This window comes from Curtobacterium sp. MCBD17_032, assembly GCF_003234855.1.
Lineage (GTDB): Bacteria > Actinomycetota > Actinomycetes > Actinomycetales > Microbacteriaceae > Curtobacterium.
In genome coordinates, this window is record NZ_QKTO01000005.1 from 172,411 (window position 1) to 224,446 (window position 52,036).

Here is a 52,036-nt window from a genome sequence, read left to right on the forward strand (position 1 = left end):
GTCGAGGAGCTCGAACTGGTGGTGCACGTCGAGGTGGTTGAGCGGTTCGTCGAGGACGAGCACCGCGGGTTCCTGGGCGAGCGCGCGGGCGATCTGCACCCGCTGCCGCTCGCCGCCCGACAGGCCGCTCCACCGCCGCTGCTCGGTCCCGGCCATGCCCACGTGGGCCAGTGCCTCCCGGCAGATGCCGTCGGCGTCGTCGTCGAGCGTCCCGAGCCGGGACCGCCACGGGAGCCGACCGAGTCGGACGACGTCGAGCACCCGGTGGTCGATGTCCGTGTGCGCCTGCTGTTCGACGAAGGCGAGCCGACGGGCCACCGTCCGACGCGTGCGTGTCCGGAGGTCGTCACCGTCGAGTGTCACGGTGCCCCGGTCCGGAGGTGTGACGCCCGCGAGGCACCGGGCGAGCGTCGACTTGCCGGAGCCGTTGGGTCCGACGATCCCGGTCATCCGCCCGCTCGGCGCGAGCAGGTCGACGCCGACCAGCAGGTCGATGCCCTGCACGGAGCGCCCCAGGTCACGCGCGCCCAGGGCCCCGGAGGCGTCACCAGTGGTCGTGCCCGCGGTCATGCGCGCTGTCCGCGGCGGAGGACGACCAGGAACGTCGGCACCCCGATGAGCGCCGTGACGACGCCGACCGGGATCTGGTGCGGTGCGAGCGCCAGCCGTCCGGCGAGGTCCGCGACGACGAGGAACACCGCGCCGGCGAGGGCGGACACCGGCAGCAGGAGCCGGTGTCCGGGACCCACGAGCATGCGGGCCGCGTGCGGCACGACGAGTCCGACGAACCCGATGGCCCCGACGGCGGCGACGACCGCGGCGGTGGTCGCCGCCGCCCCGACGAGCACGACGATCCGGAGCAGCCGGACGTCGATCCCGAGCGCCACGGCGGCGTCGTGGCCGAACACGAACGCGTCGAGCGCCGGTGCCACGGCCACGAACACGACGGTGGCGAGGGCGACGACGACCGCACACACGACGACCGAGGACCAACGCGCCGCTGCGAGCGAGCCGAGCAGCCAGTAGGTGATGCCACGCGTGGCGTCCGCGTCCCCCCAGGCCGTGACCACGAGCGACGTCACGGCCGAGAAGAGCTGGCCGACGACGACGCCGGTCAGCACGACGCGGCTCGTACTCGCGGTGTCCCGCCCCATGAGCGCGAACACGAGCGCGAACGAGACGAGACCACCCACGAGCGCTCCCCCGGCGAGGGTGACGGACCCGGCGCCGAGGCCCAGGACGAGGACGAGGACGGCCCCCGTCGAGGCTCCGGAGGAGATCCCGAGCAGGTACGGCTCGGCGAGCACGTTGCGCGTCACCGCCTGCAGCACACACCCGCACACCGCGAGTCCCGCTCCGGCAGCCGCGGCGAGCAGGACCCGCGGGAGCCGGAGTTGCCACACGACCGAGTCGGCCAGTGGCGGCAGCGGCGTGAGCGGCACGCCCAGGTGGGTGCCGATCGAGCGGACCGTCTCCGTCCACGTGATCGAGCCGCCCGCGAGCGTCACGCCGGCGACGACGACCGCGACGAGCGCCACCGCCAGCGCCGGCACGACGAGGGTGCCCCGCAGGGCGGTCGGGGTCACCGGCGGGCGAGCACGACGAAGTCGTCGAGGTACTGCCAGACCGGACCGACCTCGGCGAACCCGGCGACCTCGAGCGCTGCCGTGTGGAACGCGAGGCTGAGCTCCGGGTTCGGTGGCCGGAGTGCGAAGCGGCGCTCCCGCTCACCCGCGAGACGGCCGTACCGTTCGACCGCGGTGACCTCGGCGAACCACTGGTCCCAGTCCAGGGCACCCGCGGCACGGTCGGTACGCTGCGTGCGCTCGTCGTCGCGGGCGCTGAGCTCGGCGAACAGGGTCCGTCCGTCGAGGTGGCGCAGGTGGTCGGCGTTGAGCACGACCCCGCCGGGAGCGAGGAGCCCTCCGAGGTCGTTGTACACACGGCTCAGCACGTCCGACGGCAACCAGTGCAGGGCGGTCGAGCTGAGCACCGCGTCGGGGACCGCCCCGTCGAGGCCGGCCGTCCAGTCGCGGTCCCACAGGTCGGCGTCGACGAAGCGCACCGGCTGCCCGGCGAGCGCCGTCCGCCCGAGCTCGAGGAGCACCGGGTCGAAGTCCACGGCGATGCAGGTGACGTCCGGCCGGCGGGCGAGGACCCGTTGGCTGATGGAGCCGGGTCCGCTGGCGAGGTCGAGCACGACACCGCCCTCGGGCACGACGTGGTCGACGACGTCGAGCATGACCGTGAAGCGCTGCTCCCGGTGCGTGATGTACGCCGCCTGCTGGGCGTCCCAGGCGGCCAGGAGGTCGAGCGCGCGCTCGGTCTCGGCGGTGGTCGGGGCGTCGGTCGTGGTCGTGGTGGTGGTGGTCATCGTCGTTCCTCGGCGTACGCGGTCAGGGCGGTGGACACGGTCTGCAGGGCGTCGATGCTCCGCACCGACGGGTCGAGCTCGGTGGCCGGGACGGCGACGAGGTGGTCGTCACGGACGGCGCTGAGCCCCTTCGTCACGGCGTCCGAGCGCAGCTGTGCGATCTTGTCGTCGGCGCTGTCACCGGGCAGGCCACGTGACAGGTCGGCAACCACGATCACGTCCGGGTCGCGCTGGGCGATCTCGTCCCAGCTGGTCTCGCCCCACTGCGCGTCGAGGTCCTCGAACGCGTTCGTCGCGCCGGCGACCCGCCCCATCGTGTCGGCGAGCCCGTTCCCGCCGGCGACCACGGGTGCGCCGTTCACGGACGAGTAGAGCCAGGCGACGGAGGGCTTCCCGGTGTCGGATGCAGCTGCGGTGACCTGCTCGAGCGTGTCCCGCTGTTCGGCGACGAGGTCGCGGCCACGCTGGTCGACCCCGAACACCCGGGCGATGTCCGTCACCTCGTCGAGGATCGCGTCGAAGCCGACCTCGTCGGGGACGAGGGCGGGGTCCTCGCAGTCGTTCGCCGACAGGTACGCCGGCACGCCGAGGTCGACCAGTTCCTGCCGGCTGCCCGCGGCCTCGGAGGCGAACGCGGAGGCACGCATCGAGTAGACGAAGTCCGGTTCCGCCTCGCGGAGCTGCTCCGTGGTCGGGTACTGGTCGGCGAGGACCGGCACGTCGTCGTACGCCTTCCGCCACTCCGGCGCGACGGCGTCCGTGAGGTAGCTCGTCCCGACCATGCGGTCGTGCAGACCGAGGGCGAGCATGACCTCGGTCGCGCCCTGCTCGAGGGTCACCGCACGCTCGGGAGGCGCGGCCACGGTGAGCGGCATGCCGCAGCTGGTCAGACTGGTCGCGCTCGACGGGGACCCTGCTGGGCGGTCGGCAGCAGTCGGGCTCGCGCACCCGGCCATGGTCAGTGCGATGAGTGCCACAACCGGAATGAGAATCGTTTTCACGACGTCACCGTACGGGGTTGCCAGGATGCGCACCAAATCCGGGCGGAGGCGTACGCCGCGCGGCGCGGCCGGGTCGCCCGCCGGGACCGAGGCGAGTGTGCTCCCGGGAGGACTCGTCAGGACGGGAGACCATGACAGCACTCGTCCGGAACGCTGCCGTCGTCGGGGGATCGCGGCCGCCGCCGCGCTCGCACCCACCGCCGCTGACCACGTGCGTGCTGAGCACGGGGCGCTGACCACGCGCGTGCGGAGCACGGGGTCGGGGCGCCCTCTGGTCCGGTGGGCCCTGCCGGGATCGAACCGACGACATCCACGGTGAAAGTGCGGCGGTTGGTGCCGCGGTCCTCCGCAGGCGCGCCGCGTGTTCGCGAACTGGCGGTGGCATCTTGACAGCGTGCGCGATCTGCGGCGAGCCGATCAGCTACGGCATTCGAGGGTTTGGTCGAGCGCACTGGTACCACGACGAGACCGGAATGGTCTCGTGCCAGGGAGTCGTAGGTCCGGTCGTCCCACCTCGCTCAGTCGCGACTCCGAACGCGTGACGATTGCACGGCGCGCCTACTTGACTTTGGTGTCGGAGGGGGTGCGGCAGACTAGGAGGCTGGCGATGACGCCAGTGCCGGTTTCCCTGCCGGTCGACCCGAATGGCGACGTGACTCACCACCACCTGCTCGATGACTTCGCGGACCACCAGCGCGCTGCTGGCCTCGCGCAGACCACCATCCGTAACCGATCCTCCGTCCTCCGCACCGCCGAGGCCGCGTGCGGGCCGCTGCACGAGGCGACGACGCTCGAGCTGCGCCGGTTCCTCGGCGCTCCTGGCCTGACCCCGGGCACGCGCCGCACGTACCGCTCGGCGCTGCGGGCGTTCTACGCCTTCCTCGCGGACGAGGGCGTGTGCCAGGACCCCACGGCTCGTCTCGCGCCCGTACGGGTCGCACGCGGGCAGCCGCGCCCGTTCACGCAGGAGCAGGTCGACCGCATGCTGTCGTCCGGCGCGTACCGGCGCACGCGGGCGATGATCCTCCTCGGCTACTACCAGGGGTTCCGAGTGTCGTCGATCGCGGCGGTGCACGGGCACGACGTCGACCTGATCGGCATGACCATCCGCACGGTCGGGAAGGGCGGGAAGGATCGCACCCTGCCGCTGCACCCGACCGTCGCCGAGCTCGCGGAGACGATGCCCCGCGACGGCTGGTGGTTCCCCGCTCGAGGCGGGCGCGACGGGCACGTGTCCGGGCACTCGGTGTCGGAACTCGTCACCCGTGCCAAGCGGCGCGCCGGCATCACCGACCCGAAGCTCACCGCCCATTCACTGCGCCACGGCTTCGGGACCGATTTGGTAGAAGAGGGCGTCGACATTCGGGTCGTGCAGGAACTCATGATGCACGAGTCCCTCGCGACCACGCAGATCTACACCGGAGTCAGCGAGCACCGCAAGCGCGAGGGCTTGCACGCACTCCCACCGAGGACGATCCCGGTGCGATCCGGACGACGCGCCGCATGAGGGCGGTCAACCCCAGGCGCGGTCGCTGACTTTCCGCGCCGGGTTGCCGGCCCACACCTCGCCGGCGGGAACGTCCTTCGTGACGACTGAGTTCGCGCCGATCACTGCGCGAGCACCGATGTGGCGGTCGCTGGTTCCTGTGAGGATCACGGCGCCCGTGCAGAGGATCGCGCCGTCGCCGATGTACGTATCGCCGGGGTACTCCCCGTCGAGGCGAGCCCTGCCGATGGTGACGTGGTGGTAGATGCGGACGTCGTCGCCGATCTTTACCCGAGGGTGCAGCACGGTGCCGACGCCGCGGTGCTCGATCGTGAGCCGCTGCCCGACCTCGATGGACGCCGGGCAGTCGAACCCGATGGCGTACCCGACTTGACGGAGGAATGCGCCGAGCACCGGAACGCGCCGGTACTCGACGATCAGCGAAGTCAACCCCATGCGGTGAGACTACTTCAGCGATCGCGTCGGTCAGGTCTAGTACGTCGCTCCCGTGTAGAGGTTCTTCCAGCTGGTCCCGTTGGTGATCGCGCGTCCGACACCGCAGGCGAGCGCCGCGTTCGTGTTCGTGGCCTGGTCCCCGTTGGTCCTGGTGAGGATGGACAGGTCGACCGGGAAGTCAGCCGCGGAGCACTGGATCAATTCGGTTGCTCCGCGGACGGCTGCTGATCCGGTGTAGCCGGCCCAGCCGGCGCCGTTGATCGTGGCGGAGGCGCCGCCGTACACGCGCACGGGCTGGTTCAGCATGTTGGTCAGCCGCAGGTTCAGGTAGGTGAACTCCAGCGATCCTCCGCCTACCTGCACCAGCCGGTTCCCGCCGATGACGGTGGCGTCGGTGGCTCGCAGTGTCGTGGCGCCGGCAGTCCCGTTCGCCTTCTCCAGGAACCGACCGATGTTCGTAAAGGTGCCGCGGTTGACGATGACCAATGCCACCGACGCGGTAGTCGATGCCACGTTGACGAGAATGCCGGTGTTCGTGTCGATCGCGCTGACCGTGCAGTCGGCGAACGTCACGGACCCGACCGTCGCGGTGCCGTTGAGTCGGACGACGTGCGTCGTGCTGGTGTTGAGCGTGGCGACCAGTGCGTCGAACAGGACGGCGTTCACGGTGCCACCGAGAGCGAGGACGTTGTTCGGCCCCGTGTAGCGCAGCCCGCGGATGACGAGACGCCCGATCGTCCCAACGATCGAGTTGACGACGGGATCGAACGCGCTGGAGATGTTCGAGAGCTCGAGGTTGTCGATGGTCACGGCGGCGCTGTTCACCAGCACGAGGTTCCCGCTGGCGACGATGGTGTCGCGGATTGCGAGGCTGGTGATGTTGGCGACGGTGTTCGAGTCCTGAGGGCTCGGGATGACGCCGCGCGGAGCGTCCCGAACGACGACGCTCCGGTGGTTCGGGTGCTTGAGCAGCACCGGGCCGCCGTAGGCGTGAGCGATCTCGATCGACCCGAACACGTCGGTGTTGCCGCCGGCTCCTGTCCAGACGGATGCGCCTGTTCCGGTCTGGGTGACGGTGTCCACGACGATGCGGTCGAGGATGTGTCCGTCGCCTTGCCCGGATGCATAGGAGGCGCCGGCGATGAGGACTGCGCGGGTTGTGTTGCCGCCCTTGACACCGCGGATTGTGACGTCGGTGACGCTGCCGTGCACGTCAGAGTAGGCCGCGTAGTCGGTCGTGGTGATCGCGACGACGTCGTCACCGCCGGTTCCGATCGAGACCCGCTCGACCAGGCCGTTCGATGCGGGTCCGGTGATGTGCACCGTGTCGGAGGCGAGGTTGCCGCCGGTGATGTCGGACACCCGGAAGTTGGTGACGTCCCCGAGGGCGATCATGTATTTCCCGCCGGTGGAACTGACGTTGAGGCCGCGGATCGTGAGGTTGTCGACGTGCCGGAGGAACAGCGAGTGAGCACCGTTGGCCGATCCGTCGACTGCGGTGCTGGCGGGACCGCCGGCGTTGCGCTGCCAAGTTCCGCCGATGATCGTGATGCCGCTGTCGCGCTGGGTTGCCGATGCCGCGTTGGTGTTCTGCAGCATGTTCCCAACGAACTTCGACACGATCGTGGCGCCGGAAGCATCCAGGGTCGTCCCGGACGGGATGATGAGCGGCGCGGTGAGAACACACGAGCCCACGAGCCGTTTCACGCCGAGCGCCGACGTGACGTTCAACCACTCGTTGATCGTCGCCGTGCTCGTGGTGGGGTCAACGGTGAGCTGCGAGGCGAACCCAGATCGAAGTGCGGTCTTCGTCGCGCTGGTCCCGGCAGTCGCGATCATGCCCGCGACGGCTTCGTCGGCGGGCGTGGCGTTCAGACCAGGCAGGCCCTGGGGGCCCTGCGGCCCGGGGTCCCCCTGCGGCCCGGGGTCACCCTGGAGCCCGCGCTCCCCCGGGTCGCCCTTCGCACCGGTTCGTCCATCCTCGCCGCGGATGATAGGCACGCCGGCGGAGGATGTGACCGGGGCGACGACGGAAAGGTCGATCGTCTGGCCGGCGGGGACCGCGATCGAGAACGGGCCGTACGACACCGGCGTGCCGGCGTAGGTGAGGCCGGAGAACGTCACCTTGTAGGTGAAGTCACGGGGGTTGGTGTCGTCGGTGTCGGTCGCGATCAGGTTCACCGACCGCACCCCGTTCTGCACCAGGTAGCCCTGCGTGTCGAGGGTGCAGGCGATCGGCACGGGCAGGATGGTCGCCTTCTGCCCGACCACCTGGAGCGCGCGTCCCTTCGGGAGTTCAGCGGTGAACGTGACCTTTCCGACAAGCGGGACCTCGTCGGGGTTCCGGTCGGTGTCGGCCGTCGTGTCGCCGACGGCGGCGAGGAAGCGGCCGGTGACAGTTCCGTACTGCATGGGGTGTCCTATCCGAGTGCGTCGTCGGGCTCGGTCTTGAGCGCGTCGGGGTAGCCAGCGGAGGTCTCTTCCGCCGGCGGGCGGGTGTTCGGGACCTTGTAGGTCGCGGCGGTGGTCAGGAGGGCCATGCCGAGGCCGACCCACGGGGCGACGTCGTCCGGCAGGGTGATCGCGCCGGCGGTGAGCACAGCGCCGACGCCGGCGACGATCGCTTTCGCGTACTGCTGGACGACGGCGAGCGTCGCGCCGGCGGTGGTCGGCTTCTCGTGGTCGCCCATCACTTCGCCGTCTCGCGCAGGCGGTTGTAGAACTCGGGCGAGACCTTGGCGACCTTGACCTTCGCCTTCCGGAGCGCGCGCACGTCGTCCGGGCTCGGGATACTGGTCAGCTTGCCGCCGGACAGGAGGCCCTGTCCGTGGCCGTTGTCGAGAATGAGCATGTCGTCGTCTTCCTGGTCGATGATCGGTGCGGGGAGCTTCGGGGGCACAACGAGCGCGGCGGACCAGCCGGGTCGGAACCGGCCGAGGATGTAGCGCTTCGGGCGGGTGCGGTAGCGGGCCTCGCGGCTGTCGGAGCCGTTCGCGCCGAACGTGCGGACGAAGCCGTTGCCGAGGTCGGCGACCATGAATTCGACGTGGTTGCCGACGCCGTTGCCCTCCCAGTCGAAGAGCAGGACGTCCCACGGGGCGAGGTCGCCGGCGCCGGGAGCGTAGGTGCCGTCGCCGGCGGTCTTGAAGTTGTCGACCCAGAGGATCGGGCCGGGCTTGCCGCCCCAGAGGACGTGCGAGCAGAACGCGGCGCAGTCGTCCATGGTCGGCGACGCGGTCCACGGGACCGGCAGGCGATCGCGGGATCGGCCGGCGAGGCTGAGGGCGTACGCCTCCGCGTCAGCCCTTGTCGAGCGTGTGAGCATCGGGTCTCCTGTCCTGGGTGTGCTCGAGTTCGCCGAGGCGCCAGTCGTGCTGACCGAGGCGCTCGAGGATGGCGTCGACCTTCCGCTCGATCGCGGTGAGGGTGCCCTTGTTCTCGTCGTGGCGGACGTCGGCCTCTTCGCGGAGGTTTGTGTCGTGGTTGTTCTTGACCTCGTGCTTGACGATGCCGAGGTCTTCGCGCATCTCGCCGATCGCGGTCCGGATGGTGCGGACGGTGCGCCAGACGAGGACGGCGGCGGCAAGAACGATGACGACGTAGAGCACCCACCGGGCGGTGGGGTCGGAGTTCCAGACGGTCGCGGCGAAGTCGGCCCAGGAGGCAGCACGAGTCTGCATCGTTCAGGCCCCCAGCGCGTTCCACGAGATGACGAGCGGGCCGGCGGCGAGGCCACCGGACCAGTTCCCGAGACCGATCGTCGCCCCGTCCTTCGTGACCGACGACGTCGCGGCGGTGACCCGCGAGTTGCTCGCCGTCGCGGTCACTCGGGGCGGGGTGATGAACCGGCCGGCCGGGAACCGGATCGTCAAATCTGATCCGAACGTGCCGGCGGCGATGTCGTCGTTGTGGGTGATGGTGCCGCTCGCGCGAGCCTCGATCTGGTTCATGCGGGTGACGAGGTCGACCAGTTCGGTCGAGAGCGGCATTTGGCCCTGCTGGGCGAGGATCGCTTCCAGCTCGAGCGCGTTTGCCCAGTCGACGTCGGCGATGTCGCGCGCGCGGTCGGTGGGCGACAGGGCGGGGAGTCCGTAGAGCGGTGTGCGCCGTGGCATGGTCAGAGTCCTTGGTTGACGGTGGCGAGGTCGCCGATGCGGATGGTCGGGTCGAAGTTGCCGAGTGGGGCGTCGGATGCGCCGAACAGGCCGGCGATGGTGAGGTTCCCGCGGGCGTTCGATCGGGCTGGGGTGACGGTGAGGTCGTGCGTCCAGCCGCGGTCGTAGCGGAGGGTGCCGCCGATCGCCTGGTACTGAGGACCGGCGTTCGGCAGGACGTTGAACGCGGACCCGGCGAAGTAGACGGGCTCGTCCAGCTGGTACGGCCGGTAGTAGGCGTCGCTGACGGCGGTCGGGAGCGGGAGCCGGCGGTCGTCGAGGCGGAGCGTCGGGAGGCGGACCTGACCGTTGAGGGTGTTGACGATCTCGACGATGCGGTCGGCGAGCCAGCCGGGGAACCGGTTGTAGCCGTCGACCGCTCCTGGATCGAACTCGTCGGCGTCGAGGTACATGGCCTCGGTGTCGATCTTGAGGATGCGGTTCGTGTCGCTGCGGCGTCCGCGGGCGGTGTCGCGCTGGAGGAACGCTCCGGTGTAGATCACCCGCTTCTGCTGGCCGGGGGTGAGGTTCGGGTCGGCGCCGTACCAGTAGTAGGAGACCTGCACGGTATCGATCGCGTCGGAAGCGGTCGACTCACCCTGGAGCCCGTCCGGAACGGCGACCTTCCCGGCGTCGATGACGCGAGCGCCGGCGACGCTGACCCCGATCACGCCGTTTGCGTAGGTCAGGCGGGATCGTCCAGCGGTCGCGTACGAGCCGACCCGGACGGCGTTGGCGTGGGGGTCGTAGGTCACGACGCCGAGCGGCACCAGCTGGTACACCTGCGCGAGCAGCTCGAGGACGGATCGCTGGTCGGAGGCGGACTGCCCGTGGAGCCGGCGGACGACGTAGCGGTCGGGGACGGCCTCCAGGTCGACGGTGTCGTGGGCGCTGAACAGCTTGGCGGCGCCGCGGTCGAACAGGTTGTCGAGTCGGGTGACGGGACCCTGCTCGCCCCACCCGCCGGGGCCCTCGACGGACTTCGCGCCCATCTCGCCGCGGAGCACGGTCGCGGCGGCGTCGGCGAGGCGGTCGCCGGCGCTGACGGTGACGATCCAGACGGGCTCGCGGGTGCGGGAAACCGGGTTGTAGACGTTCTGCCGGGTGGCGGTGGCTTTGCTGATCCGGCCGCGGAACACGATGCGGTTCCCGATGACGGCTGACAGGCGGGTGACGGTGATGTCGGCGCCGGAGAGGTCGCCGGATGCGAACCAGTCGCCGGTGGGGTCGATGATGCGCGCGGAAAGGGTCCCGGGCTCGCCCTCGTCGTAGGGGTCGGATCGGCCCCAGACGATTTCGAGCTTGTTGAGCGCGGTGGCGGCGGACCCGTCCCAGCGGTCGGGAAGCGCTTGGCCGTCGATCGTGAGGCGTGCGCCGAACGTGGGCATCAGGCACCCCCGGGGAGCTTGCGGCCGGTGGTGCGGTAGAACTCGCGGATCACGCCGACGACCTCGCGCCCGATCGCGGTCTTGTCGCCGACGCCGGCGTTGACCGTCACGTTGAGCGTGACGGGCTCGCTGCTCTGCCCAGCGGACGAGGGCTGGCCGGAGCCGAGCGGACTCCACCCACCGGACGCGGTCGGGGTCGCCGCGGCGGTCGACATGACGGCCATGCGCGAAAACCGCTGGACGGTGCTCGCCTCGCGGGTGGCGCGCTGCACGGTGCGGGCGGACTTGCCGCCCCCTCCCCCGCCGCCACCGAACAGGCTCATCAGCTTGTTCCAGCCGCCGCCGAAATTGAATGTGGCGATGTCCCAGAGGGCGTCTGTCAGTCGGCCAACCCAGCCGATTCCATCCTGAATCCGGCCGACGAATCCGCCGATCTTGTCGCCGACCCATTCGACGGCGGTGGCGCCGGCTTCGCGGAACTGGTCCCAGTGGGTGACGACGAGGACGATCGCGGCGACGACGAGGCCGATCGCGACGATGATCGCGAGGACGATCCAGGTGATGGGGTTCGCGAGCCATGCGGCGTTGGAGGCCCACTGTGCGGCGGTCTGGATTGCCTGCACGGCGGCGAACACCTTCATGGCGCCGGAGACGATCGTGACGGCGCCGCCAACTGCGGCGAGGACGACGGCGAGCGGTCCGAGGACGGGCGCCCACTGCTGGAGCTGCGTGAGGATCGGTTCGAGGACGGGGAGCGCGGCGACGCCGATGTCGGTGAACGTCTGCACGGCGGTGCGCTGGAGCTTGACGAGGCCCTGGTCTTGGCCGACTGTCTCGTCGAGCTTCTGCGCGGCGCCGGTGACGTCTCCAATCGCCTGCACGGCAGAGGACGGGTCGAGGGCGAACAGGGCGCCGCCGAGGTCTTCGGCTTGGGTGCCGAATAGGGCGACAGCGGCAGCGTTCCGGGCGACCGGGTCTTCCATGTTGCGGAGCCCGTCGAGGACGGTGTCGAGGCCCTGTGCAGCGCCGTCGCCGCCGGCGGCGATCTGCGCGGTGGCCTCTTTCGCGTTGAGGCCGAGAGCCTCGAAGCCGGCCGCGGAGGTCGCAGAACCGTCCGTGGCACGGATCTGGAATTCCTTGAGTGCGTCGGCGACGAGGTCGGTGTTGCGGGCGCCGGCGGCGAGGCCCTGGTCGATGAGGCCGGTTGCGGTCTGCCCGTCGAGTCCGAGCCGCTGGAACAGGGCCGGGTACTCGGTGAAGGTGTCGATCAGGTCTTCGCTGGCACGGGCGTTGCCCTGGAGGCCGGCGGTGATGATGTCGAGCGCTTCGTCGGCGTCCTTCGCCATGCCGGTGCGCATCAGCTGGCCGACCGCGGCGGTGATGCCGCCGAGGTCTTGGTCGAACGTGGTTGCGACGTCGAGCGTCTTCGCGGTGATGTCCTTCATCGTCGCGTCGTTCGCGTCGCGCATCCCGTCGATGTTGCCGATGACCTGGCGGGATGCTTCGGCGACCTGCTCGAGGCTGTCGCCGTAGGCGTTGGCGAAGAGTTCGCCGTTGATCCGGCCGAGCCGTTCGGACTCGGCCGGATCGAGGCCGAGTTGCCCGGCAAGCTTGTTCCCGACCTGCGCGTTCTCGACGGCGCCGACGACGCCGGCGGCGAGGGCGGTGCCGGCTGCGGCGCCGGCGAGCTTGAGCCCGTCCGCGGCCTTCTCGGCGTGCTCCTGGATGCCGTCGACCGCCTTCTCGGCGTCGCGTGCGGCGCGCTGTGCGCCGGCTGCGTCGCCGAGGATGCGGACGGCGAGAACCGCGGTCTTACCCGCCACTGTGGGCCTCGTTTCTACGGCCGATCAGGTCGACCATGGTTGCGATGTCGTCGGGGTGCTCGGTGCGCCAGACGGACGCGGGGATGCCGGTTTCGAGGGCGAGCGCTACGAGAAGTTCGTGGGCTGACCCTCGGGGATGGATTCCCCCAGGCTCACGACCGCGTCGTCGTCGGTGGACTCGTCGGCGTCGTCCTTCTTGAACGAGACGTCGGTCGCGGCGTGCTCGCCGCTGGAGAACTCGTCCCACGTCTGCGTGGTCTTCCCCTCGCGCTTCGCGGCGGACCAGGCGCGGAAGTACATCATCCGCATGGCGTTGTCGGTCAGCCCGCCCCACGCCTTGTTCTTGCGGAGCGTGGACTCGAACGCGAGCGTGTCGCCGATGTTCGGGGTGACGTCGACCTTCTGGCCGTCGTGCTGGGTGATGGTGATGGTCGCGTTCGACACGGTCATGCTCCTTGGATGCTGTCGAGGGTGTGTTGGACGTAGTCGGTGTAGACGGGTAGCCAGCGACCTTCGGAGTCGCGGGCGCCGTCCGAGAGGAACGGTTGGGCGGTGATGTGCCGGCGGGACCAGCCCCAGTGGATCGGGGCCGCGTACGGGACGCGGGCGGTGCCGGCGCGGATGATGCCGGCGGTCTTCGTGCCGGATGCGCGGATGGTCTGTTGGAGTCGGCCGGTGCGGCGCGGGGCGAGGTCGGCGGATGCGTTTGCGGCGATTTGCGCGGCGTGCTTGTGCGCGGCCTTGAGGTCGGTGAGGTCGTCGCCGGCGCGGCGGAGGGACGCGCGGAGTTGCCGTGCGCCGTCCACCTGCACCAGTGAGTCGGCCATCAGGTGAGAACGAGCGGGGTGCCGTCGATGTCGACCGGGGTGGGCTCGCCGATGACGCGGAACTCGAAGTCGGACGTGTTCTTCTTCTTGACGTCGCCGCCGACCGTCAGCGGGACGATCGTGCAGACGCCGGACCAGCTGACGGCGAGGTCGTTGGACGGGGTGAACAGGAAGGGGACGTCCTGGAGGCGCTGCTGGTAGCACCAGAGCTCGAACGAGTCGAGGTCGTAGTCCTGGTTCGCGGTGCCCTTGAGCGCCCAGTCGGTGGAGGCGTCGCCGGCGACGGTCTCGCCGGACAGGACGGGGACGTCGTCCTCGAAGTCGCTGGACGGTTCGAGGCTGAACTTCACGAGCTGCTGCGCGGTCTCGCGCTGGCTGGCCGTCTCGCCGAGCTTGAGCGAGCCCGGGCCGAGGGTGTGGGACTTGGGCGCCATGGTGGCTCCTATTCGGGGTCGGTGTACGTGAGGAGGTAGGCGGAGAGCGGGGGGCCGGCGTTCGGGGCGAACGAGGCGGGCTCGGCGACGGTGACGTCGAGCCCGGGGGCGATTGCCGCGACGATCGAGTCGATGCGGTCCCACGCGACGATGTGGTTGTCGACGGGGCCGGCGGTGACGAGCAGTTCCCACGTCGCTTCGGTCTGGTGGTAGGTCGGGAACGTCAGGCGGGGCGGGAGGATGATGACGGCGCCGTCCGGGGCTCCTTGCGGGACCTCCAGGCCGTTGATCGTGACGAGGACCCCGTCGAGGCCGTCCGTGCGGACGGCGTTGTCGATCAGGTCGGCGATCTGCTGCGCGCGCTCGGTGCGGGGGCTCATGCGAGCCCCACGATCCACGGCGACAGGATCGAGGTCGCGGTGTTCATTGGGTCGCGGGCGAGGCGGATCGGGGCGACGTCGGCGCCCTCGAACCCGACGACGCCGTTGCGGGACGCCTTGCGCCAGTAGAGGTCGGCGCCGACTTCGAGGATCGCGCGCCGGCGGACGGCGGGCGGGACCGTGGCGTATGCCGTGACCCCGATCCGCTCGTCCACCAGCGCGGTTGCCTCTTCCTCGGAGTCGTCGCAGAGCTTCCCGCCGAGTTCGTCGGTGCGGGCGAGACCGACGTACTCGGCGAGAGTGACGTGCTCGCGTTCCGCGTCGTCGGTGCCCGCCACGATCAGGCGCCCGCGGCCGGGTCGGCCTTGACGACGGGGATCAGACCGCCGGGGACCTCGTCGGCGAGGGCCGTGTAGTAGTACACGGAGTACGAGTTGGTCAGGTTGACGATGTTCGCGTCGGTCAGCTGCGCGAGCGGGCTGTTGTAGGCGCGGACGGCGAGCTTGTTGACGAACTGCGGGGTGCCGTCCGCCTGCTTCGGGTCGACCCGGACGGTCACGCCGGCGAGGTTGCCGCCGAGCGCCTCTGGGGCGATGGTGCCGACGGCGTTGACGCCCTGGCCGGAGACGGTCATCAGCGGCCGGCCGGTGGTGTCGTTCATGACCGCCAGGGTCTTGAACGTGGCCTTGTCGACGAGCAGGACGTCGAGGCTGAGGCCCTGGTCCTCGTAGAGCCCGGCGGCGTCGATGATGCCGCCGACCCAGCCGGTGTACTTGGTGAAGTCGGTGACGGTGACCGTCGTGCGGGCGTTCGCCTTGTCGGCCGCGACGCGCTTGGCGCGGAGGGCGGCGACGAACGCGCGGAGGGCGACGTTCTTGTTGCGGCCGGCGGCGATCGCGAGGGCTCGCAGGTGGGTGTCGAGCATGTTGACGCTGGAGCGCTCGATCTCCTGACGGGACAAGCTGGTCCAGCCACCGACCGTCTTGACCGGCGCGTTGCGGGTCTTCACCTTCACGTTGCCGTAGACGAGCTCATCGCCTTCGTTGGCCTGCACGCCGACCTGGACGGTGTTGGTGTCCAGCTCGCCGAACTCGATCGAGTTGCCCTCGGCCGGCAGGGTGCCGGTGGAGAACAGGCCGGACAGGATCGAGTTGTCCTCGATCAGCCGGGTCAGGTCGCCGACCCATGCGGGGCGGAGCGTGCCGTCGTCAGCGAGCACGCCGCCGTTGTAGGCCCGCTCGAGCAGGTTCTCGTACGCCTCGATCGTTTCGCTGTCGCCGCGCACGAGGGCCTGGAGCCACTGGCCGGCGCTGCGGGTGTCGGTGACCGGGGCGGCGCCGCCGGCCTCACCGACGCGGGCCGTCAGCGCACGGAACTGGCGGTCGTTCTCGGCGCGCTCCTGGGTGAGCGCGGTGTCCAGCATGCGCTGGAACTCTTCGGGGTCCACGGGGTCTCCTTGGGGTGTGTGGTCGGTGCCGGGCTGGCGGTGACGGACGCTGGTGACGGTCGCGCCGTCGTAGGCGGGCATGGGAACGAGGGACACTTCGCGGACGCGGACGGCGGTCCGGGTGACGTCGCCGGTCTCGTCGTCGATTTCGGTGGTGATGGACTGGAAGCCGACCGACATGGACGAGACGACGCCGTCGCGGAGCAGCGTGTAGGCCTCGTCGCCGCGCGGGGTCTGCGAGATGCGGGCGGTGACTTCCCAGCCCTCGTCGGCGTCGCGGTGCGAGACGATCCGGCCGATCGGCTCGGAGTGTCGCCAGTAGAGCAGCGCGTCGTCCGAGTCCTGGACCGCGCCGCGGGCGAACTGCTCGGTGTAGTCCCCGAACCAGTCGCGGATGGAGGCCGGCTGTTCCCACGGGACGGCGATGCCGGTCACCGTGCGGGACTCGTCGTCCACGGCGCGGACGTGCATCTGGCGGACGTGCAGCTGCTCGTCCGTGGCGGCGCGGTGGTGCAGGCGGTCAGGCATCGGTGTTCTCCGGGGTCGCGGGGGCGGGAGTGGTCTTCCGGGCGGCGATGCTGGTGCGCTGCGCGGCGGTGAGGGGCGGCAGGTTCTCGCGCTTGCGGACCTCGTCCTCGGTGAGCCAGCCGCCGTCGAGCGCGATCTTGTAGGACTCGTAGCGGGTCTTCGTGTCGGTGCGGAGCAGGACGTCGATCGCGAAGCGGACCGTCTGGCCGCGGACGCTGACCTCGGTCATCGCCTCTTCGATTTCGCGGAGGACGTTCATCAGCGAGAACCGGACGTAGCCGATCCAGTCCTGCTCGACGTTCGCGTAGGTCTGCGAGCCGCCCTGGACGGCGGCGAGGAACAGCGAGCCCGGGACGCCCATGAGTCGGGCGATCTGGGTGGTGGAGAACTGCTGCGATTCGAGGAACTGCACGTCGGCCGGCTTGAGCAGCAGCGGCGCGTACGACAGGCCCTTCCCCAGCACCTTGACGTCGTGCGGGTTCCACCCGTCGACGTGCTCGCCGTTCTCGTCCAGGCCCTTCCACACGCGCTTGTAGGTCTCGGCCTCGTCGCGGTTGAGCGGCTGGTCGGTCTGGAGGATGCCGTTAGGCATGGACCCCTCGGAGAACCAGCCGGACCCGTAGTCGCGGGCGTCGATCGCGCCGGCGATTTCGAGGCGGGCGGCGGTGATCGGGCCGAGCCCTCGGTCCATGCCGGGGATGCTGAGGAACTTCAGGTGCTGGATGTCGTCGGTCGTCCAGTCGGCTCGCCCGTTGTAGGTGAACGTCTTCGCGCCGGTCTTCGGGTCGGTGCTCGGCGCGACCTTGCGTGGGTCGAGAACTTCGGTGTCGACCCACTCGCCGTTCAGGCGGATGATGCGGAGGAACGCGTTGCCGTCGAGGTACAGGCACGCGGTGATTTCTTCGAGGAAACGCGACCGGGACATGGCGAGGGCCGGCCGCTGCACCATGAGCGGGGTGTCGGCGAGGGTCTGTCCGCCGCGCTCGACCACGAGCGGAAGTTGCGACACGGCGGTGCAGTGAATCTGCACGGCGCGGAACACGGTCGAGAGGGTGAGCGCGCGCTCCTGGGTGACGGTCGTCGCGTTGGCGCGGGCCGGCGGGCGGAGGCTCTTCGGCATGGTCGAGCCGTCCGTCGTCGTCGTGTCGACCGGTGCGCCAGCCCGGAGGAGGGCGGCGGTGCGGGACCAGAACGACGACATGGCAGGAACCCTCCAGGGGGCTCCTGCCATGCGCCAACTTTGAGCGGCCCCACGCGGACACAGACGGACAGCGCGGACACAGAGGGACGGTCAGAACAGTTGCATGCCGATCTTCTCGGGCAGGTGATCGACAGCCCATGCGGCGAGGGTCGCTGCCTCCAGGGCGCTGATCGACCCGACCGACGCGCGCCGACCCCACGTCCAGGCGCCGTCGCCGATCCATCGGCGGGTGGCGAGTTCTGCTGCGGCGTCGAGCGCGGCGTGCGGCCGGTAGCGGAACTTCGGCGTGGGCTCGGCGGTGACCCAAGCGAGCACGTTCGACGCGGCGGCGGTCACGGCGGAGGTCTGGAGCGGGACGAGGTCGAGCTTCGCGCGCTCGGCCGCGTCGAACAGGGCACCGGAGGGGCCGACACGGTCAATCGCCGCGGGCGCGTCGAACTCGTCGGACAGCTGCTGGAGGCGCGGGAGCACCCAGTCGGAGCCCGGGGCGTGCCCGTTGGGGACGACGGTGACGATGATGTCGCCGGCGACGCGGACGGCGGCGACGATCGTGGCGTCCACGTTGTCGACGCCGACCGCGGCGCCGAACGCGATCGGCCCGTCCGGTTTGGTGTCATCGGTCCACGCTGCTCGCTTCCACGCCTCGAGCGGGATCGTCCGCTCGGTGGCTCCAGTGCGGCGGTTGCCGTAGGCGCGGGCGAACTCGCCGGGGCCGAGCCGCTGGAGGTTATCCACGAGGGTCTGCATGTCGAACAGGTACCCGTAGCCGGGGTGAGCGCGGGCGACGGCGTCGAGGTCGGTCGGATCGACGTCGGGGCCGATGCCGTAATCGATCAGGCAGACGGTCGGGTCGCCGGCGCGGGCGCGTTCGAGGACGGCGTTGAGGAACGTCGAGTCGACAGTTCCCTCGGTGCTCTCGATCCACACCTGCGGGCGCTGGCCGGTGACCATGGACCGGGAGCCGGCGGCGCCGGCAATTGCCTGCACGAGCGCCTGCCCGTCCGTCTGCGAGAAGGCCCACGCCTCGTCAATGGACGCGCGGTCGACTTGCTTCGAGTGCAGGGAATCGACGGTCGGCGGATGCGGGCGGAAAGTGGATCGGTTGTAAAACCGGAGTGATTCCGACCCATTAGACAGGCGCGGCTTTTTCCCGAGAGCGGATATGGACGATTGATTCCAGTCGTCCTCGACCATCTCGCGCCACTTGTCCGTGGCGTGCTGCCCAGATTGCGCCGTGTACCAGGCACGCCGGCTCGGACCCATGAGCGCATTCTGGGTACTCGTCGCGAGGTCGAGTGTCGTCTTCCCGCACTGTCGCTGCACGGTCACGACGACGTCGGAGTAGACGAACCGGCCGTCCGAGTCGACTTCGAGCGCGACGTCGGCGGCGAGGCGCTGCCAGGGGATGAACGGCTTGCCGAGCGCGTCGCCGACCGCCGCGGCGTGAGCGCCGTAGGTGGCGCGGTCAGGATTCCGGGGCGTTACTTGCCGTGGGGCCACCGGGGCGGGGGGCGGTTGCGAGTGCATCGGCGATCCTTCGGAGTTCGGGCGGGAGGTCGGACGTGTCGGCGTCGACAACGGGCGGGTCGAGCTGGTCCATCAGCTGCGAGAGGGTCGCGACCTCGTTCGCGACGGCTCGCCCCTTCTCGTTGCCCTTCGCGATGTTCTTCGCGAGCGACAGGCACATGCGCGCGAGCGCGATCCGGGACCCCGTCAATGGGTTTTTTTCGGCGATTTCGGCCAATGACTTGCGAACGGCCGATTCTTCCGGCGATTCCCCGAAATAGTCCGGAGCGATGTCCAAACCTGCGAGTATGTCGGGGGTCGTTTCAGGCATGTTCGGGGCTCCGGTTTTTTCTTTCCTGGTCGGATTGGGGGAGAACACGACGGTGGGAACGCTGGGTGTCGTGCGCGCCGTTCTCAGAAAAACGGATCATCCCCACCAGCCCCCATCGGGCGGGCCGGCGTTGACACGCTCCGGCTCGCGCGCGGTCGAGGTCGCTTCGACCTCGGGCTCGGGCTGCCGTCCCCGTGGTGCGGCTGCTGCCAGGGCTGGGGCCACAATGTCGTACCAGGTCGCGACGTGCTGACGCATGACTTCGGGTCGCTCGGCCAGGGCTCGGCGCTCGACGGTCTCACGGCCAGGGTCCACGGTGATGACGCGGCAGTGCAGCGCCCGGTACTCGGCCAGGTCGTCAGCGGTCGGCATGCTGTGGATGATCCACACCCCGCACGGGACCTGGAGCCGGCGTGCGCGCTGGATCGCTGCTGACCGAGCCCCGATCGCGACGTGGCGAACGTGCTGCGGGTAGACGTGCGTGGTGCTCGGCTTGATCGGCATGAGGGCTCGAGCTATCTCGTCCAGGTCGATCGCGACGTCGATCGGGCTCGCGTGCTCACGGATGTACGTGGACTTCCCGCCGGCCGGCGGGCCGATCAGGACGGTGATGATCGGCCCGCCGGCGCCCGACATGGCGAGGTTCCGGCGCTTCGAGTTGCACGACTTGCAGGCCGGCCGGAGGTTTTCCATGTCGTCGGTGCCGCCCTCGTGGAACGGCACGACGTGGTCCTTCGTGGTGGCCTTGTACGAGCACCCGGGCAGCTGGAGCCAGCACAGGTCGCCGTAGAACTCGATCACGCGCCGCGTGAGCGCCGCTGAGGCGCTACCGCCCCGCTTAGCGCCTCCCACTGTCGCCACCCTGCTGACAGGCCGCGAGCCAGGCGCCCACGGCGTTTGGGTGGTACCGGATCAGCCGGCCGTCCTGCACGAACGCCGGCCCTCGGCCCCGTGCACGCATCTTGCGGAGCGCTTCCGGAGTCACCTGGAGCAGCGCGGCGACCTCGGCCGGCGTCATGTACTTACCCACGGCGGACCGCGCGATCCCAGAGCAGCGTCAGGGCCTCCAGTCCGAGGACGAGGTCCGGGCCGTAGATCAGCGCCGACTCCGTGCCGCCGTCGAACGCCAGCGTGAGGCTGAGCGAGTCCTGGTGTTCGCCTCGCTCCAGACGGCCGGCGAGCACGACGCGGCGCCTGTCGTCGTCCTGAGCCTGGCGCGGAGCGCCGCCCTGGACGGGAGCCGACTGTGCCAGGCCGCTCATGCGCTCGCCTCGCTCGTCGTGTGCAGGTCCACGACTCTCCAGGCGTCCTCGAACGTCGGGACGTGAGCGCACCGCGCGATCGTGCCATCCGACGTCGTCAGGACGGCGAACCAGCCCGGGAGCCGATGAGATGCGGTGCCGCCGCGCTCGACGCGCCAGCGAGTCGTGAGGGTGCTCATGCGGATGCTCCGATCGGTGCGGGAGCGCGGAGTCCGCACGCGTTCGTGCACCACCCCGTCAACTCGTCGAAGTGGTGCTGTCCGGCGACAGCTGAGGGGCCTGTGCACCGCGAGCGAGTCTCAGGGGTGACATCTGCTCTGTGGTTACGTACCGGGGTCTTAGTAAGTTGTTCTCTTAGTTCTCTTAGTTCTCTATGCGCGACAGCAGTTGTCACCCCTGGTGTCACCCCTGGTGTCACCCCTGACGGCGTGTCGTCGGGGCTGTGGATAACCGTGTCACCCCTGAACTCGTCGTCATCTGGGTCGACCGGGAGTGGTGCCTGGGTGCTCTTCGGGTGCATGACGATGTCCCAGACGACGGGCCGGCGGTTGCCCTGCCAGTGCGACACTGCGCGCTGGTCGCCCTTCCGGATCAGGTTCGCCCGCTCGAGTTCCTGCGTGGCGCGCTGGATGCTGCGGGTGCTGACGCCGAGTTCGTCGGCAATCTCGTAGACGAGCCGCCAGGCCCGCGTCCCGTCCTGCGCAGCGACGTTCGCAAGCTTCGTGAGGACGCGGAACGCGAGCGGGCCGCACACGTCGTACGGCAGCTGGTCAATGGCATCCATGGCCTGCCAGCTCACGAACGACCACCCGAGCGGATCGCGTCTACTGCGGCCTCGTGGAACCGGCGCTGGTTCCCCGGCGTGCGGAACGCGACGAGCTTGCCGTCACGCTCCCAGCGGCGTACGGTCGCGATCGAGACACCAAGCCGTGCGGCAACGTCGCCGATGGGGAGCACTTGCCCCTCGCTCTGGCTATTGCTATCGGTCATGCGACGGACGATAGCTATGTCTAGGTCTGGATGCAAGCCGCCATGACTGCTCTGCATACCTATTGACACGTCTGCGTAGGTATGGCTACGCTCGGAGCCATGTCAAACGTGGTGCAGATGCGACGCCGCTACCCGACGTTCTCGTTCGGTGAGCGCGTGCGGAAGGTGCGCCGGGAAACCGGCATGACGCAGGCCGAGTTCGCCGAGAAGCTCGGCGTCGGGCGTCAGGCGTACGCAGCGTGGGAGGTCGACAAGAACACGCCGCCGCGCATGGTTGAGGTCGCCGAGCGCCTAGAGGAACTGACCGGCGTGGGCCGTGAGTGGTTCCTGGGCTGGGCAGACGGCTCCGGTCCGGTGGGCCCTGCCGGGATCGAACCGACGACATCCACGGTGTAAACGTGGCGCTCTACCAGCTGAGCTAAAGGCCCTGACGCGTCGCTCCCGACGCACCCCACATCCTACGGGTGCGCCGAGAACCACGTCGTACCGCTGACTACGCTCGCGCTCATGTCCCGCCGTTCCCCCGCCGTCGTCGCCGGCGTGCTCGTGACCCTGCTCGGCACCGTGCTCGCCGGCTGCTCGGTGCCCGGCTCCGACACGACCAGGACGACCCCGCCGTGGCCGCGCCCGACGGACCTGGAGCACCGCGCCGCCGAGGCCGGGCTCGAGGACGTCTGGGGGCAGCGGCTCGCCGAGCACGTCCACACCCACCTGTCGATCACGGACGGCGACACCCCGGTCGTCGTGCCGGGGAACGTCGGCCACTCGGCGTCCGAGCACTTCGCCGCGCAGCTCCACACGCACGACACCTCGGGGATCCTGCACGTCGAGTCACCGACCCGCGAGACCTTCACGCTCGGCCAGTTCTTCGACGAGTGGGGCGTCTCCCTCGGTCCGGCGCACGTCGGCGGACTCCGCGGCGAGATGACCGTCTGGTTGGACGGCAAGCGGTACCTCGGCAACCCGCGTTCGATCGCGCTGACGAACCGGCGCGAGATCGCCCTGGCCGTCACGACGATCGGCGAGGTCCCGCACCGCCCGGCGGCGTTCGACTGGCCGCCGCAGTACCGCTGACCAGCGCGCTGCGGCCGACCCGGGCGCCCAGTCGGTCCCGGGCACCCGGTCGGTCCCAGCCGCGTTCTGCGAAGCTGGACGGGAGGGGGGTGGCAGCACCATGACGGAACCGTCCAGCACACCGGGACCGGACGCACCAGCGACCCGGACACGTCGCCGGTGGATCGTCGGTGCGGGCGCGCTCGCCGTGGTCGTCGCCGCCGGCACGACCGCGTGGGCGCTCGGTGGGACCGGACAGGAGGCCCGCCCCACGCCCGTCGCGGCCCCGCGGTCTGTCCCACCCACGCCGACACCGTCGGCGACGCCACTGCCGGCCGTCCCCGAGCGCCCGTCCGACAGCGCCCTCGCCGCCCTGCCGCTCGCGTTCCACGACGCCGTCATCGGCGGGCTCCTCGATGGCTCGCAGGTCGACGCGGAGAACGCGTGGACGACCGCGACCCCGACGGCACCGCTCGTCCCGCTGTACGCCTCGCCCGACGCGGACGCCGCTCCGGTCGCCACGCTGTCGTCCTCGGTGTCCACGATCAACACGCCGACGGCGACCGCGGTCTGGGGCCGCTCTGCCGGCCAGGACGGCGGCATGGTGCTCGTCTCGACGCCCTCCCGGAACCGCACGCCGGGCGACGGCGGGGTCGCCACGGCCCCGAGCGCGACGTTCGCCTGGGCCCGCGCCGCGGACTTCACCCTCACCGGCGTCGACCGTGTGGTGCGGGTCGACAACGAAGCCTCGACGATCGCGATCGTCCGACGCGACGGTTCGGTCCAGACGAGCGAGCCCGCACGGCTCGGCACCCCGCAGGACCCCACGCCGACGGACACGAAGACGTACATGGAGGCGAACTACGTCGACCCGCAGGTGCCGTACACGCAGGGCCACCCGATCTCGCTGACCGGCGCGCACTCCGCGACGCTCGCCGGCTACGGCGGGAACGCCGCCCTCACCGCCCTGCACTACTACCCGGACCCGAACGGGTCGTCGCACGGGTGCGTCCGCATCTCGGCGGCGATGACCGAGGCCCTGGCCGGGCTGCCGATCGGGACGCCGATCGAGTTCAGCTGAGCAACTCCCGGACGACCGCGTCCGGCCGCTCCACGTGCGCGAAGTGGCCGCACTCCTCGAGCAGGACGGTCCGCACGTCCGGCAGCGACCGCCGCAACCGGTCGAGGTCGTCGGTCCGGGCGAACACGTCCTGCCGCCCGGCGACCGCCACCACCGGACACCGCACGGCGGACCAACGACGGGTGTCGTAGCGCGCGGCGGAGCGTGCTGCGCCGAGGAACCCGGCCGGCCGGAACTCCTCGACGAAGGCGTCGAGGACGCTGCGGTCGAGTCGGCGCACGGCCGCGAACACGGGTGCCGCGAGGAGCGGGAGCAGCCCGACCCGGGCGAGCGCCCGCAGGACGGTGTGCGCGGACCCGCGGGTCACGGCGAGCCCGGCGCGCAACAGGGTGAACGCCGGCAGGGACCGCAGCGCCCGCACGGGGTGTCGCGATGCCGCTGCGGTCGCGAAGGTCGTCCCCGAGACGAGCCCGAGGGTCCGCACGCGCGCCGGCCGGCTGACGGCGAGGTGCAGGCCGACGAAGGCGCCCATCGAGTGACCGACCACGTCGACCGCGTCGAGGCCGAGCGCGTCGAGTACGTCGACGAGGACCCGGGCGGAGCCGTCGACGTCGAGCGGGACCGCCGGCGCGGGCGAGGCCCCCCACCCGGGCAGGTCGACGAACACGAGGCCGCGGCCCGGCAGCCCGTCCGCTGCTGCCAGGAGCGGCGTCCACGTCGACCACGACCCGGCGACACCGTGCAGGAACAGGACCGGCCGGTCCCCACGGCGGCGGTGGACGACGGCGGGTCCGGCGCTCGTCTCGGTCGTCGTCGTGGTGAGGCCCCACCGGGACGGGTCGTCGACGATCGGGTACGGAGCGTAGGGCCCGCCGGGGACCCCGCCGACCTGCGGGGCCGAGCCGGTGTCGGTGGCGGTCACCGTGCCTCCAGTCCGGTGCGCTCGGGCACCGCCAGGGGTTCGGAGCCGACCGTGCCGGGGAGGGCAGGTGGGCGTTGCGTCAGTGAGCGCGGAGCGGCCGGGAGGCCCGGGTCAGCCGACCGGGACCGGTGCGGAGCACGCGGCCAACCGGTCCAGGGCGGCGCGGTACTCGGTCACGTCGCGGGCGACGCCGGGCTCGGTGATGATCGACGCCTTGATGCGTCCCTGCACGTCGATCACGAAGGTCGCGCGGGTGGCGAAGCCCTTCTTCTCGAGGAAGACGCCGTACTCCTTGGACACGGCACCGTGCGGCCAGAAGTCGGCGAGCAGCTCGAAGTCGTAGCCGTTCGCCTGGGCGAAGGACCGGAGCGTCGCCTTCGAGTCGACCGAGATGCCGATCAGCTCGATGCGCTGGTCCTGGAACATCGCGATGTTGTCCTGCAGCGTGCAGAGCTCGTCGGTGCAGGTGGACGAGAACGCGAGCGGGAAGAAGACGAGTGCGACCGGGCGGTGGCCGCGGTGGTCGCTGAGTCGGACGTGCTCACCGAACTGGTTCGGGAGCTCGAAGTCCGGCGCGAGTGAGCCGATCTCCAGTGCCATCGTGGTGGTGCTTCTCTCCCCGGGCGTTGGGTGTGCCCGTCGGTCCCACGCATCCACCGGTCGCGGACGCACGGTCGGCCATGCTACGCCGACGGCCCGCGAACGCAAGTGCCGACCGGTCCGCGTCGCCATCAGCGTCGCCGTCGGTGCGGGGGCCTAGAGTGGACGCGGCCCGTCCCCGGTCGTGATCCGACCACCGACGGCTCGACATGTCCACCACCACGAGAACGAACGAGGTCAACGGTGACGGTGAACGACCAGGACCCGCGCAGCACCGCAGGGCAGGACCAGGACCCGGAGGAGACCGCCGAGTGGCGTGAGTCCCTCGACGGTCTCGTCGCGACGCACGGGCACCAGCGGGCCCGCGAGATCATGCAGAGCCTGCTGAAGCGCTCGAACGAGCTGCACCTCGGCGTGCCGATGGTCCCGACGACGGACTACGTCAACACGATCGCGCCCGAGGACGAGCCCGCGTTCCCCGGCGACGAGGAACTCGAGCGCCGCTACCGCCGGTGGATCCGCTGGAACGCGGCCATCACCGTGCACCGCGCGCAGCGCCCCGGCATCGCCGTCGGTGGCCACATCTCGACGTACGCGTCGAGCGCCGCCATGTACGAGGTCGGCTACAACCACTTCTTCCGCGCGCAGGACCACCCGTCCGGCGGGGACCAGGTCTTCTTCCAGGGCCACGCCTCGCCCGGCATGTACGCCCGCGCCTACATGGAAGGCCGCCTGAGCGAGGACCAGCTCGACGGCTTCCGCCAGGAGAAGTCGCACGCCGGCGGCGGACTGTCGTCCTACCCGCACCCCCGCCTCATGCCGCACTTCTGGCAGTTCCCGACCGTGTCGATGGGCATCGGCCCGATCAACGCGATCTACCAGGCGCAGCAGGCGAAGTACCTGTCCAACCGCGGCATCAAGGACGCCTCGGAACAGCAGGTCTGGGCCTTCCTCGGTGACGGCGAGATGGACGAGGTCGAGTCCCGCGGCCAGCTCCAGGTCGCGGCGAACGACGGTCTCGACAACCTGAACTTCGTCATCAACTGCAACCTCCAGCGCCTCGACGGTCCGGTCCGCGGCAACGGCAAGATCATCCAGGAGCTCGAGGCGTTCTTCCGCGGCGCGGGCTGGAACGTCATCAAGGTCGTGTGGGGCCGCGAGTGGGACGACCTGCTCGCCCGCGACACCGACGGTGCGCTCCTCAACCTCATGAACGCGACGCCGGACGGCGACTACCAGACGTACAAGGCCGAGAACGGTGCCTACGTCCGCGAGAACTTCTTCGGGCGCGACCCGAAGGCGCTCGAACTCGTCAAGGACTACTCGGACGACCAGATCTGGAACCTCAAGCGCGGTGGGCACGACTACCGCAAGGTCTACGCGGCGTTCAAGGCGGCGACCGAGCACAAGGGCCAGCCGACCGTCATCCTCGCGAAGACCGTCAAGGGCTACGGCCTCGGCCCGAGCTTCGAGGGCCGCAACGCGACCCACCAGATGAAGAAGCTCACGCTCGACAACCTCAAGCAGTTCCGCGACGAGATGCGCATCCCGATCACGGACGCGCAGCTCGAGGAGAACCCCTACACGCCGCCGTACTACCACCCGGGCAACGACGACGAGGCGATCCAGTACATGCACGAACGTCGCCGTGAACTCGGCGGCTACGTGCCGGAACGTCGGTCGAAGTACACGCAGGTCAACCTGCCCGATGAGTCGAAGTACCAGATCGTCAAGAAGGGCTCCGGCAAGCAGGAGGTCGCCACGACGATGGCGTTCGCCCGTCTGCTGAAGGACCTGCTCCGCTCCCCCGACTTCGGCAACCGCGTCGTCCCGATCATCCCGGACGAAGCGCGCACGTTCGGCATGGACGCGTACTTCCCGACGGCCAAGATCTACAACCCGAACGGGCAGCACTACACGTCCGTCGACCGTGAGCTCCTCCTGGCGTACAAGGAGAGCCCGCAGGGCCAGATCATCCACGTCGGCATCAACGAGGCGGGCGCCCTCGCGGCCTTCACCGCCGTCGGCACCTCGTACTCGACGCAGGGCGAGCCGCTCATCCCGGTCTACGTCTTCTACTCGCAGTTCGGGTTCCAGCGCACCGGTGACGCCATCTGGGCCGCCGGCGACCAGATGACCCGCGGGTTCATGATCGGCGCCACCGCCGGCCGCACCACGCTGACCGGCGAGGGCCTGCAGCACGCGGACGGCCACTCGCCGCTGCTGGCCGCGACGAACCCGGCGGTCGTCTCGTACGACCCCGCATACGGCTACGAGATCGGACACATCGTCCGCACCGGCCTCGAGCGGATGTACGGCACGAACGAGGACGGCACCCCGTCGCACGACGACCCGAACGTCATGTACTACCTGACGGTCTACAACGAGCCGCTCGTGCAGCCGGCCGAGCCTGAGGGCGTCGACGTCGAGGGGATCGTCAAGGGCATGTACCTGCTCAAGCCGAGCGAGCACGACGGCCCGAAGGCCCAGCTGCTCGCGTCCGGCGTCGCCGTGCCGTGGATCCTCGAGGCGCAGCAGCTCCTGGCCGAGGACTGGGGCGTGTCCGCCGACGTCTGGAGCGTCACGAGCTGGGGCGAGCTGTACCGCGACGGGGTGGACGCCGAACAGCACGCGTTCCTCAACCCGAACGAGCAGCCGCGCACCCCGTACGTCACCGAGCGCCTGCTCGGCACCGAGGGCCCGGTCGTCGCGGTGAGCGACTTCATGCACGCCGTGCAGGAGCAGATCCGCCCGTTCGTCCCGTCCGACTACGCCACGCTCGGTGCCGACGGCTTCGGCTTCTCGGACACCCGTCCGGCAGCGCGCCGCTTCTTCCACATCGACGGCCCCTCGGTCGTCGTGCGGACGCTGCAGCAGCTGGTCCGCCAGGGCAAGCTCGACGCGTCGGTCCTGCAGCAGGCGATCGACAAGTACCGCCTGCACGACGTGACCGCCGGCACGACCGGCAGCGCGGGCGGCGAGAGCTGATCTCCGCGTGACCACACCCCGCACCGCCACCGCCGCGGGCCGGGAGGACGACCGGCAACGGGCGCTCTCCTGGCTCCGGCAGGTGTCGGGCGAACTCTCGACCGCGACGATCAAGCGGCTCGAGGACACCCTGCCCTGGTACAGCGAGATGCCCCCGGGGCGTCGCTCGGCCGTCGGCATGGTGGCCCAGGCCGGCATCACGTCGTTCATCTCGTGGCTCGAGGGCAGCGCCTCCACCCCGTGGATCGCTGCCGCCGACGTCTTCGGCTCGGCCCCGCGAGAGCTCCTGCGATCGGTGAGCCTGCAGCAGACCCTGCAGCTCATCCGTGTCGTGGTGACCGTGGTCGAGGAGCGCGCCGCCGACGACGAGATGCTGCAGGAGGCGATCCTCAAGTACTCGCGGGACATCGCCTTCGCGGCTGCCGACGTCTACGCCCGTGCGGCCGAGGCCCGCGGGCTGTGGGACGCCCGGCTCGAGGCGCTGGTCGTCGACTCGATCCTGTCCGGCGAGTACGACGACGAACTGCCGTCCCGCATCGCCGCCCTCGGCTGGCACGGACACGGGGAGGTCGCGGTCCTGGTCGGGACGGCACCGAAGCAGCTCGAGGTGGACCAGGTCCGCCGGACCGCGCGTCACCAGGACGCCGACGTGCTCATCGGCGTGCAGGGCTCGCGGCTCGTGGTCGTCATCGGACGGGCGACCCCGCGGGACGACGTGCCCGAGGGTGAAGAACCCGTCTCGTTCATGGCCATCGCGCAGGAGCTCGAACCGCTGTTCGGCGAGGGCCACCTCGTCCTCGGCAACGAGGTCCCCGGGGTCGTCGACGCCTCGACCAGTGCGAAGGCAGCACTGGCCGGGTTCGCCGTCGCGCGGGCCTGGCGTGGCGCTCCCCGACCGGCCCTCGCCGACGACCTGCTGCCCGAGCGCGCGCTCGCGGGCGACCCCCTCGCCCGCTCCGCCCTGGTGCAGCGGATCTACACGCCGCTCAAGGACCAGTCGACCGAGCTCCTGCAGACCCTGTGGTGCTACCTCGACACCGGTCGGTCGCTCGAGGCCACGGCGCGCGAGCTCTTCGTGCACCCGAACACCGTCCGCTACCGGCTCCGTCGTGTCGCCGACATCATCGGGTGGGACGCCACGCACGCGCGGGACGCCCTCATCGTGCAGTCGGCGCTCATCCTCGGCGCGATGTCCGAAGCGGCGTCCACACGCCGTCGGCCCACCCGCCGCTGACCGTCCGGCCGGGTGGGGTTCCTACAACGCTCCCCGGCAATCCGTGTGGGGAGTCCACACGAGCCCGACGGGAACGGCCCGGCATCATTGAGCGGTGATCGTCGTCGTCGCGCCCGGACAGGGCTCCCAGACCCCCGGCTTCCTCGCCCCCTGGCTCGAGGACGCAGCCGTCCGTGACCGCGTCGGGCAGTGGTCCGACGCGATCGGCGTCGACCTCGCCGAACACGGGACGAACTCCGACGCGGACACCATCAAGGACACCGCCCTCGCACAGCCGCTCATCGTCGCCGCCGGGCTCGTCACCGCCGACGCACTGCTCGCGGACGGGCGCCGTGCCCACGTCGGCGGTGTCGCCGGCCACTCGGTCGGTGAGTTCACCGCCGCCGCCGTCGCCGGGGTGCTCACCCCGACCGACGCCGTGTCGCTCGTCGCCGAGCGGGGCCGGGCCATGGCCGACGCCGCCGCCCTCGAGCCGACCTCGATGGCCGCGGTCCTCGGGGGCGACGCCGACGAACTGGCCGCGCTGCTCGAGTCCCTCGGGCTGACGGCCGCGAACCACAACGGCGGCGGCCAGACCGTCGTCGCCGGTCCGGCGGACGCGATCGCCCGCCTCGCCGAGCAGCCGCCCGCGAAGGCGCGCGTCGTCCCCCTCGCCGTCGCCGGTGCCTTCCACACGCGCTTCATGGCCCCGGCCGTCGACCGGGTCGCCCCCGTCGCCGCGGCCGCGGCCGTGCAGGACCCGACCCTCCCGCTCTGGACGAACGCCGACGGCTCCCGGGTCGACGACGGACGCCGCTTCGTCGACCTCATGGTCCGCCAGATCGCCAGCCCCGTGCACTGGGACGCCGTCATGACGTCCTTCCAGCAGGCCGGCGTCAGCGGCATCATCGAACTCGCACCGGCCGGAGCCCTGGTCGGCCTCGCCAAGCGCGGTCTCCGCGGCACGCCGACGGTCGCGATCAAGACCCCGGACGACCTGCCCGCCGCCGTCGAGCTGCTGCAGAGCGCCACCGACACCACGGAGGCCGCCCGATGACCGACGCCAGCACCACCGCCGTCGAGACGGACGCCACCGGCGGAACGGACGCGACCATGAGCCTCCAGGCCGGCGAGCGACCGGTCCTGTCCCAGCGACGCGGCCACGAGTTCACCCGCATCCTCGCCGTCGGGGCTGCGCGTGGCGAGAACGTCGTCCCGAACGACGACCTCGTCGGCCCGATCGACTCCTCCGACGAGTGGATCCGCCAGCGCACCGGCATCGTCACACGCAAGCGTGCCGGGCGTGACGTCGAAGCGGTCGACCTCGCCGAGGCGGCAGCGCGCGAGGCGATCGAGAAGGCCGGGCTCACCCCGGACCAGATCGGCGTCGTCCTCGTCGCCACCGTCACGCACACCGTGGCGACACCGTCGATGGCGTCGCTGCTCGCCGAGCGGATCGGGGCGACGCCGGCCGCCGCGTACGACATCAGTGCCGCCTGCGCCGGCTACGCGTACGGGATCGCCCAGGCCGACTCGTTCATCAAGTCCGGCATCGCCGACCACGTCCTGGTCATCGGCGCCGAGAAGCTCAGCGACGTCGTCGACCCGACCGACCGGTCCATCTCGTTCCTCCTCGGGGACGGGGCGGGCGCCGCCGTCGTCGGTCCGAGCGACACCGCCGGCATCGGCCCGAGCATCTGGGGCTCCGACGGCTCGAAGTGGGACGCGATCGGCATGACCGCGACCTACAACGAGTGGGCGGCGGGAGCCCCCCGTCCGACGATGCGCCAGGCCGGCCAGACCGTGTTCCGCTGGGCCGTCTGGGAGATGGTCAAGGTCGCGCGGCAGGCGCTCGATGCAGCCGGCGTGCGCGCCGACCAGCTCGCCGCGTTCGTCCCGCACCAGGCGAACATCCGGATCATCGACGAGTTCGCGAAGCAGCTCGGGATCCCGGACACGGTCGCCATCGCCCGCGACATCACCACGACCGGCAACACCTCCGCCGCGAGCATCCCGCTCGCCACGCACCGCCTGCTCGCCGAGCAGCCGGAACTGTCGGGCGGGCTCGCCCTGCAGATCGGCTTCGGCGCCGGACTCGTGTTCGGCGCGCAGGTGGTCGTCCTCCCCTAGCCCCTCGCGCCTCCGGGCGCGGGCAGTGCCCGTGCCCTAGGCTGTCCCACGGTCAAACGACACCCCCCTCAAGGAGAACACCCATGGCCCTGTCCAACGAAGAAGTCCTCGCCGGCCTGGCCGAGCTGATCAACGACGAGACCGGCATCGCGACCGACACCGTCGCCGCCGACAAGTCGTTCACCGACGACCTCGACATCGACTCCATCTCGATGATGACCATCGTCGTGAACGCCGAAGAGAAGTTCGACGTCAAGATCCCCGACGAAGAGGTCAAGAACCTCAAGACCGTCGGCGACGCCGTCGACTTCATCGTCAAGGCCCAGGCCTGAAACGAGCTTCCTGAGCGCCGCGGGCCGCTGACCCTCGAGTCGTGGCCCGCGGCGCTCGTCTTGTCCCTCGCAGAAAGAACCGTCGTCCATGACCAAGAGAACCGTCGTCGTCACCGGGATCGGTGCGATCAGTCCCCTCGCTGCGACCGCCAAGGAATCCTGGGCGGCCCTGCTCGCCGGCGAGTCCGGCATCAGCCGCATCGAGGACACGCGCTACGCCGATCTCGAGCTCCCCGTGGAGTTCGCCGGTCAGGCGCGCCGCTTCGTCACCGACCAGCTGACCCGCCCCGAGTCGAAGCGACTCGACCCGTCGTCGCAGCTGTCGCTCATCGCCGCCCGTGAGGCCTGGGCCGACGCCGGCATCGACGCCGAGTCCGTCGTCCCCGAGCGGCTCATCGTCGACTGGGCGACCGGCATCGGCGGCGTCAACACGCTGCTCGACGCCTGGGACACCCTGCGCGAGAAGGGTCCGCGTCGCGTCATGCCGATGACGGTCCCGATGCTCATGGCGAACGGCCCGGCCGCCGCCATCGAGATGGAGTTCGGTGCCCGCGGAGGCGCGCGGACCTACCTTTCCGCCTGTGCCTCCTCCACCGAGTCCCTGGCCGAGGCCTACCGCCACGTCGCGTTCGGTGACGCCGACATCGTCATCGCCGGTGGCGCCGAGGCCGCCCTGCACCCGCTGCCCCTGGCGTCGTTCGCCGCCATGCAGGCACTCTCCCGCCGCAACGACTCCCCCGAGACCGCGTCCCGTCCGTACGACGTCACGCGCGACGGGTTCGTGCTCGCCGACGGTGCCGCAGCGCTGATCCTCGAGACGAAGGAGCACGCCGAGGCCCGCGGTGCGCACATCTACGCCGAGGTCGCCGGCTCCGGCATCACCTCCGACGCCTTCCACATCACCGCTCCGGACCCCGAGGGCTCCGCCGCCGCCCGTGCCGTCATCATGGCGCTCGAGCACGCGGACGCCAGCCGGTCGGACGTCGCGCACGTGAACGCCCACGCGACCTCGACCCCGGTCGGTGACGTCGCCGAGTACCACGCGATGCGCCGGGTCTTCGGCGACCACCTCGACCAGGTCGTCGTGTCCGCCACGAAGGCGTCGACCGGGCACCTGCTCGGTGGTGCCGGTGCGATTGAGGCGGTCTTCACCGTCCTCGCGCTCGAGAACCGGCTCGCTCCCCCGACGATCAACCTCACGGAGCAGGACCCGGAGATCGTGATGGACGTCGCGACCGCTCCGCGCGAGCTGCCGGCGGGCGACCTGCTCGCGGTGAGCAATTCATTCGGCTTCGGTGGGCACAACGCCGTGGTCGCGTTCCGCTCGGTCTGATCCGCCGTCGGCCAGGAGGCCCGTCCCGCGTCGCGGGGCGGGCCTCCCGTCCGTCCGGGGCCGCCCGACCGGCGCCGACTCTTCGCTCACTTCCGCCGACCGGTCACGAACCGTCGGACTGGAGGCACGTGCCCGACGAGACGTGACCGGTCGCCGACGAGCGCCGGGCGCGTCCACGGCAGTGCGACCCGCCGGAACGCCGAACGCCGCCCCGGAGGACGGCGTTCTGCGCGACGGGAGGAACGCGGGGACTCAGCCGACGCGGTGCAACCAGACGACGGGGTTGCCCTCGGCAGCGTGGCGGAAGGGCTCGAGCTCGTCGTCCCACGCCTGCCCGAGCGCGAGTCGCAGCTCGCGGTGCAGTTCGAGCGCGTTGCTGCCCGCGACCTCCATGGCGTAGCGGACGCGGTCCTCGGGCACGACCATGTTGCCGGTGACGTCGGTCTGCGCGTAGAAGACACCGAGGTCGGGCGTGTGCATCCAGCGACCGCCGTCGGAGTCCGCGGTGGCGTCCTCGGTGACCTCGAACCTCAGGTGCTCCCAACCGCGCAGGGCAGAGGCGATCGCCGCACCGGACCCGACGGGACCGGACCAGGTGAACTCGGTCCGGCGTGAGCCGTCGAGCGCGGGCTGGTCGAGCCACGAGAAGTTCACGGCGCGGTTCATCGCGCGACCAGCCGCCCATTCGACGTGCGGGCAGAGCGCGCGTGGTGAGGAGTGCACGTAGAGCACTCCTGACGTTGTCCCAGTCACGATTCCTCCGATCGTCAGGTGCGACTTCCCCATCGACCTGGACTGCGGAGGACCCGTTCGGGACCATCGGTATGCGATTGTGATGTCCCGGAGGACACGCTCATCATGCCAGCTGCCGACCGCGAACGGCAAGCACCCGGAGGAACCCCGCAGGAGGCAGGTCCTACGCGAGTTCCTGGCGCGGGTAGATGACCTTCTGCACGATGATGATCACCGACGCCGCTGCCGGCACCGCCACGACCGCGCCGAGCACGCCGCCCACGGTCGCACCGGCCACGGCAGCGATCACGACGAGGGCTCCGGGCACCTGCACGGCGCGCGACATGATGCGGGGCGAGATGACGTACGCCTCGACCTGCATGTACACGAGGTAGTAGATCGCCGCGGCCAGTGCCGTCGCCGGGGAGGCGAACAGGCAGAGCAGCGAGATGAGCACCGCGGCGCCGATCGTCCCGACGAGCGGGATGAGCGACCCGAGGAACGCGAACGTCGCCAGCAGCACGGGCAGCGGCGCGCCGATGATGAGCAACCAGATGATGCTGAGCACCCCGTTGATGCCCGCCTGGGTGATCTGGCCGACGACGTAACGGCCGACCGACGACGTGACCTCCTCGCTGACCACGACGAAGTTCTCCCGACGGGACGCCGGCACGAACCGGTACGCCATCGTCTTGAGCCCACGCATCGAGGCCAGGAAGTACAGCATCAGGATGATGACGATGAGCGCGCCGGTCAGACCGGAGAGGATGCCGCTGCCGACGGCCAGGATCCCGCCGCCGAGGGACAGCAGGTTGCCCGGGTTCTCGACGAACGCCTGCGCGGACTCGAGCGCGTGGTCGATGTCGAACGACCCCTCGAACTGTCGCGAGAGGTCCTGCACCCATCCCTGCCGCGAGACGTCCTCGACGATCTCGGGGAAGTTCTGCACGAGGTTCGTGGCCTGTTCGACCAGCAGCGGCACGATGGCGAACACGACACCGACGAACGCACCGAGGACCGCGACGACGACGATCAGGATCGCCGACCAGCGCGGGATGTACCGCTCGAGCAGGGTCACGAGCGGGTCGAGGCCGAGAGCGATGAACAGGGCGACGCCGATGTAGACGAGGACGGTGCTCAGCTCGCGGATGAGCAGGCCGGCCAGGAGCGCGACGAGCACACCGATCGCACCCATGAACCCGATGCGGAAGGCGTTGACGCGCACGCCGGTACCGGCCCGGCTCACCTCGAACATCACGTTCGGGGTGGGCGCGTGGCTCGTGTCTTCAGCGTGGCGCTTCTTGGACGGCAGGTGCACGTAGGGCGGGCGGGACTTGAACCCGCGAATCGTTCGGTTATGAGCCGACTGCCTTGACCAGCTTGGCTACCGCCCCTCGGGGCCAGCGGCCACCGACTCCCCACGATACAGCGCCTCGAACGTGGAGAGCGTGCGGTTGATGTCGTGCGCCTCGATCATCGTCAGGCTGCGCGCGCGCATGCGGTCGTACTCCTCGTCGGGCGCGGTGAGCACCGCGGTGAGCTTCGCGGCGAGGTCCTGCTCGTCACCCGGGGTGAAGAGGGCGCCGTTGCCGTCGACGAGGTGCGGGAGCGCCATCGCGTCCGCCGCGACGACGGGCAGCCCGGAGGCCATGGCCTCGAGCGAGGAGATGCTCTGCAGCTCGGCCGTCGACGGCATGACGAACACGGTGCCCTCGGTCAGCGTCCGCAGCTTGACCTCGTCGGGGACGAAGCCGAGGAACCGGACCCGCTCCTCGACGCCGAGCTCCTGCGCGAGCGCGGTGAGCTTCGGGATCATGTCGCCGTCGCCGACGACCGTGAAGTGGGCGTCGAGTGACGCCGGCAGGAGCGGCAGCGCCCGGATGACCACGTCGAGGTTCTTCTCGGGTGCCACACGCCCGACGAAGACGATCTCGTTGCCGGCTGGCCGTCCGGTCGCCGGCGTGTACCGCGTGGCGTCGATGCCGCACGAGATCGCGAGCACGGGCTGCCCGGCGATGGCGTCCCGCAGGTAGTCGGCAGCCAGTTCCGTGGGCGTCGTGATGGCCTCGGCCAGCCGGTACGTCTTCGCCGCGTCCCGCCAGGCGACCTTGAGCGCGATCGGCGTCGTCCACTTGCCGAAGGGCGTGTACTCCAGCAGGTTCTCGGGCATGAAGTGGTTCGTGCCGACGATCCGGATGCCCCGGTCGTGCGCTTCGCGGGCGACACCGCGGCCGACGACGATGTGGGACTGGATGTGCACGACGTCGGGCTGCAGGGCGTCGATCACCGGGGCGGTGTGCTTCCGCACGGTCCAGGGCCACGCGAAGCGGTACCAGGCGTGCGCCGGCCAGCGGTACGAGGCCAACCGGTGGACGGTCAGCGTGACGCCGCGGTACTCCTCGTCGAAGGAGCCGTGGTGCGTCCGGTTCCACGACGGGGCGATGACGTGCACCTCGTGCCCGCGCTGCGCGAGTCCGACCGCGAGTTCCTCGGTGAAGGTCGCCGCTCCGTTGACGTCGGGGGCGAAGGTGTCGGCGGCGATGAGCACCCGCAGCGGCCGTCGCCCCCCGGCGGCGGCCGTGGTGTCGGTCGTCTCGGTCCTGGCGTCTGCTGGCACGGCGGGGGTCGTCCTCTCGTCGCGTTCACCGGCGCGCGTCCTGTCGGACCGCCGGTCTGGTCGGTTCGGAACGCTACCGCACCCCTCTGGCCGGTCGCCTCCGCCGCGCGGCTGACCCGGGTCATCCCCGGTACGGGGCCTCCCGTGGGGCGCGGGTGGTCCGACGGACGGGAGGCGCGGCTCCCGTCCGTCGCTAGCGGCGCGTGTCGGGGTGGTGCTTGGCGAGCAGGAAGACCCCGGTGATCGCGATCGCGCCGGCGACGAGGAAGCCGATGCCGGCACCGACCGGTGCCCCGGCCGCCTCGTCGAGGACGATCACGCCGATGCCGACGGCGACGATCGGGTCGACCACCGTGAGGCCGGCGATGACGAGGTCGGCGGAGCCGCTGGAGTACGCGTTCTGCACGAAGTACGCGCCGACGGCCGAGGCGACCACGACCCCCACGATCGCGAACACCGTCACCCAGTCGAACGCGCCGTTCACGATCCGGTTCAACGTGACCTTGGCGAGCGTCGCGACGAAGCCGTAGAGCACCCCGGCGCCGATGATGTAGTAGAGCGCGTTGCGGCGCTTCGCGACCAGCCGGAACGACACCACCACGAGTGCCAGCACGACCGCGAGGACCACGAGCACGGTGATGAGCTGTCCACGTCCGATCGGGCTCTCCCGGCCGTACAGCGCGGCGATGAGCACGAACAGCCCGACACCGCCGATGCACGTCCACACCGCCCGTCGCGCCTGCGTGCCGAGCGGGACGCCGCTGCTGCGGGACGAGAACCACGTCGTGACGACGAGCGCCACCGCCCCGAGGGGCTGCACCACGATGAGCGGTGCGTAGGTGATGCTGACGAGCTGCAGCACGATCGCGGCGCCGAGCATGAGCGTGCCGAGCACCCAGTTGCCGCTGCCGAGCAGGGCCAGGACGTGCCGGACCGACAGGCCCTTCGACTGCTGGCCGAGCCGGGCCTCGACGCGCTGGACGCCCCGGCTCTGGAACTGCGCGCCGAGCGACAGGAACACCGCACCGACGAGTGCGACGGGGATCATCAGGGCCTGGAACGGGGTCAGGTTCTGCACCACGTCGGGGATCGGCAGGTCCGGTGTCACGGGTCGAGGCTATCCGACCGGCGCGGATACCCTGGGACCATGCCCGTCCTGCCGATCCGGATCACCGGTGAACCCGTCCTGCACACCCCCGCGACCGAGGTGACCGTCTTCGACGACGCCCTCCGCGCGCTCGTGGCCGACATGTTCGAGACGATGGACCTCGCCCCCGGCGTCGGCCTCGCCGGCCCTCAGGTCGGTGTCGGCAAGCGGTTGTTCGTCTACTCGTGGACGGACGACGACGACGTGCTGTGGCGGGGTGTCGCGGTCAACCCGGTGCTGTGGACGACGCCGCCGCTCCCGGAGTCGATCGAGGAGCTCGACGAGGACGACGAGTCCGAGGGGTGCCTGTCGATCCCCGGAGAGCGGTTCCCGCTGCGCCGGTCCGAAGGCGCCCTCCTCCGCGCGTTCGACGAGCACGGCGAACCCTTCGAGATCGAGGCGCACGGCTGGCTCGCGCGTGTCTTCCAGCACGAGTACGACCACCTGGACGGCCTCCTGTACGCCGACCGCCTCGGGCACCCGTACGCGAAGCAGGCGCAGAAGGCGGTCCGGAAGCACAGCTGGGGTGGTCCGGGGAAGTCGTGGCTGCCGGGTCGTGACCACCCCGAGGGCTGAACGGTCCACCCGCACACCGCGTCCGGCAGCCGCGCGTCAGCCCCGGTACGTGTCCAGGGCGTCCCGGAGCCGGTCGATCTCGGGGTGTCCCGGGCAGTAGCGTTCGAGCCCGGCTGCCAGGTGCGCCTGCGACCGGCTCGTCACGGCGCTCGTCCACGGCGCCGTCCCGCTGACCGCGCACGCTGCCGCGAGCTGGTCGAGCGTCGCGTCGCCCTCGACCGCCGTCAGCGCGGACCGCTGCTGCTCGGACGGCTCGGTGCCCGTGATGGGTGCCGCCGTGCACGAGGTCCTGCCGTCCTCCCAGACGGCCGCGGCGGTCGTGTAGGTCTCGGTCTCCGGTCCGTCCCCGACGGCGCAGGTGAAGGCGAACACGATCGGTGCCGACCCGCTCGGGCCCGACGTCCCGGTACTCGCGGACGACATCGGTTCCTCCGCCACCGCGCGGTCCGTGCCGTCGTCGGCCGAGGAGCACCCGGTGAGCGCGGTCACGGCCAGCCCGAGCGCCAGCACGGCGACGGCGGTCGTGGATCGGCGGGGACGACGGGGCACCTGTGGACGTTAACAGCATCGGGCGGACCATCGGCTGAGGATGCGCACCACGACGCCCGAGAACCGCAGACCAGCGCCGTGCGGCACACGAGTCGGGCCAGGACGGGCGAGCCGGGCCGGAACGCAAGAGGCCCCCACCCCGGAGGGTGAGGGCCTGTCGCTCCCCGAGTTGGACTCGAACCAACAACCTGCCGGTTAACAGCCGGCTGCTCTGCCAATTGAGCTATCGAGGATCACTGTGTCCCCCGCCGAAGGGCGGTTGAACAGCGGGTAACAGCATAGCAGCAAACATCCAGCGTCCCGCGCATCGTCCGCGCATCCCGGGCGTGCCGCGCGGGACGCCCGGTCGGCTGCGGTCGCTCAGTACCCCGCTGCCGGGTCGACCACGCCGATGAACCCGGTCCCGTCGGCGCGGAGGAAGGCCGCGACGTTGGCGCGCACGCGCTCGGCCAACAGCGGTGCGACCATGTCCGGGGTGTCGGCCTGGTGCGGCGTGACGAGGACGCCCGGCTCGTCCCACAGCGGGTGCCCGTCCGGCAGTGGCTCCGGGTCGGTGACGTCGAGCCCGGCGGCCGCGATGCTGCCGGAGCGCAGGGCGTCCACGAGCGCGTCGGTGTCGACCAGTCCGCCGCGGGCGATGTTCACCAGGCGCGCGTGGTCGGGCATGATCGCGAACTCGTGCGCGCCGAGCAGGCCCGCCGTCCCCGCGGTCATCGCGGCGGCGACCACCACGACGTCCGCGTCCGGCAGCACGGCGTCGAGCTGGTCGGTCGTCACGGTCCGGTCGGCGCCGGGGACGTCCTCGGCCGAACGGCGGACGACCGTCACCCGCACGTCGAACGGCGCGACGAGGCGCAGGTACTCGAGTGCGATGCCACCCGCACCGATGAGGACGACGTGCCGGCCGTAGAGCGACACACCCTCCGGTTCCCGACCCCAGGTCGTGGTCCGAGCGCGCTTCTGCAGCACCCGCAGCGTGGCGAGGGTCAGGGCGAGCGCGTGTTCCGCGACCGGCTCGGCGTAGGCGCCCTTGGCGGACGTGAACAGCACGCGGTCACCGTGCTCGGCGATGAGCGAGGCGAACGCGTCCACGCCGGCGAACGGCAGCTGCACCCAGGTCACCCCCGGGGCGGTCGTCAGCGCCCGCTGCAGGCCGGCGGGGTCGCTCGCGTCGAGCCAGACGATCCCCCGCGTGTCGTCGCCGAGCCCGACGAGCGTGCCACCCGCCCGACGGACGGCGTCCTCGTGCAGCTCGGTCGGCGTCGGCAGGACGGTCACGGCACCCGGGGTGGGCGTGCCCCCGGGGAGCGGGCGCCCCGCGTCGGTGACGACGGCCCGGTGTCCACGGTGCTGGTGCTGGTGCTGCTCGGTCATGCCTGACGGACCCCTCCTCGTCCGGCCGTGGCCGGCTTGCGCTTCACCGGACGCGACGCCGTGGCGGCGAGCGTCCGCACGTACGGGTCGAGCGGGTTGTCGAGCACCTCGTCGAAGGTGCCGAGCCCGACGAGTCGTCCCTCGTTCATGATCGCCACGCGATCGGCGAGTGCCCGCGCCTCGCGCAGGTCGCTCGACACCACGATCGCCGAGAACTGCCGCCGTCGCTGCAGACCGACCAGGGCCTCGAGCACGGACTGGCGGACGAGGACGTCCACCCCGCGCGCGGGCTCGTCGGCGACGAGGAGCTCCGGCTCGAGCACGAGCGCGCGGGCCAGGGCCACACGCTGCCGCTGGCCGCTCGAGAGCTCCCACGTGTTCAGCCGGAGGACCCCGAGCGGCAGGTGCACGGCGTCGACGAGCCGCGCCACGATGAGCCCGGCCTCCTTCCGGTCGAACCGGCGGTCACGCGCGTAGATCGGTTCGGCGATGGCCTCGCCGACGAGCAGGTCGGGACGGAGGCGGTCGGCGCCGTCCTGCGGCAGGTAGCCGATCCTGCCGGTCAGCCGACCGTACCGACGCGACGACGGTCGGACCCGCCGCACCCGTTCGCCGAGGACGGTGAGCTCGCCGCCGGTCACCCGGCGGCGGTGGGCGCCCTCGCCCTCACCGTGCGTGCCGAGCTGGCCCGCCACCGCTGCGGCGAAGGTCGACTTGCCGGAGCCGGACGCACCGAGCACCGCGAGCACCTCACCCCGTCCGAGCGACAGGCTCACGCCGTCGACCGCGCGGATCGGGCTGGTGACCGCACCGCCCCGGTACTCGATGCTGACGTCGTCGGCGACGACGGCCGGCCCGTTCTCCCCGGTCATGCAACCCCTTCTCCTGCGCGCGCCCTGCTGCGGCACCATGTCGGGAGGCCCGGCCGCCCCGCCGACGCGACGGTCGTCGCGGACGGGGGCCGGGCCTCCAGGCTGGTCGTGCTGCCGTCGGTCCTGACCGAGCGGTCAGGCTCCGGCCTGCTCCAGTCGTTCCAGCGTACGCCGTCGTTCGGCCTGCTCCTCCGGGTCCGGGACCGGCAGCGAGGCCAGCAGCCGTTGCGTGTACGGGTGCCGGGGTGCGCCGAGCACCTGCGCGGTGGTGCCGGTCTCGACCAGGTCGCCGCGGTAGAGCACCGCGATCCGGTCGGACAGCGCGCCGACGACGGCGAGGTCGTGGCTGATGAACAGCGACGCGAACCCGAAGTCCTGCTGCAACTCGAGGAAGAGCTCCAGCACGCGGGCCTGCACCGACACGTCGAGCGCACTGGTCGGTTCGTCGGCGATGAGCAGCTTCGGCCGGAGGGCGAGCGACCGCGCGAGCGAGGCACGCTGTCGCTGCCCACCGGAGAGCTCGTGCGGGTACCGGTCGCCGTACGCCGCCGGCAGTTGCACGGCCTCCAGGAGTTCGTCGACCTGCTTGCGTGCCGAGCGCGGCGACGAGGCCACTCCGTGCACGACGAGCGGCTCGGCGACCGCCTCGGCGATCGTCAGCAGCGGGTTGAAGGACGTCGCCGGGTCCTGGAAGACGAACCCGATGTCCTTCCGCAGCCGCTTGAAGTCGCGCTCCTTGTACCCGAGCATCTCGGTCCCGAGCACCTCGAGCGAGCCGCCGGTGATCTTCGTCAGACCGGCGATCGCCCGGCCGATGGTGGTCTTGCCCGAACCGGACTCCCCCACCAGGCCGAGGACCTCGCCGGGACGGATCGACAGGTCCACGCCCTTGACGGCACGGAACGGCGCGGCGCCGAGCCGTCCCGGGTAGACGATCTCCAGGCCCTTCGCGGACACGACCGGCTCCACGTCCTCGGTGATCGCCGCGCGCCGGGCGACGCCCGTCGACGCCTCGAGCCGGGGCACCGCGGCGAGCAGACGCTTCGTGTAGTCGGCCTGGGGCGCCGCGAAGAGCTGGTGCACCGGCGCCTCCTCGACGATCTCGCCCTGGTACATGACGGCGACCCGGTCGGCCAGGTCCGCCACGACGCCCATGTTGTGCGTGATGACGACGATGGCCGCGCCGAACTCGTCGCGGCACCGGCGCAGCAGGTCGAGGATCTCGGCCTGCACGGTGACGTCGAGCGCGGTGGTCGGCTCGTCGGCGATGATGACACTCGGCTCGAGGGCGAGCGCGCTCGCGATGACGACGCGCTGCTTCTGACCGCCGGAGAACTGGTGGGGGTAGTGGTCGACGCGCGTTTCGGGATCGGGGATGCCGACGCGACCGAGGTAGTCGATCGCCTTCGCGCGCGCTTCCTTCTTCGACATGCCACCGTGCGCCCGGAGGCCCTCGGCGATCTGCCACCCGACCGTGAAGACCGGGTTGAGGGCGGTGGACGGCTCCTGGAACACCATCGCGCCGGCCGTGCCCCGGAGGTCGCGGAGCTTCTGCGCGCCCACCGAGACGACGTCGGTGCCGTCGAGCAGCACGGCGCCGCCGAGCGTCGCCGTCTCCGGCATGAGCCGGAGCATGCTCCGCGCGGTCACGGACTTGCCGGAGCCCGACTCGCCGACCAGCGCGAGCACCTCGCCTGGACGGACGTCGAGGCTGACGCCCTTCACCGCGTCGACGGCGCCGCCGTCGGTCGCGAAGGTGACGGTCAGGTCGTCGACGACGACTACCGGGTCGGCCGCCGTGCGGCCCGTACCGGACTGGAGGCCCGTGGGGACGTCGCTCATGAGCCCGCTCCTTCCGTCGTGGCCGCCGCGCGCCGCGTGGAGACCAGCTGCTTCAACCGACGTCGCGCACGGAGCCGCGGGTCGGAGATGTCGTTCAGGCTCTCGCCGATGAAGGTCACCCCGAGGACGAGCAGCACGATCGCGATGCCCGGGAAGACACCCGTCCACCAGACGCCGCTGGCGACGTCGGACAGCGCGCGGCTGAGGTCGTAGCCCCACTCCGCGCCCTGCGTCGGACCGATGCCGAACCCGAGGAAGCCGAGGCCGGCCAGGGTGAGCACGGCGTCGCTCGCGTTCAGGGTCAGGATGAGCGGCAGCGACCGGGTCGAGTTCCGGAGCACGTGCCGCGTCATGATGCGCCACGGGTTCGTGCCGATGACGCGCGCCGACTCGACGAAGGCGTCGTTCTTCAGGCGGACGGCCTCGGCGCGGACCACGCGGAAGTACTGCGGGATGTACACGACCGTGATCGAGATCGCCGCGGCGATGATGCCGCCCCAGTACGTCGACCGGCCACCCGACACGACGATCGAGACGACGATCGCGAGCAGCAGCGACGGGAACGCGTAGATCGCGTCCGCGACGACCACGAGGATCCGGTCGAGCCAACCGCCGATGTAGCCGGAGACCATGCCGAGCAGGACGCCGATCGTGATCGAGACGATCACCGCGACGATGACGACGAGCACCGCGGTGCGCGTGCCGAAGAGGACGCGGCTGAAGACGTCGAGCCCGCCGACGGTCGTGCCCCAGATGTGCTCGGCGCTCGGCGCGGCCGTGCGGGGGAAGTTGACGCCGTCCGCGCCCTGCTGCTGGCCGAAGCCGTACGGGGCGAGGAGCGGCGCGAAGAGCGCGACGAGCAGGAAGAGCGCGCAGATGACCACGCCCACGATGAGCATGGCGCGCTGCCAACCGGTGCTCCGGCGGAGTTGGACGACGACGGGGAGCCGCTTCCAGAGCGGCTCGTGGCGGTCGACGAGGGTGATGTCGGACATCGTCAGAACCTCACTCTCGGGTCGATGAGCGCCGCGATGACGTCGACGACGAAGTTCGTGACGGCGACGATCACCGCCAGCATCGCGACGATGCCCTGCACGGCGACGAAGTCACGGGCGGACAGGTACTGGTTGAGCTCGAAGCCCAGGCCGCGCCAGCCGAAGGTGGTCTCGGTGAGGACCGAACCGCCGAGCAGCATGGCGATCTGCAGGCCCATCACGGTGATGATCGGCACGAGGGCCGGTCGGAACGCGTGCGTCCGGACCAGGCGGGACTCACGGACACCGCGCGATCGTGCCGCGTCGACGTACTCGGAGCCGAGCGAGCCGATCATGTTCGCGCGCACCAGACGCAGGAAGATGCCCGCGGTGAGCAGACCGAGGGTCAGCGCAGGGAGGACGGCGTGCTGCAGCACGTCGCTGATGATCTGCCCGTTCCCCGTCCGCAGGGCGTCGATGATGTAGATGCCGGTCGGGTTCTCGATCCGGTCGAGGACGAGCTGCGCGCGCGTGGACGCCCGGTCACCGAGGGGCAGCCAGCCGAGCCACACGGAGAACACGAGCTTGAGCAGCAGACCGCCGAAGAACACCGGCGTCGCGTAGGTCAGGATCGCGAGCGCCCGGAGCAGCACGTCGGGCCACTTGTCGCGCAGGTAGGCGGCGAGCATGCCGAGCGGGATGCCGAGCACGAGGGCGACGATGAGCGCGTAGAAGACGAGCTCCGCGGTCGCACCGCCGTACTGCAGGATGATCTCGGTGACGGGGCGGTTGTCGGTCGAGGTCGTGCCGAAGTCGCCGCGGACGATCTGGCCGAGGTACTCGAGGTACTGGACGATGACCGGACGGTCGTAGCCCGCGGCGTGCAGACGTTCCTGCAGCTGCGAGGGCGTGAGGCGACCACCGACCGAGGCGGTGATCGGGTTCCCGACGACGCGCATCAGGAAGAAGACGAGCGTCACCAGGATGAAGACCGTCGGGAAGATCAGGAGGAAGCGGACGAGGACGTACCGACCGAGTCCGCCGCCGCCGTTGGCACGTCGCTGTGCCTGTGGCTTCGTCGGTTCCGTGTCGATCGCCTCGGGGTTCGTGAGGGTCACGGGGTGGGTGCCTTTCGCATGACGCGACCGGGGGTGCCCCTCGTGGGAGCACCCCCGGTCGTCCGTCTGGTTACTTGGTGATGGTCCCGTAGCGGAACTTGAACGACGCGTCGAGCGTGACGCCCGTGACGTCCTTGCCGGCCACGGCGACCGACTTGCCCTGCAGGAGCGGGAGGGTCGAGATCTGCTCGGCCTCACGCTGCTGGGCCTGCTCGATGATCTCGGCACGCTTGTCGGCGTCCGACTCCGCCTGCTCGTCGGCGATCAGACCCTGGATGGTCGGGTCGTCGTAGTGGTTCTGCACGAAGTTGTCCTTCGTGAAGAACGGCGACAGGTAGTTGTCGGCGTCGGAGAAGTCCGGGAACCACCCGAGCTGGTACAGCGGGTAGGCGTCCTTCGTGCGCTCGACCGCGTAGGTCGTGTACACCGTCGACTGGATGTTGACGGTGAACAGGCCGGAGTCCTCGAGCTGCGTCTTGAGCGTCGCGTACTCGTCGTCCGAAGCCGAGCCGTAGTGGTCCGGCGAGTACTGGATGTCGAGCTCGACCTTGCCGGTGACGCCCGCATCGGCGAGGGTCTTCTTCGCCTTGTCGACGTCCGGCGCACCGTTGCCGTCACCGTAGAGCGACTTGAACGGCGTCGCGGCGCCCGTCAGGCCGTCCGGCACCATCGAGTAGACCGGCGTGTAGGTGTCGTTGTAGACCTCCTTCGCGAGCTCGTCGCGGTCGACGACGTCCGCCACGGCCTGCCGCACCGCGAGGGCCTTGGCCTCGTCGGCGCCGTCCTGGTCGGTACCGAACGGCTGCGTCGCGAAGTTGAACACGACGTAGCGGATCTCACCGCCGGGGCCGTCGATGACCTGCAGGTCGTCGTCCTTGCGGAGCGAGGCGATGTCGGTCGGGGTCAGGGAGCGGTACGCCACGTCGACGTCGCCCTGCTGGACCGCGAGCTTGAGGTCGGTCTCCTTGGTGAAGTACTGGGCGGTGACGTCCTTGGTCTTCGCCTTGTCGAGGACACCGTCGTACTTCGGGTTCGCCTCGTAGGCGATGAGGTCGTTCTCCTTGTAGGAGGTGATCGTGTACTGCCCGGCGAAGGCGTTGCCCTTGACGATGTCGTCGGCGCTGGTGAGCTCGGTCGCCGAGAAGACGTCCTCGTCGACGATCGGACCGGCGGGGCTCGAGAGCACCTGGGGCCAGGTCTGGTCGGCGTGGTCGAGGTGGAACACGACCGTGGTCTCGTCCGGGGTGTCGATGCTCTTGAGGTTCGCGAGCAGCGACCACGGGCCGTTGTCGTTCTTGATCTTCAGGTCACGCTCGAACGAGAACTTGACGTCGCTCGACGTGAGCGGGTTGCCGTTCGCGAACTCGAGGCCGTCCTTGAGGGTCACCTCGTAGGTGGTCGGGTCGGTGAACTCGGCCTTCGTGGCGATGTCCGGCTCGACGTCGGGGCTGCCCGTCGGGGTGTTCAGGAGGAACGGGAAGACCTGGTTCTGCACGGCGAACGAGCCGTTGTCGTACGAACCGGCCGGGTCGAGCGACGTGATCTTGTCGGTCGTGCCGATGATCAGGCCGTCCAGGTCGCCGGAACCGCCGCTGGTGCCGGAGCCGCCTGCGCAGCCGGTGAGCACGAGCGCGGTCACTGCTGCGCCGGCGCCCAGCGCGAGGGTGCGCTTGCCCCATGTGGGTACGGATGCCATGTCCGATTGCCTCTCTGGTGTGGTTGCAGGAGTCCCGGGACCGAGGTGGAACGAGCTGTGGCCGGTCGCGGGGACGTTCAATGGTCACACCCTGCCAGACAACCGACCGCTCCGGGAGCGGATTGTTTACACCGCTGTAACGCACGATGTCCGCTCGGCAGGCAGCATCGGAGGCAGTGTGCCCGGCGCGGCGTGCATCTTCGTTGCGCCTGGAGACGCCTTGTTGCGCGGGGCAACTCCGCGCTGTTCCGGGGGAGTCCGTCCGCGGTCGGTGCGGTCGGCGGCCGTGCGGGAGGGTCCGGACTCAGGCGCCGGGGATGTCCGCGCGGAGCCGCATGCGCTGGGCGTCGAGGTCCACGAGCTGCCGCTGCACATCCGCCCGACGCTCCTGGTCGGATGTATCGGTGCGCTGGAGTTGTCCGAGCAGCGACGCCTTGCGGGCGAGCAGGTCGCGCTCGACGAGGGCCACGACGATCCCTCGGCAGTAGATCGCCAGGTCCTCGTCGGAGCGTGCCGGGATCGGCGCCAGGGCCAGCTCCTGCACGAGCGACCGGAACGGTGCCGGCACGTCCGCGAGCAGTCTGTCGAGCCAGGCCCGATCCCCCACCGCGTCGATGTTCGCCACGACCGCATCGCGGACGACCGAGAGCATCCGTGCCGAGAACGTCGCGGACGCCGCGAGACCGAGCAGCGGCACCCCGACGGACTGGGGCTGCTGCACCATCGCCATCACCGCGTCGCGCTCCATCCGCGCGATCGGGTCGTCCGGCAGGGACCGGAGGCTCGCCTGCGGCTCCTCGGGCAGGCTCGGCCCGTCGCCGGGACCGGTGTGTCCGCCCGCGGAGCCGGCGTGGCCAGGGTTGGACGGGCCTCCCGACCGCGTGTCCGACCCGCCGTCGGCCGGTCGGCGGCGCGCTGCCGCGACGGCGCGGCGGACGTCCTCGATGTCCATGCCGAGCCAGCCGGCGGTGTTCCGGATGTACCCGTCGGCCAGCGCGCGGTCGCGGATCTCGGAGATCACCGGCGCCGACTCGCGGAGCCCCGCGACACGCCCCTCCACCGTGTCGAGGTCGTGGCCGTCCAGGCGTCGCCGGATCATGAACTCGAACATGGGACGGCGGTTCTCGACGAGCCGGCGGACGGCGTCGTCGCCCCGGGCCAGGCGCAGGTCGCACGGGTCGAGGCCACCGGGCGCGACCGCGACGTAGGTCTGCGACGCGAACCGCTGCTCCTCCGTGAAGGCACGGGAGGCCGCGCGCTGCCCGGCCTCGTCCGGGTCGAAGGTGAACACGATCTGCCCGAGCTGGGAGACGTGCTGTGCGGCGGAGTCGCCGAGCATCGGCCGGAGCACCTTGATGTGGTCGACACCGAACGACGTCCCGCACGTGGCGACCGCGGTGGTGATGCCGGCGAGGTGGCACGCCATGACGTCGGTGTAGCCCTCGACGATGACGACCTGCTTGCCCTTCGCGATCTCCTTGCGGGCGAGGTCGATCCCGTAGAGCACCTGGCTCTTGTGGTAGATCGGCGTCTCCGGTGTGTTGAGGTACTTCGGGCCCTTGTCGTCCTCGAGCAGCCGACGCGCGCCGAAGCCGATCGTGGCACCCGTGACGTCCCGGATCGGCCACATCAGGCGTCCGCGGAACCGGTCGTAGGGCGAGCGGTCACCCTGGCTGACCAGGCCGGCCGCGACGATCTCGTCGATGCTGAACCGCAGGCCGCGCAGGTGGTCCTTGAGCGCGTCGAACGACTTCGGGGCGAAGCCGACGCCGAAGTGCTGCGCCGCCGCCGGGTCGAACCCGCGCTCCCCCAGGAACCGGCGCGCCGGTTCGGCCGCGGCCGTGGTGAGTTGGGCGGTGAAGAAGGCCTGCGCCGCCTCGTTCGCGGCGATGAGCCGGGCGCGGGCGTTGTAGTCGGTCCGGGGCCCGTCGCCCTCTTCGTAGTGGAGCGTGAAGCCGATCTTGGCGGCCATCCGCTCGACGGCTTCCTGGAACGTCGTGTGGTCCTGCGACATGAGGAAACTGAAGACGTCGCCGTCCTCGCCGCACCCGAAGCAGTGGTACCGGCCGACCTGCGGACGGACGTGGAACGAGGGCGTCCGCTCGTCGTGGAAGGGGCAGAGGCCCTTCAGCGACCCGACGCCCGCCGACTTCAGCGTGACGTAGTCGCCCACCACGTCGGCGATGTTCACGCGCGCGCGGACCTCGTCGATGTCGTTCCGCGCGATCAGGCCTGCCACCCGACGATTCTAGTTCGGCGGGCCGACGCCGGCGGACCGGTGTGCATCCGCGCCCGGACACCGGCCCGCACGGGCCCGGACGCGCTCCCGTCAGACGGCGATGGAGACCGTCTCGCGCTCCCCGACGACCAGCCGCTTGTGCCAGGCGAGCGCCCCCTGGTCGGTGAGGCTCGCCACCTGGTCCACCACGGCCCGGAGCCGCCCGGCGTCGTCCCCGGCGGCCCGCCAGTCCGCGGCGAACCCGGGCTCGAGTGCCGACTCCTCGCGCGCGGCGATCGCGTCGAGCAGTTCGGTCAAGACGCGCCGCTGGTCCTCGTACACGGGCTGCCTGTCGCCGTGTGTCATCACGAAGGCCGCGACGATGCCCTTGAGCACCGCGATCTCGCCGATGATCTCCGGCGGCGTGACGACGCTCGCGGCGAACCGGACGAGCGAGCCGGAGGCGTAGGACTCCCGCGTCGCCGTGGTCGCGGTCCGGGCGAAGCGGCCGATGAGCTGACTCGTCAGGTTCTTCAGGCGTGCCTGGTCCTGCCGCGAGCCGTCGTACGACGTCATCCACAGCGACATGCTGCGCAGCCGGTCGAAGGCCTCGAGCAGTTCGTCGCGGCTCAGGTCGTCGCCGACCCAGGCGTGCATCGCGGTGACGATGTCGTTCTCGCCGACGCGGTCACCGAGCGCAGCGACGTCGATGAAGCCCGCGACGACGGCGTCCTCGAAGTCGTGCACCGAGTACGCGATGTCGTCGGACAGGTCCATCACCTGGGCCTCGATGCACCGCTGTCGTCGCGGTGCGCCGGCGCGGAGCCAGGCGAAGGCCTCGTGGTCGTCGTCGTAGAACCCGAACTTGGTCCGACCGGAGGACGCCTCGCCGACGCCTTGGGACGCCGGCCACGGGTACTTGCAGCTGGCGTCGAGGGAGGCGCGGGTCAGGTTCAGTCCGTACGCCCGACCGTCGTCGCCGTAGACCTTCGGCTCGAGCCGGGTGAGCAACCGCAGCGTCTGCGCGTTGCCCTCGAACCCGCCGATGCCGGCGGCCCAGGCGTTCACCGCGGTCTCGCCGTTGTGCCCGAACGGCGGGTGCCCGATGTCGTGCGCGAGGCACGCGGTGTCGACGACGTCCGGGTCGAGGCCCAGGCTGTCGGCGAGCTCGCGACCGACCTGCGCCACCTCGAGCGAGTGCGTCAGGCGGTTCCGGGCGAAGTCGAGCCCGGTGGTCGGGCTGAGGACCTGCGTCTTCGCGGCGAGGCGGCGCAGTGCGCTGGAGTGCAGCAGGCGGGCGCGGTCACGCGCGAAGTCGCTCCGCCGACTGCTGTGCTGTTCCGGGAACCACCGCTCGGCGTCCGCCGGACCGTACGACGACGTGGCGCTCATCCGCCGCTGTGGTGCATCTCGGCGGCGGCGAGGACCTTGCGGAACTCGGCGTCGACGTCGCGGCTCTCGAGCCACCGGTCGGGCAGCGCCGTGCGCTTGGCGTGCCCGGCACGGCCGCGCGGTCCTTCGACGTCGGCGCCTGGGTAGGGCGCGGTCCAGTCGAGCTTGCCGAGCAGGTCGTCGATCTCCTGCAGGCTCGACGCCATCGCGAGGCCGGAGCGCACCTCTCCGCCGATCGGGTACCCCTTGAAGTACCAGGCCACGTGCTTCCGGATGTCCCGGCAGCCGTGCTCCTCGGACTCGAAGAACTCGACGAGCAGTTCGGCGTGCCGACGGAACGCGACCGCGACGTCACCGAGGCTCGGTGCCGCGCGGAGGTCCTCGCCGCGGAACGCCGCGGCCAGGTCGCCGAACAGCCACGGACGGCCGAGGCAGCCGCGCCCGACGACCACGCCGTCGCACCCGGTCTCGTGCACCATCCGGAGGGCGTCGGCGGCGGACCAGATGTCGCCGTTGCCGAGGACCGGGATGTCGGTGATGGTCTCCTTGAGGGTCGCGATCGCCGACCAGTCGGCCTGGCCCGAGTAGTGCTCGTTGGCGGTACGGGCGTGCAGCGCGACACTCGCGACACCGGCGTCCCGCGCGATCTTCGCCGCGTCGAGGTAAGTGAGGTGGTCGCCGTCGATGCCCTTGCGCATCTTCACGGTGACGGGGACGTCCCCGGCGGCCTTGACCGTCTTCGTCACGAGGTCCCGGAAGAGGTCGAGCTTCCACGGCAGCGCCGCACCGCCGCCCTTGCGCGTGACCTTCGGCACCGGGCAGCCGAAGTTGAGGTCGATGTGGTCCGCACGGTCCTCACCGACCAGGATCGAGGCGGCCTCGGCGACGGTGTTCGGCTCGACGCCGTACAGCTGGATCGACCGCGGAGTCTCGGACTCGTGGTGCCGGATGAGCCGCATGGACTCAGGCGTGCGCTCGACCAGGGCGCGGGAGGTGATCATCTCGCACACGTACAGGCCCGCGCCGTACTCACGGCAGAGGCGGCGGTACGCCATGTTCGTGATGCCGGCCATCGGGGCGAGCACGACGGGCGCATCGACCTGGATCGGGCCGATGCGCAGTGGTGCTGCTGCAGCTTGTGTGATCGTCATACCGTCCTCATTCTCCCACGTCGTCGTCCGCCGGTAGCGTTCTCCACATGACCGATCCCGATGCCGTCGCCCGCTTCGACGCCGACGCCGCCGCACGCAGCCTCGACGTGGAGGTCGTCGAGCGGCCCGCGGCAGACTCCCTCGAGGGCGCGGCGGCCCTCCTCGGCATCGACCCGGGCGACATCGTCAAGACACTCGTGGTCAAGCGGCACGACGGGGGCTTCCTGCTCGCACTCGTGCCCGGCGGTCGGAGCATCGCGTGGAAGAAGCTCCGCACGGTCGTCGGTGTGAACAAGCTCTCGATGCCCGACGCCGCCACCGCCCTCGAAGCCAGCGGCTACGAGCGCGGCACCATCACCCCGATCGGCGCGATCGGGGACCTGCCGGTCTACGCCGACGAGCGCGTGCTCGGCCGCCGGATCGCACTGGGTGCGGGGCGGCACGGCGCGAGCGCGTTCGTCGACGGCGACGCACTCGTCGCCGCCTACGGCGCGACGGTCGCCGACATCACCGACGAGGAACCCGCCCGCCCCTGACC

At 70.7% G+C, this 52,036-nt stretch carries 55 protein-coding genes and 3 tRNA genes (1 of these 58 cut by a window edge); 12 read left to right on the forward strand and 46 right to left on the reverse strand.

What is annotated here, in order from left to right; translation table 11 throughout:
• The 4 genes in view from DEI91_RS09615 to DEI91_RS09630 are tightly spaced (each overlapping or abutting the next) and all read right to left on the reverse strand, a layout consistent with a single transcriptional unit that may run on beyond the window.
• Window positions 1-570 carry the 5' portion of an ABC transporter ATP-binding protein gene (locus tag DEI91_RS09615; protein ID WP_111052082.1) on the reverse strand. 288 nt of this gene lie to the left of the window's left edge, so the window shows 570 of its 858 coding nt (coding positions 1-570); the start codon lies at window positions 568-570; its stop codon lies beyond the left edge, outside the window.
• A complete protein-coding gene (locus tag DEI91_RS09620) occupies window positions 567-1,586 on the reverse strand; it encodes an iron ABC transporter permease (RefSeq protein WP_258374373.1) in 1,020 nt (339 codons plus the stop codon). Before DEI91_RS09620 ends, DEI91_RS09615 begins: the two co-directional genes overlap by 4 nt.
• Window positions 1,583-2,374: a trans-aconitate 2-methyltransferase gene (locus tag DEI91_RS09625; RefSeq protein ID WP_111052083.1), complete on the reverse strand. Its 792-nt coding sequence runs from the start codon at window positions 2,372-2,374 to the stop codon at window positions 1,583-1,585. The genes DEI91_RS09620 and DEI91_RS09625 overlap by 4 nt, the downstream gene beginning before the upstream one ends.
• A complete protein-coding gene (locus DEI91_RS09630; RefSeq protein ID WP_181439551.1) occupies window positions 2,371-3,249 on the reverse strand; it encodes an ABC transporter substrate-binding protein in 879 nt (292 codons plus the stop codon). Before DEI91_RS09630 ends, DEI91_RS09625 begins: the two co-directional genes overlap by 4 nt.
• A 778-nt stretch (window positions 3,250-4,027) precedes the next feature.
• Between DEI91_RS09630 and DEI91_RS09635 the strand changes: the two genes are divergently transcribed.
• Window positions 4,028-4,882 (forward strand): tyrosine-type recombinase/integrase, encoded by an 855-nt coding sequence (locus tag DEI91_RS09635; protein WP_181439552.1) that lies wholly within the window; start codon window positions 4,028-4,030, stop codon window positions 4,880-4,882.
• A 6-nt stretch (window positions 4,883-4,888) separates the two neighbouring features.
• Here DEI91_RS09635 and DEI91_RS16840 read toward each other — a convergent pair whose 3' ends face one another.
• The 23 genes from DEI91_RS16840 to DEI91_RS09750 all read right to left on the reverse strand — a co-directional run bounded on the left by DEI91_RS16840 (window position 4,889) and on the right by DEI91_RS09750 (window position 21,588).
• Window positions 4,889-5,317: a serine acetyltransferase gene (locus DEI91_RS16840; RefSeq protein ID WP_111052086.1), complete on the reverse strand. Its 429-nt coding sequence runs from the start codon at window positions 5,315-5,317 to the stop codon at window positions 4,889-4,891.
• A 36-nt stretch (window positions 5,318-5,353) separates the two neighbouring features.
• Window positions 5,354-7,729, reverse strand: coding sequence for a collagen-like protein (locus DEI91_RS09645; protein WP_111052087.1), 2,376 nt, complete (start codon window positions 7,727-7,729; stop codon window positions 5,354-5,356).
• Between the two features lie 8 nt (window positions 7,730-7,737).
• Window positions 7,738-8,007, reverse strand: a complete 270-nt coding sequence (locus DEI91_RS16270; protein ID WP_111052088.1) for a hypothetical protein — start codon at window positions 8,005-8,007, stop codon at window positions 7,738-7,740.
• Window positions 8,007-8,642 (reverse strand): hypothetical protein, encoded by a 636-nt coding sequence (locus tag DEI91_RS16275; protein ID WP_181439553.1) that lies wholly within the window; start codon window positions 8,640-8,642, stop codon window positions 8,007-8,009. The genes DEI91_RS16270 and DEI91_RS16275 overlap by 1 nt, the downstream gene beginning before the upstream one ends.
• Window positions 8,617-8,997, reverse strand: coding sequence for a DUF2746 domain-containing protein (locus tag DEI91_RS09660; RefSeq protein ID WP_111052090.1), 381 nt, complete (start codon window positions 8,995-8,997; stop codon window positions 8,617-8,619). The genes DEI91_RS16275 and DEI91_RS09660 overlap by 26 nt, the downstream gene beginning before the upstream one ends.
• A 3-nt stretch (window positions 8,998-9,000) precedes the next feature.
• A complete protein-coding gene (locus DEI91_RS09665) occupies window positions 9,001-9,432 on the reverse strand; it encodes a hypothetical protein (RefSeq protein ID WP_111052091.1) in 432 nt (143 codons plus the stop codon).
• Window positions 9,433-9,434: 2 nt separating this feature from the next.
• Window positions 9,435-10,859, reverse strand: coding sequence for a hypothetical protein (locus tag DEI91_RS09670; protein WP_111052092.1), 1,425 nt, complete (start codon window positions 10,857-10,859; stop codon window positions 9,435-9,437).
• On the reverse strand, window positions 10,859-12,682 hold the full coding sequence (locus DEI91_RS09675; protein ID WP_111052093.1) for a phage tail tape measure protein: 1,824 nt from the start codon (window positions 12,680-12,682) through the stop codon (window positions 10,859-10,861). Before DEI91_RS09675 ends, DEI91_RS09670 begins: the two co-directional genes overlap by 1 nt.
• A gap of 105 nt (window positions 12,683-12,787) precedes the next feature.
• Window positions 12,788-13,126, reverse strand: a complete 339-nt coding sequence (locus DEI91_RS09680; protein ID WP_146244261.1) for a hypothetical protein — start codon at window positions 13,124-13,126, stop codon at window positions 12,788-12,790.
• Window positions 13,127-13,128: 2 nt separating this feature from the next.
• A complete protein-coding gene (locus DEI91_RS09685) occupies window positions 13,129-13,509 on the reverse strand; it encodes an HK97 gp10 family phage protein (protein ID WP_111052095.1) in 381 nt (126 codons plus the stop codon).
• Window positions 13,509-13,943: a hypothetical protein gene (locus tag DEI91_RS09690; protein ID WP_111052096.1), complete on the reverse strand. Its 435-nt coding sequence runs from the start codon at window positions 13,941-13,943 to the stop codon at window positions 13,509-13,511. The genes DEI91_RS09685 and DEI91_RS09690 overlap by 1 nt, the downstream gene beginning before the upstream one ends.
• Window positions 13,944-13,951: 8 nt before the next feature.
• The gene (locus DEI91_RS09695; protein ID WP_111052097.1) at window positions 13,952-14,323 is read right to left on the reverse strand and encodes a hypothetical protein; all 372 of its coding nucleotides are present in this window, start codon (window positions 14,321-14,323) and stop codon (window positions 13,952-13,954) included.
• Entirely contained in the window at window positions 14,320-14,661 is a 342-nt protein-coding gene (locus DEI91_RS09700) for a hypothetical protein (protein WP_111052098.1), read from the reverse strand. Before DEI91_RS09700 ends, DEI91_RS09695 begins: the two co-directional genes overlap by 4 nt.
• 2 nt (window positions 14,662-14,663) lie before the next feature.
• The gene (locus tag DEI91_RS09705) at window positions 14,664-16,298 is read right to left on the reverse strand and encodes an HK97 family phage prohead protease (RefSeq protein ID WP_111052099.1); all 1,635 of its coding nucleotides are present in this window, start codon (window positions 16,296-16,298) and stop codon (window positions 14,664-14,666) included.
• Window positions 16,291-17,529 carry a phage portal protein gene (locus DEI91_RS09710; protein ID WP_111052100.1) on the reverse strand — a complete coding sequence of 413 codons (1,239 nt, stop codon included), beginning with the start codon at window positions 17,527-17,529 and terminating at the stop codon, window positions 16,291-16,293. The genes DEI91_RS09705 and DEI91_RS09710 overlap by 8 nt, the downstream gene beginning before the upstream one ends.
• 60 nt (window positions 17,530-17,589) lie before the next feature.
• Window positions 17,590-19,026 carry a hypothetical protein gene (locus tag DEI91_RS15995; protein WP_146244262.1) on the reverse strand — a complete coding sequence of 479 codons (1,437 nt, stop codon included), beginning with the start codon at window positions 19,024-19,026 and terminating at the stop codon, window positions 17,590-17,592.
• A complete protein-coding gene (locus tag DEI91_RS09720) occupies window positions 18,965-19,336 on the reverse strand; it encodes a hypothetical protein (protein WP_146244263.1) in 372 nt (123 codons plus the stop codon). Before DEI91_RS09720 ends, DEI91_RS15995 begins: the two co-directional genes overlap by 62 nt.
• A 96-nt stretch (window positions 19,337-19,432) precedes the next feature.
• A complete protein-coding gene (locus DEI91_RS09725; RefSeq protein WP_181439554.1) occupies window positions 19,433-20,137 on the reverse strand; it encodes an HNH endonuclease in 705 nt (234 codons plus the stop codon).
• A gap of 37 nt (window positions 20,138-20,174) precedes the next feature.
• The gene (locus DEI91_RS16905) at window positions 20,175-20,354 is read right to left on the reverse strand and encodes an AlpA family transcriptional regulator (protein ID WP_111052140.1); all 180 of its coding nucleotides are present in this window, start codon (window positions 20,352-20,354) and stop codon (window positions 20,175-20,177) included.
• A 4-nt stretch (window positions 20,355-20,358) separates the two neighbouring features.
• Window positions 20,359-20,598 (reverse strand): hypothetical protein, encoded by a 240-nt coding sequence (locus DEI91_RS09735; RefSeq protein WP_111052104.1) that lies wholly within the window; start codon window positions 20,596-20,598, stop codon window positions 20,359-20,361.
• Window positions 20,595-20,777: a hypothetical protein gene (locus tag DEI91_RS09740; RefSeq protein ID WP_111052105.1), complete on the reverse strand. Its 183-nt coding sequence runs from the start codon at window positions 20,775-20,777 to the stop codon at window positions 20,595-20,597. The genes DEI91_RS09735 and DEI91_RS09740 overlap by 4 nt, the downstream gene beginning before the upstream one ends.
• The gene (locus DEI91_RS09745; RefSeq protein ID WP_146244264.1) at window positions 20,774-21,382 is read right to left on the reverse strand and encodes a helix-turn-helix domain-containing protein; all 609 of its coding nucleotides are present in this window, start codon (window positions 21,380-21,382) and stop codon (window positions 20,774-20,776) included. The genes DEI91_RS09740 and DEI91_RS09745 overlap by 4 nt, the downstream gene beginning before the upstream one ends.
• 11 nt (window positions 21,383-21,393) lie before the next feature.
• On the reverse strand, window positions 21,394-21,588 hold the full coding sequence (locus DEI91_RS09750; protein WP_111052107.1) for a helix-turn-helix domain-containing protein: 195 nt from the start codon (window positions 21,586-21,588) through the stop codon (window positions 21,394-21,396).
• 117 nt (window positions 21,589-21,705) lie between these two features.
• Between DEI91_RS09750 and DEI91_RS16910 the strand changes: the two genes are divergently transcribed.
• The gene (locus DEI91_RS16910; protein ID WP_375537680.1) at window positions 21,706-21,984 is read left to right on the forward strand and encodes a helix-turn-helix domain-containing protein; all 279 of its coding nucleotides are present in this window, start codon (window positions 21,706-21,708) and stop codon (window positions 21,982-21,984) included.
• On the opposite strand, the gene DEI91_RS09760 is transcribed toward DEI91_RS16910, so the two are convergent.
• A tRNA-Val gene (locus tag DEI91_RS09760) sits at window positions 21,944-22,016 on the reverse strand. The genes DEI91_RS16910 and DEI91_RS09760 overlap by 41 nt on opposite strands.
• Window positions 22,017-22,095: 79 nt before the next feature.
• Here DEI91_RS09760 and DEI91_RS09765 point away from each other — a divergent pair.
• Together DEI91_RS09765 and DEI91_RS09770 are read left to right on the forward strand one after the other, a co-directional pair.
• Window positions 22,096-22,662 (forward strand): hypothetical protein, encoded by a 567-nt coding sequence (locus tag DEI91_RS09765; protein WP_111052108.1) that lies wholly within the window; start codon window positions 22,096-22,098, stop codon window positions 22,660-22,662.
• A 100-nt stretch (window positions 22,663-22,762) separates the two neighbouring features.
• Window positions 22,763-23,722, forward strand: a complete 960-nt coding sequence (locus DEI91_RS09770; RefSeq protein WP_111052109.1) for a L,D-transpeptidase — start codon at window positions 22,763-22,765, stop codon at window positions 23,720-23,722.
• Here the strand turns inward: DEI91_RS09770 and DEI91_RS09775 are convergent.
• Both DEI91_RS09775 and DEI91_RS09780 read right to left on the reverse strand, forming a co-directional pair.
• Window positions 23,715-24,644, reverse strand: a complete 930-nt coding sequence (locus DEI91_RS09775; RefSeq protein ID WP_111052110.1) for an alpha/beta fold hydrolase — start codon at window positions 24,642-24,644, stop codon at window positions 23,715-23,717. The genes DEI91_RS09770 and DEI91_RS09775 overlap by 8 nt on opposite strands.
• 111 nt (window positions 24,645-24,755) lie before the next feature.
• Complete coding sequence (locus DEI91_RS09780) at window positions 24,756-25,244, reverse strand: peroxiredoxin (RefSeq protein ID WP_111052111.1); 489 nt, start codon at window positions 25,242-25,244, stop codon at window positions 24,756-24,758.
• A 243-nt stretch (window positions 25,245-25,487) separates the two neighbouring features.
• Between DEI91_RS09780 and aceE the strand changes: the two genes are divergently transcribed.
• The 6 genes from aceE to DEI91_RS09810 all read left to right on the forward strand — a co-directional run bounded on the left by aceE (window position 25,488) and on the right by DEI91_RS09810 (window position 33,240).
• Entirely contained in the window at window positions 25,488-28,232 is a 2,745-nt protein-coding gene (gene aceE, locus DEI91_RS09785; protein ID WP_111052112.1) for a pyruvate dehydrogenase (acetyl-transferring), homodimeric type, read from the forward strand.
• Window positions 28,233-28,239: 7 nt separating this feature from the next.
• Entirely contained in the window at window positions 28,240-29,466 is a 1,227-nt protein-coding gene (locus DEI91_RS09790) for a CdaR family transcriptional regulator (protein ID WP_111052113.1), read from the forward strand.
• Between the two features lie 94 nt (window positions 29,467-29,560).
• Entirely contained in the window at window positions 29,561-30,502 is a 942-nt protein-coding gene (locus DEI91_RS09795) for an ACP S-malonyltransferase (protein ID WP_111052114.1), read from the forward strand.
• 56 nt (window positions 30,503-30,558) lie between these two features.
• Window positions 30,559-31,575 carry a beta-ketoacyl-ACP synthase III gene (locus DEI91_RS09800; RefSeq protein WP_111052142.1) on the forward strand — a complete coding sequence of 339 codons (1,017 nt, stop codon included), beginning with the start codon at window positions 30,559-30,561 and terminating at the stop codon, window positions 31,573-31,575.
• A gap of 83 nt (window positions 31,576-31,658) precedes the next feature.
• A complete protein-coding gene (locus DEI91_RS09805; protein WP_058741348.1) occupies window positions 31,659-31,907 on the forward strand; it encodes an acyl carrier protein in 249 nt (82 codons plus the stop codon).
• An 88-nt stretch (window positions 31,908-31,995) separates the two neighbouring features.
• Window positions 31,996-33,240, forward strand: coding sequence for a beta-ketoacyl synthase (locus tag DEI91_RS09810; protein ID WP_111052115.1), 1,245 nt, complete (start codon window positions 31,996-31,998; stop codon window positions 33,238-33,240).
• A gap of 252 nt (window positions 33,241-33,492) precedes the next feature.
• Here DEI91_RS09810 and DEI91_RS09815 read toward each other — a convergent pair whose 3' ends face one another.
• The 5 genes from DEI91_RS09815 to DEI91_RS09835 all read right to left on the reverse strand — a co-directional run bounded on the left by DEI91_RS09815 (window position 33,493) and on the right by DEI91_RS09835 (window position 37,697).
• Entirely contained in the window at window positions 33,493-34,026 is a 534-nt protein-coding gene (locus tag DEI91_RS09815) for a DUF3145 domain-containing protein (RefSeq protein ID WP_111052116.1), read from the reverse strand.
• Window positions 34,027-34,156: 130 nt separating this feature from the next.
• Window positions 34,157-35,227, reverse strand: a complete 1,071-nt coding sequence (locus DEI91_RS09820) for an AI-2E family transporter (RefSeq protein WP_258374374.1) — start codon at window positions 35,225-35,227, stop codon at window positions 34,157-34,159.
• Between the two features lie 64 nt (window positions 35,228-35,291).
• Window positions 35,292-35,366: transfer RNA gene (locus DEI91_RS09825), tRNA-Ile, on the reverse strand.
• The gene (locus DEI91_RS09830) at window positions 35,357-36,589 is read right to left on the reverse strand and encodes a glycosyltransferase (protein ID WP_258374375.1); all 1,233 of its coding nucleotides are present in this window, start codon (window positions 36,587-36,589) and stop codon (window positions 35,357-35,359) included. Before DEI91_RS09830 ends, DEI91_RS09825 begins: the two co-directional genes overlap by 10 nt.
• A gap of 193 nt (window positions 36,590-36,782) precedes the next feature.
• Entirely contained in the window at window positions 36,783-37,697 is a 915-nt protein-coding gene (locus DEI91_RS09835) for a multidrug DMT transporter permease (RefSeq protein ID WP_181439555.1), read from the reverse strand.
• Between the two features lie 39 nt (window positions 37,698-37,736).
• On the opposite strand from DEI91_RS09835, the gene def reads away from it, so the two are divergent.
• Window positions 37,737-38,312, forward strand: a complete 576-nt coding sequence (def, locus tag DEI91_RS09840) for a peptide deformylase (RefSeq protein WP_111052117.1) — start codon at window positions 37,737-37,739, stop codon at window positions 38,310-38,312.
• 36 nt (window positions 38,313-38,348) lie between these two features.
• Here the strand turns inward: def and DEI91_RS09845 are convergent, their stop codons facing one another.
• The 11 genes from DEI91_RS09845 to dusB all read right to left on the reverse strand — a co-directional run bounded on the left by DEI91_RS09845 (window position 38,349) and on the right by dusB (window position 51,498).
• Entirely contained in the window at window positions 38,349-38,861 is a 513-nt protein-coding gene (locus tag DEI91_RS09845; RefSeq protein ID WP_111052118.1) for a hypothetical protein, read from the reverse strand.
• Window positions 38,862-39,021: 160 nt separating this feature from the next.
• Window positions 39,022-39,094, reverse strand: a tRNA-Asn gene (locus DEI91_RS09850).
• Window positions 39,095-39,221: 127 nt separating this feature from the next.
• On the reverse strand, window positions 39,222-40,235 hold the full coding sequence (locus DEI91_RS09855; protein ID WP_111052119.1) for a D-isomer specific 2-hydroxyacid dehydrogenase family protein: 1,014 nt from the start codon (window positions 40,233-40,235) through the stop codon (window positions 39,222-39,224).
• On the reverse strand, window positions 40,232-41,107 hold the full coding sequence (locus tag DEI91_RS09860; RefSeq protein WP_111052120.1) for an ATP-binding cassette domain-containing protein: 876 nt from the start codon (window positions 41,105-41,107) through the stop codon (window positions 40,232-40,234). Before DEI91_RS09860 ends, DEI91_RS09855 begins: the two co-directional genes overlap by 4 nt.
• 135 nt (window positions 41,108-41,242) lie before the next feature.
• Window positions 41,243-42,949 (reverse strand): ABC transporter ATP-binding protein, encoded by a 1,707-nt coding sequence (locus DEI91_RS09865; RefSeq protein WP_111052121.1) that lies wholly within the window; start codon window positions 42,947-42,949, stop codon window positions 41,243-41,245.
• Window positions 42,946-43,944: an ABC transporter permease gene (locus DEI91_RS09870; RefSeq protein ID WP_111052122.1), complete on the reverse strand. Its 999-nt coding sequence runs from the start codon at window positions 43,942-43,944 to the stop codon at window positions 42,946-42,948. The genes DEI91_RS09865 and DEI91_RS09870 overlap by 4 nt, the downstream gene beginning before the upstream one ends.
• A 2-nt stretch (window positions 43,945-43,946) precedes the next feature.
• Complete coding sequence (locus tag DEI91_RS09875; protein WP_111052123.1) at window positions 43,947-45,041, reverse strand: ABC transporter permease; 1,095 nt, start codon at window positions 45,039-45,041, stop codon at window positions 43,947-43,949.
• 70 nt (window positions 45,042-45,111) lie between these two features.
• A complete protein-coding gene (locus DEI91_RS09880; protein WP_111052124.1) occupies window positions 45,112-46,737 on the reverse strand; it encodes an ABC transporter substrate-binding protein in 1,626 nt (541 codons plus the stop codon).
• Between the two features lie 304 nt (window positions 46,738-47,041).
• A complete protein-coding gene (gene dnaG / locus DEI91_RS09885) occupies window positions 47,042-48,976 on the reverse strand; it encodes a DNA primase (RefSeq protein WP_111052125.1) in 1,935 nt (644 codons plus the stop codon).
• 90 nt (window positions 48,977-49,066) lie between these two features.
• The gene (locus DEI91_RS09890; RefSeq protein ID WP_111052126.1) at window positions 49,067-50,347 is read right to left on the reverse strand and encodes a deoxyguanosinetriphosphate triphosphohydrolase; all 1,281 of its coding nucleotides are present in this window, start codon (window positions 50,345-50,347) and stop codon (window positions 49,067-49,069) included.
• Window positions 50,344-51,498: a tRNA dihydrouridine synthase DusB gene (gene dusB / locus DEI91_RS09895; protein WP_111052127.1), complete on the reverse strand. Its 1,155-nt coding sequence runs from the start codon at window positions 51,496-51,498 to the stop codon at window positions 50,344-50,346. The genes DEI91_RS09890 and dusB overlap by 4 nt, the downstream gene beginning before the upstream one ends.
• Window positions 51,499-51,545: 47 nt before the next feature.
• Here dusB and DEI91_RS09900 point away from each other — a divergent pair, with 47 nt between their 5' ends.
• On the forward strand, window positions 51,546-52,034 hold the full coding sequence (locus tag DEI91_RS09900; protein ID WP_111052128.1) for an aminoacyl-tRNA deacylase: 489 nt from the start codon (window positions 51,546-51,548) through the stop codon (window positions 52,032-52,034).
• Window positions 52,035-52,036: the final 2 nt, after the last annotated feature.

Bases quoted from the DNA above. Each gene is read 5' to 3' on its own strand.
- DEI91_RS09625 (WP_111052083.1), bottom strand. From the start codon at position 2,374: ATGACCACCACCACCACGACCACGACCGACGCCCCGACCACCGCCGAG.
- DEI91_RS09630 (WP_181439551.1), bottom strand. From the start codon at position 3,249: ATGCCGCTCACCGTGGCCGCGCCTCCCGAGCGTGCGGTGACCCTCGAG.
- DEI91_RS16840 (WP_111052086.1), bottom strand. From the start codon at position 5,317: ATGGGGTTGACTTCGCTGATCGTCGAGTACCGGCGCGTTCCGGTGCTC.
- DEI91_RS09645 (WP_111052087.1), bottom strand. From the start codon at position 7,729: ATGCAGTACGGAACTGTCACCGGCCGCTTCCTCGCCGCCGTCGGCGAC.
- DEI91_RS16270 (WP_111052088.1), bottom strand. From the start codon at position 8,007: ATGGGCGACCACGAGAAGCCGACCACCGCCGGCGCGACGCTCGCCGTC.
- DEI91_RS16275 (WP_181439553.1), bottom strand. From the start codon at position 8,642: ATGCTCACACGCTCGACAAGGGCTGACGCGGAGGCGTACGCCCTCAGC.
- DEI91_RS09660 (WP_111052090.1), bottom strand. From the start codon at position 8,997: ATGCAGACTCGTGCTGCCTCCTGGGCCGACTTCGCCGCGACCGTCTGG.
- DEI91_RS09665 (WP_111052091.1), bottom strand. From the start codon at position 9,432: ATGCCACGGCGCACACCGCTCTACGGACTCCCCGCCCTGTCGCCCACC.
- DEI91_RS09670 (WP_111052092.1), bottom strand. From the start codon at position 10,859: ATGCCCACGTTCGGCGCACGCCTCACGATCGACGGCCAAGCGCTTCCC.
- DEI91_RS09685 (WP_111052095.1), bottom strand. From the start codon at position 13,509: ATGGCCGACTCACTGGTGCAGGTGGACGGCGCACGGCAACTCCGCGCG.
- DEI91_RS09690 (WP_111052096.1), bottom strand. From the start codon at position 13,943: ATGGCGCCCAAGTCCCACACCCTCGGCCCGGGCTCGCTCAAGCTCGGC.
- DEI91_RS09695 (WP_111052097.1), bottom strand. From the start codon at position 14,323: ATGAGCCCCCGCACCGAGCGCGCGCAGCAGATCGCCGACCTGATCGAC.
- DEI91_RS09705 (WP_111052099.1), bottom strand. From the start codon at position 16,298: ATGCCTGACCGCCTGCACCACCGCGCCGCCACGGACGAGCAGCTGCAC.
- DEI91_RS09710 (WP_111052100.1), bottom strand. From the start codon at position 17,529: ATGGCAGGAGCCCCCTGGAGGGTTCCTGCCATGTCGTCGTTCTGGTCC.
- DEI91_RS15995 (WP_146244262.1), bottom strand. From the start codon at position 19,026: ATGCACTCGCAACCGCCCCCCGCCCCGGTGGCCCCACGGCAAGTAACG.
- DEI91_RS09720 (WP_146244263.1), bottom strand. From the start codon at position 19,336: ATGCCTGAAACGACCCCCGACATACTCGCAGGTTTGGACATCGCTCCG.
- DEI91_RS16905 (WP_111052140.1), bottom strand. From the start codon at position 20,354: ATGACGCCGGCCGAGGTCGCCGCGCTGCTCCAGGTGACTCCGGAAGCG.
- DEI91_RS09735 (WP_111052104.1), bottom strand. From the start codon at position 20,598: ATGAGCGGCCTGGCACAGTCGGCTCCCGTCCAGGGCGGCGCTCCGCGC.
- DEI91_RS09740 (WP_111052105.1), bottom strand. From the start codon at position 20,777: ATGAGCACCCTCACGACTCGCTGGCGCGTCGAGCGCGGCGGCACCGCA.
- DEI91_RS09745 (WP_146244264.1), bottom strand. From the start codon at position 21,382: ATGGATGCCATTGACCAGCTGCCGTACGACGTGTGCGGCCCGCTCGCG.
- DEI91_RS09750 (WP_111052107.1), bottom strand. From the start codon at position 21,588: ATGACCGATAGCAATAGCCAGAGCGAGGGGCAAGTGCTCCCCATCGGC.
- DEI91_RS16910 (WP_375537680.1), top strand. From the start codon at position 21,706: ATGCGACGCCGCTACCCGACGTTCTCGTTCGGTGAGCGCGTGCGGAAG.
- DEI91_RS09765 (WP_111052108.1), top strand. From the start codon at position 22,096: ATGTCCCGCCGTTCCCCCGCCGTCGTCGCCGGCGTGCTCGTGACCCTG.
- DEI91_RS09770 (WP_111052109.1), top strand. From the start codon at position 22,763: ATGACGGAACCGTCCAGCACACCGGGACCGGACGCACCAGCGACCCGG.
- DEI91_RS09780 (WP_111052111.1), bottom strand. From the start codon at position 25,244: ATGGCACTGGAGATCGGCTCACTCGCGCCGGACTTCGAGCTCCCGAAC.
- DEI91_RS09800 (WP_111052142.1), top strand. From the start codon at position 30,559: ATGAGCCTCCAGGCCGGCGAGCGACCGGTCCTGTCCCAGCGACGCGGC.
- DEI91_RS09805 (WP_058741348.1), top strand. From the start codon at position 31,659: ATGGCCCTGTCCAACGAAGAAGTCCTCGCCGGCCTGGCCGAGCTGATC.
- DEI91_RS09810 (WP_111052115.1), top strand. From the start codon at position 31,996: ATGACCAAGAGAACCGTCGTCGTCACCGGGATCGGTGCGATCAGTCCC.
- DEI91_RS09815 (WP_111052116.1), bottom strand. From the start codon at position 34,026: ATGGGGAAGTCGCACCTGACGATCGGAGGAATCGTGACTGGGACAACG.
- DEI91_RS09820 (WP_258374374.1), bottom strand. From the start codon at position 35,227: ATGTTCGAGGTGAGCCGGGCCGGTACCGGCGTGCGCGTCAACGCCTTC.
- def (WP_111052117.1), top strand. From the start codon at position 37,737: ATGCCCGTCCTGCCGATCCGGATCACCGGTGAACCCGTCCTGCACACC.
- DEI91_RS09855 (WP_111052119.1), bottom strand. From the start codon at position 40,235: ATGACCGAGCAGCACCAGCACCAGCACCGTGGACACCGGGCCGTCGTC.
- DEI91_RS09860 (WP_111052120.1), bottom strand. From the start codon at position 41,107: ATGACCGGGGAGAACGGGCCGGCCGTCGTCGCCGACGACGTCAGCATC.
- DEI91_RS09865 (WP_111052121.1), bottom strand. From the start codon at position 42,949: ATGAGCGACGTCCCCACGGGCCTCCAGTCCGGTACGGGCCGCACGGCG.
- DEI91_RS09870 (WP_111052122.1), bottom strand. From the start codon at position 43,944: ATGTCCGACATCACCCTCGTCGACCGCCACGAGCCGCTCTGGAAGCGG.
- DEI91_RS09880 (WP_111052124.1), bottom strand. From the start codon at position 46,737: ATGGCATCCGTACCCACATGGGGCAAGCGCACCCTCGCGCTGGGCGCC.
- DEI91_RS09890 (WP_111052126.1), bottom strand. From the start codon at position 50,347: ATGAGCGCCACGTCGTCGTACGGTCCGGCGGACGCCGAGCGGTGGTTC.
- dusB (WP_111052127.1), bottom strand. From the start codon at position 51,498: ATGACGATCACACAAGCTGCAGCAGCACCACTGCGCATCGGCCCGATC.
- DEI91_RS09900 (WP_111052128.1), top strand. From the start codon at position 51,546: ATGACCGATCCCGATGCCGTCGCCCGCTTCGACGCCGACGCCGCCGCA.